General features: G+C 37.8%; 46 protein-coding genes and 1 CRISPR repeat array (1 of these 47 running past the window's edge). Of the genes, 39 read left to right on the top strand and 7 right to left on the bottom strand.

Annotated elements, in window-relative coordinates:
* Both L3V46_RS15695 and L3V46_RS15690 read left to right on the top strand, forming a co-directional pair.
* Positions 1 to 246, top strand: partial view of a cyclopropane-fatty-acyl-phospholipid synthase family protein gene (locus tag L3V46_RS15695; protein WP_004819750.1) — the final stretch only. The gene continues 804 nt to the left of window position 1, outside the view; the window shows 246 of its 1,050 coding nt (coding positions 805-1,050); its start codon lies beyond the left edge, outside the window; its stop codon occupies positions 244 to 246.
* 46 nt (positions 247 to 292) lie between these two features.
* On the top strand, positions 293 to 1,615 hold the full coding sequence (locus L3V46_RS15690) for a HAMP domain-containing sensor histidine kinase (RefSeq protein WP_004819752.1): 1,323 nt from the start codon (positions 293 to 295) through the stop codon (positions 1,613 to 1,615).
* Here the strand turns inward: L3V46_RS15690 and L3V46_RS15685 are convergent.
* The 5 genes from L3V46_RS15685 to L3V46_RS15665 form a co-directional block, all read right to left on the bottom strand.
* Positions 1,608 to 2,306 carry a response regulator transcription factor gene (locus L3V46_RS15685; RefSeq protein WP_239046214.1) on the bottom strand — a complete coding sequence of 233 codons (699 nt, stop codon included), beginning with the start codon at positions 2,304 to 2,306 and terminating at the stop codon, positions 1,608 to 1,610. The genes L3V46_RS15690 and L3V46_RS15685 overlap by 8 nt on opposite strands.
* 18 nt (positions 2,307 to 2,324) lie before the next feature.
* Positions 2,325 to 2,828 carry a chalcone isomerase family protein gene (locus tag L3V46_RS15680; RefSeq protein WP_004819755.1) on the bottom strand — a complete coding sequence of 168 codons (504 nt, stop codon included), beginning with the start codon at positions 2,826 to 2,828 and terminating at the stop codon, positions 2,325 to 2,327.
* Entirely contained in the window at positions 2,798 to 3,370 is a 573-nt protein-coding gene (locus L3V46_RS15675; RefSeq protein WP_004819758.1) for a hypothetical protein, read from the bottom strand. Before L3V46_RS15675 ends, L3V46_RS15680 begins: the two co-directional genes overlap by 31 nt.
* Before the next feature lie 323 nt (positions 3,371 to 3,693).
* Positions 3,694 to 5,844 carry a TonB-dependent receptor gene (locus L3V46_RS15670; RefSeq protein ID WP_239046213.1) on the bottom strand — a complete coding sequence of 717 codons (2,151 nt, stop codon included), beginning with the start codon at positions 5,842 to 5,844 and terminating at the stop codon, positions 3,694 to 3,696.
* An 86-nt stretch (positions 5,845 to 5,930) separates the two neighbouring features.
* Positions 5,931 to 8,147 carry an Ig-like domain-containing protein gene (locus tag L3V46_RS15665; protein ID WP_239046212.1) on the bottom strand — a complete coding sequence of 739 codons (2,217 nt, stop codon included), beginning with the start codon at positions 8,145 to 8,147 and terminating at the stop codon, positions 5,931 to 5,933.
* A 579-nt stretch (positions 8,148 to 8,726) separates the two neighbouring features.
* Between L3V46_RS15665 and L3V46_RS15660 the strand changes: the two genes are divergently transcribed.
* The 3 genes from L3V46_RS15660 to L3V46_RS15650 all read left to right on the top strand — a co-directional run bounded on the left by L3V46_RS15660 (position 8,727) and on the right by L3V46_RS15650 (position 12,854).
* A complete protein-coding gene (locus tag L3V46_RS15660) occupies positions 8,727 to 9,233 on the top strand; it encodes a sigma-70 family RNA polymerase sigma factor (RefSeq protein WP_239046211.1) in 507 nt (168 codons plus the stop codon).
* A 4-nt stretch (positions 9,234 to 9,237) separates the two neighbouring features.
* Positions 9,238 to 10,233, top strand: a complete 996-nt coding sequence (locus tag L3V46_RS15655) for a FecR domain-containing protein (protein WP_239046210.1) — start codon at positions 9,238 to 9,240, stop codon at positions 10,231 to 10,233.
* Positions 10,234 to 10,382: 149 nt separating this feature from the next.
* Positions 10,383 to 12,854, top strand: a complete 2,472-nt coding sequence (locus L3V46_RS15650; RefSeq protein ID WP_239046209.1) for a TonB-dependent receptor — start codon at positions 10,383 to 10,385, stop codon at positions 12,852 to 12,854.
* A gap of 197 nt (positions 12,855 to 13,051) precedes the next feature.
* On the opposite strand, the gene proP is transcribed toward L3V46_RS15650, so the two are convergent.
* A complete protein-coding gene (proP, locus tag L3V46_RS15645) occupies positions 13,052 to 14,533 on the bottom strand; it encodes a glycine betaine/L-proline transporter ProP (RefSeq protein ID WP_056516445.1) in 1,482 nt (493 codons plus the stop codon).
* Between the two features lie 462 nt (positions 14,534 to 14,995).
* Positions 14,996 to 15,430: a hypothetical protein gene (locus L3V46_RS15640; RefSeq protein ID WP_239046208.1), complete on the bottom strand. Its 435-nt coding sequence runs from the start codon at positions 15,428 to 15,430 to the stop codon at positions 14,996 to 14,998.
* 205 nt (positions 15,431 to 15,635) lie between these two features.
* Between L3V46_RS15640 and L3V46_RS15635 the strand changes: the two genes are divergently transcribed.
* The 34 genes from L3V46_RS15635 to L3V46_RS15470 all read left to right on the top strand — a co-directional run bounded on the left by L3V46_RS15635 (position 15,636) and on the right by L3V46_RS15470 (position 57,326).
* Complete coding sequence (locus L3V46_RS15635; RefSeq protein WP_034615920.1) at positions 15,636 to 16,250, top strand: MarC family protein; 615 nt, start codon at positions 15,636 to 15,638, stop codon at positions 16,248 to 16,250.
* Positions 16,251 to 16,536: 286 nt separating this feature from the next.
* A complete protein-coding gene (locus L3V46_RS15630; RefSeq protein WP_239046207.1) occupies positions 16,537 to 18,741 on the top strand; it encodes a TonB-dependent siderophore receptor in 2,205 nt (734 codons plus the stop codon).
* A gap of 294 nt (positions 18,742 to 19,035) precedes the next feature.
* Positions 19,036 to 19,737, top strand: coding sequence for a TetR/AcrR family transcriptional regulator (locus L3V46_RS15625; protein WP_004819783.1), 702 nt, complete (start codon positions 19,036 to 19,038; stop codon positions 19,735 to 19,737).
* A gap of 621 nt (positions 19,738 to 20,358) precedes the next feature.
* A complete protein-coding gene (locus L3V46_RS15620) occupies positions 20,359 to 21,624 on the top strand; it encodes an alpha/beta hydrolase (RefSeq protein WP_239046206.1) in 1,266 nt (421 codons plus the stop codon).
* Between the two features lie 31 nt (positions 21,625 to 21,655).
* Positions 21,656 to 22,543 (top strand): VOC family protein, encoded by an 888-nt coding sequence (locus L3V46_RS15615; RefSeq protein WP_239046205.1) that lies wholly within the window; start codon positions 21,656 to 21,658, stop codon positions 22,541 to 22,543.
* A gap of 50 nt (positions 22,544 to 22,593) precedes the next feature.
* Positions 22,594 to 24,285 (top strand): AMP-binding protein, encoded by a 1,692-nt coding sequence (locus tag L3V46_RS15610; protein WP_239046204.1) that lies wholly within the window; start codon positions 22,594 to 22,596, stop codon positions 24,283 to 24,285.
* Positions 24,275 to 24,739: an acyl-CoA thioesterase gene (locus L3V46_RS15605; RefSeq protein WP_034615936.1), complete on the top strand. Its 465-nt coding sequence runs from the start codon at positions 24,275 to 24,277 to the stop codon at positions 24,737 to 24,739. The genes L3V46_RS15610 and L3V46_RS15605 overlap by 11 nt, the downstream gene beginning before the upstream one ends.
* Before the next feature lie 11 nt (positions 24,740 to 24,750).
* Positions 24,751 to 25,896, top strand: a complete 1,146-nt coding sequence (locus L3V46_RS15600; RefSeq protein WP_004819791.1) for an FAD-dependent monooxygenase — start codon at positions 24,751 to 24,753, stop codon at positions 25,894 to 25,896.
* A gap of 15 nt (positions 25,897 to 25,911) precedes the next feature.
* Entirely contained in the window at positions 25,912 to 26,667 is a 756-nt protein-coding gene (locus L3V46_RS15595; RefSeq protein WP_034615942.1) for an Asp/Glu racemase, read from the top strand.
* Positions 26,668 to 26,746: 79 nt separating this feature from the next.
* A complete protein-coding gene (locus L3V46_RS15590) occupies positions 26,747 to 27,466 on the top strand; it encodes an alpha/beta hydrolase (RefSeq protein ID WP_239046203.1) in 720 nt (239 codons plus the stop codon).
* A 194-nt stretch (positions 27,467 to 27,660) separates the two neighbouring features.
* A complete protein-coding gene (locus tag L3V46_RS15585; RefSeq protein WP_239046202.1) occupies positions 27,661 to 29,013 on the top strand; it encodes an MFS transporter in 1,353 nt (450 codons plus the stop codon).
* Between the two features lie 74 nt (positions 29,014 to 29,087).
* Complete coding sequence (locus L3V46_RS15580) at positions 29,088 to 30,320, top strand: DcaP family trimeric outer membrane transporter (protein ID WP_034615951.1); 1,233 nt, start codon at positions 29,088 to 29,090, stop codon at positions 30,318 to 30,320.
* 519 nt (positions 30,321 to 30,839) lie between these two features.
* Positions 30,840 to 31,601 (top strand): hypothetical protein, encoded by a 762-nt coding sequence (locus L3V46_RS15575; protein WP_239046201.1) that lies wholly within the window; start codon positions 30,840 to 30,842, stop codon positions 31,599 to 31,601.
* 335 nt (positions 31,602 to 31,936) lie between these two features.
* The gene (locus tag L3V46_RS15570; protein ID WP_239046200.1) at positions 31,937 to 32,539 is read left to right on the top strand and encodes a TetR/AcrR family transcriptional regulator; all 603 of its coding nucleotides are present in this window, start codon (positions 31,937 to 31,939) and stop codon (positions 32,537 to 32,539) included.
* 9 nt (positions 32,540 to 32,548) lie between these two features.
* Positions 32,549 to 33,526, top strand: a complete 978-nt coding sequence (locus L3V46_RS15565; protein WP_239046199.1) for a zinc-binding dehydrogenase — start codon at positions 32,549 to 32,551, stop codon at positions 33,524 to 33,526.
* A 67-nt stretch (positions 33,527 to 33,593) separates the two neighbouring features.
* The gene (locus L3V46_RS15560; protein ID WP_034615958.1) at positions 33,594 to 33,950 is read left to right on the top strand and encodes a DUF1304 domain-containing protein; all 357 of its coding nucleotides are present in this window, start codon (positions 33,594 to 33,596) and stop codon (positions 33,948 to 33,950) included.
* Positions 33,951 to 35,577: 1,627 nt separating this feature from the next.
* Positions 35,578 to 35,916 carry a hypothetical protein gene (locus tag L3V46_RS15555; RefSeq protein WP_081407401.1) on the top strand — a complete coding sequence of 113 codons (339 nt, stop codon included), beginning with the start codon at positions 35,578 to 35,580 and terminating at the stop codon, positions 35,914 to 35,916.
* 413 nt (positions 35,917 to 36,329) lie between these two features.
* Complete coding sequence (locus L3V46_RS15550; protein ID WP_239046198.1) at positions 36,330 to 36,866, top strand: spore coat protein U domain-containing protein; 537 nt, start codon at positions 36,330 to 36,332, stop codon at positions 36,864 to 36,866.
* 60 nt (positions 36,867 to 36,926) lie between these two features.
* Positions 36,927 to 37,481 carry a spore coat protein U domain-containing protein gene (locus L3V46_RS15545; protein WP_239046197.1) on the top strand — a complete coding sequence of 185 codons (555 nt, stop codon included), beginning with the start codon at positions 36,927 to 36,929 and terminating at the stop codon, positions 37,479 to 37,481.
* A gap of 11 nt (positions 37,482 to 37,492) precedes the next feature.
* The gene (locus L3V46_RS15540) at positions 37,493 to 37,999 is read left to right on the top strand and encodes a spore coat U domain-containing protein (RefSeq protein ID WP_239046196.1); all 507 of its coding nucleotides are present in this window, start codon (positions 37,493 to 37,495) and stop codon (positions 37,997 to 37,999) included.
* A 19-nt stretch (positions 38,000 to 38,018) separates the two neighbouring features.
* The gene (locus L3V46_RS15535; protein ID WP_275424564.1) at positions 38,019 to 38,822 is read left to right on the top strand and encodes a fimbria/pilus periplasmic chaperone; all 804 of its coding nucleotides are present in this window, start codon (positions 38,019 to 38,021) and stop codon (positions 38,820 to 38,822) included.
* The gene (locus L3V46_RS15530; protein WP_239046194.1) at positions 38,823 to 41,321 is read left to right on the top strand and encodes a fimbria/pilus outer membrane usher protein; all 2,499 of its coding nucleotides are present in this window, start codon (positions 38,823 to 38,825) and stop codon (positions 41,319 to 41,321) included.
* Entirely contained in the window at positions 41,318 to 42,337 is a 1,020-nt protein-coding gene (locus L3V46_RS15525; RefSeq protein ID WP_239046193.1) for a spore coat U domain-containing protein, read from the top strand. The genes L3V46_RS15530 and L3V46_RS15525 overlap by 4 nt, the downstream gene beginning before the upstream one ends.
* A gap of 473 nt (positions 42,338 to 42,810) precedes the next feature.
* Positions 42,811 to 43,395, top strand: a complete 585-nt coding sequence (locus L3V46_RS15520; RefSeq protein ID WP_239046192.1) for a recombinase family protein — start codon at positions 42,811 to 42,813, stop codon at positions 43,393 to 43,395.
* Entirely contained in the window at positions 43,396 to 43,662 is a 267-nt protein-coding gene (locus tag L3V46_RS15515) for a hypothetical protein (protein ID WP_004819816.1), read from the top strand. It begins immediately after the preceding gene.
* A gap of 632 nt (positions 43,663 to 44,294) precedes the next feature.
* Positions 44,295 to 45,260, top strand: coding sequence for a type I-F CRISPR-associated endonuclease Cas1f (gene cas1f / locus L3V46_RS15510; protein WP_239046785.1), 966 nt, complete (start codon positions 44,295 to 44,297; stop codon positions 45,258 to 45,260).
* On the top strand, positions 45,257 to 48,646 hold the full coding sequence (gene cas3f, locus L3V46_RS15505; RefSeq protein ID WP_239046191.1) for a type I-F CRISPR-associated helicase Cas3f: 3,390 nt from the start codon (positions 45,257 to 45,259) through the stop codon (positions 48,644 to 48,646). The genes cas1f and cas3f overlap by 4 nt, the downstream gene beginning before the upstream one ends.
* 14 nt (positions 48,647 to 48,660) lie before the next feature.
* Positions 48,661 to 49,911, top strand: coding sequence for a type I-F CRISPR-associated protein Csy1 (gene csy1 / locus L3V46_RS15500; protein WP_239046190.1), 1,251 nt, complete (start codon positions 48,661 to 48,663; stop codon positions 49,909 to 49,911).
* Positions 49,911 to 50,795, top strand: a complete 885-nt coding sequence (csy2, locus tag L3V46_RS15495) for a type I-F CRISPR-associated protein Csy2 (protein ID WP_239046189.1) — start codon at positions 49,911 to 49,913, stop codon at positions 50,793 to 50,795. Before csy1 ends, csy2 begins: the two co-directional genes overlap by 1 nt.
* A gap of 26 nt (positions 50,796 to 50,821) precedes the next feature.
* Positions 50,822 to 51,835, top strand: a complete 1,014-nt coding sequence (gene csy3 / locus L3V46_RS15490) for a type I-F CRISPR-associated protein Csy3 (protein WP_239046188.1) — start codon at positions 50,822 to 50,824, stop codon at positions 51,833 to 51,835.
* Positions 51,836 to 51,837: 2 nt separating this feature from the next.
* Positions 51,838 to 52,449, top strand: a complete 612-nt coding sequence (gene cas6f / locus L3V46_RS15485) for a type I-F CRISPR-associated endoribonuclease Cas6/Csy4 (RefSeq protein WP_239046187.1) — start codon at positions 51,838 to 51,840, stop codon at positions 52,447 to 52,449.
* 131 nt (positions 52,450 to 52,580) lie between these two features.
* A CRISPR array of direct repeats spans positions 52,581 to 56,093; the repeat unit is 28 nt; unit sequence GTTCACTGCCGAGTAGGCAGCTTAGAAA.
* Positions 56,094 to 56,223: 130 nt separating this feature from the next.
* Positions 56,224 to 56,451: a DUF2188 domain-containing protein gene (locus L3V46_RS15480; protein WP_239046186.1), complete on the top strand. Its 228-nt coding sequence runs from the start codon at positions 56,224 to 56,226 to the stop codon at positions 56,449 to 56,451.
* Positions 56,452 to 56,691: 240 nt separating this feature from the next.
* On the top strand, positions 56,692 to 56,874 hold the full coding sequence (locus L3V46_RS15475; RefSeq protein ID WP_034614022.1) for a type II toxin-antitoxin system HicA family toxin: 183 nt from the start codon (positions 56,692 to 56,694) through the stop codon (positions 56,872 to 56,874).
* 41 nt (positions 56,875 to 56,915) lie between these two features.
* Entirely contained in the window at positions 56,916 to 57,326 is a 411-nt protein-coding gene (locus tag L3V46_RS15470) for a type II toxin-antitoxin system HicB family antitoxin (RefSeq protein WP_239046185.1), read from the top strand.
* Positions 57,327 to 57,671 lie beyond the last annotated feature (345 nt).

The following is a 57,671-nucleotide window of genomic DNA, read 5'->3' as shown; positions in this document are numbered from 1 at the left end:
CAATTAGAACAGCATTGGCAGTGGTCAGGTATGCAGTATGAAAGAACGGCCAATGCCTGGCTTGAAAATATGGATCGGAACCAACAACGTTTAAAACCATTATTTGAAAAGACCTATGGCAAAGATGCAGCAGCTTGGTGGCAACGTTGGCGAATCTTCTTTATGGCTTGTGCTGAACTGTTTGGTTTTGAACAAGGCCAAGAATGGGTCATTGGTCACTTTTTGTTTCATAAGAAAGCCGTATAATCTAAATTGAATCTGTTGTTCAGTGGGTCATACAAGGGATATATTTATGCTGAGGCTTTTTAAGAGCAACCGTGCTCATCCCTTGGGTGAAGTCTTTAATCGTTATTACTGGTTGCAAATTGGATTGATCGCTTTGTCGATTGTGATTGGTATTGCATGTAGTGCATGGGTGATTAAAGGAACATTATTGAAAACTGCGCTTGAACAGGAAATGGAGCATTATTGGATGCGTATAGAGCATAATCCAAATGCAGATTTGCCTGACACCAAAAATTTATATGGATATCGCTGGAATAATGTGACCCCCACTAGCTTTCAAAACATACATTTAAAACCAGGAGTTGGCCGTCATTTTGTGGATGGTAAAGAACGTATGACCGTCTATGGAGAGCGTAATGGACAGCATGTTCTTTTGGTTTTTGGTGAAAGTAATGTCAATAAACTGATATGGTTGTTTGGTTTAGCACCGTTAATGCTGAGTTTGTTTGTACTTTATAGTGTGTTGTGGTGGTGGAATCGGCGTGCGCGCCGTTATTTTTCTCCGATCACTCGACTTGCCAATGCTTTAGAAAACATCGATTGGGAACATCAGAACAAAGAAGCATCACCTTTTAAGGACATCAGTACTGATGCAAATATGGAAGCAGAATATTTAAAACAAGCATTAGAGAAATATCATCAGGTTTTGAATGAATTTATTAATCGTGAACGTGAGTTTAGCAGTGATGTCAGTCATGAACTACGGACACCTTTAACAGTTCTAAAAGGTAATGTTCAAATTTGCCAAGCCCGTTATGGTGATAACAAAGCCTTTATTCGTCTGGGTAATACCATTGAAGACATGCAGTTACTGGTTGATACCTTATTGGCAATTGCGCGTAATACCACCAATACGCTCACTCCAGAATATAGATCAATCTTCAATATATTACATGAATTACAAGTTGATTTAGAAAGTGTGGGTCAGGTCAAAGGAATACAGATTAATCTTCAACAAGATCCGAATGAACAGACACGGCTACTGTATCCATCTATGACAAAAATGGTTTTTGGTAATATTTTACGTAATGCCTTAAATTATTCTCAAGGTTCAGAAATTGATATTATTGTGCAAAAAAATAAGGTCCTGATTGCCGATAATGGTATAGGCATCAATTTACCCAATAACGTTAAAGTACGCGAGTTATCTTGCCCTCAATTAAAGTTACAAACCAAAGGGCATGGTATTGGACTACAATTAGTACAGAAATTGTCTAAGCAATTGGGTTGGCGTGTGGAGTTGTTTGATCGTCAATATTATTTAACTATTCACAATGATATTACTTTAATGCCTTCCACGGGATTAGTCGTGGTGGTTTATCTTAACTAAGTGAGTCTAGTTCAAGCGAAATTTTTAAGCCAACACCTGACACTGTATGAATCAATTTCTGATTAAAAGGCTTATCAACCATTTTACGTAAATTATAAATATGGCTGCGCAGTGCATCACTTTCAGGCTCTGTATCACCCCATAATTCTATTACAATTTCTTGTTTAGTAATGACTTTAGGTGAGTTTCTCATCAATAACTTCAAGAGCTTAAATTGAATTGGTGGAAGTTCAATATTTTGACCAGCACGGCTAATAGTTAGTCGTGCACTATCTAAAATTAGGTCGTGAATTTGTAATTGGCTATTAGAAACTTCACCCATTGATCTTTTAATCAAAGCCCGAACTCGCATAACCAATTCGTTAAAGTCGAATGGTTTGACCAAATAATCATCGGTACCTGAAGTAAAACCTTTCATTTTGTCATCTAAGGTATCACGTGCTGTGAGCATTAGTACAGGGATGTCTAAGCCTTGTTCTTTCCTTAACCAATGACAGAGATCGTAACCTGAGCCATCAGGTAAATTAATATCCAATAACAGAATGTGATAAGGATTGTGTTTTAATAAATTTCGAGCTGTGTCTAAATTACGGGCATGATCTATTACAAAACCATGTGTCTCTAAAAACTCACAGAGGGTAGATGCTAATTCGTAATGGTCTTCGACCATAAGGATAAAATGCTTTGTCATTACAATAACTTTATGTCGTTAATTTAAGAGCTGTTGTTTCAATTTAGCATTAAAAGGCTGTGAACCTAACCAAATTTTAAAATATTGATTGGCATGATCATTTTGGATATGACCTAATGTTTTCTGATTCAGTAAAAGTGTCAATGTGTGGGACGAATGGACGTAGCTTAAAGTGTATAAATCGCCATTTTTAACTGGTTTATAAAGCTGTGTAATTTGGTTCAGGGGAGATGTCTCTTTAAAATCAGGAATATTTTTCTTTAAAAAATGTGTGGCTGCACGTTTAAATGCCCATTCTGGGATATCTTGAGTATAAGAAAAATTCATTTGAATACTTTGCATATCCCAGGCTTTTTTACAAGACTCTGCAAAGTAGCTTACTTGACCGACTTGTTTTTTCCCGATTAAAAGGGCAGCTGTTGCACATTGTTGTACAGATGCAGCATGAATTGTTGACGTGCTGACGGATAAACCAGTCATACACGCAACACTTAAGATGATTTTTTGAATGCTAATAACCATGAATAAGCACCTCCTACATAAGGCAATTGACGATATAGGCCATTTGCAGGATCCCAAAAGTCTTGTTGAAAAATAATTTGATTATCTTTATTTACTTTAATTTCACTAATACCATATGACGCCATTTTTCTTTGCACACCAAAAATTTTGAACTCATAAGCCATATACCAATGTATATATGCAGAGTCTTGCTGATGGGTAGTATTTAATAATTTTACTTTGACATTGCTAACACGCTTATTCATACCTTTGAAATGTTCTAGTAAATTTTGTCGTGATGAGAACTGGGAAAGTGTGTCATTGATAAAAAGGTGCTCTGCATATAGAGAACTGGCTTTATTTATGAATTCTGGTGTACCTAAAGTATTGAAGGTAGATATGAAATGAGTGCCAATCTCTAATGCTTGGGTTTCTGTCAATGTCATACCCGTAATATTATTTCTGGCGGAACTATAATCTGAGGAATAACTTGGAATGCTTTTACATCCTGATAAACACATCAGTGCCAACATAGAGGCAAAGATTTTTTTTGGGTTTTTCATGATCATTATCCATTTTGAATTTTATTTAATACTGTAGATAAATCAGTGTGAACGAGATGTGAAGTTGGATAAAAAATTATCATTTTTGCCACATTAAAGTAGTCAGAGACATGTCTGAAAGCATTCCAGCACCACGAATATTTGTTATAGAACACCGCTTCCGCAAAATATTTAAAAGACCCTTAAATTGTTAAGGGTCTTTTTTTTGCTTTGATTTTATTTCACGTCTCCTATATAAACTTTGGATTGAAATAGAACAGATTAGATGATCATCATGTTGAATCTCTTTTCACAGGCGAGGGCAACAACCCAAAAATTTACATTCATTTATAATTATTCCATTTAAATTCAGCATTGATAAAATAAGTACGTTCCAGACCATTTAAACCACTATACGCAGCTCTATAGGTAGTATTGCCGAGGTTACGGATCCCTGCACTTAAATTGACATATTTATGATTAAAACCCGCATACAAGCTACCAATGGTATAAGAATCAAAGCCGCCTTTTTGTATGACTTGAGGTTCATTAAATACGGTCTGAATTTTGCCTTTCACCCATGGCTGTAACGGCAATTGGCTAAAGGTATATTTATAATGGCTGTTAATATCAATTGGATGTGCCGCAGCTTGCACAAAAACATCTTCAGAATCAATTTTATTAAAACTACCTGAAATACCAAAATCATGCACTTCATCCATATAATTGGCACTGAATTCCATACCCCAATTATTGACTTGGTCGGCATTATAATATCGGGTGGTGTCTTGGAAAAAGTCAGATTCACGATCATTAAAATCGCCTGTCGCTATATTGCATTTCCCGATACGAATACAACTTTCCAAACCAGCCCGATCAATAACTCTACGATTGGTTTTCGTCCAAATATATTGGTCAAAGTCGCTATAAAACACACTGGTATTTAACGCCCAATGATCATTGATGTATTTCCAAGCCACTTCGGCATGGTAGCCTTCTTCAGGTTGTAAAGCTAAACCTCCACCCAAAAAGCCACCAAACGTATAGCGTTCATACAAATCAGGTGCGCGGAAAGTACGGCTGATGTTGGCAGAAATATTTTGAGTATCGGTGAGGTGATATTGTGCTCCAAGCGCCCATGTTGGCTCGAATATGGTTTTTTCAGGGGTAATTCCCGAAATACCGATGAGTTGCGAGGCAAGTTCAGCATTTGCGCCTGGCAGTAATTTTTGTCGGGTTGCCCAATAATTGGCGCGTACTCCTGCAAAACCTGTCCATGTGCCGAAGTCATATTCTAAATTGGTAAAACCTGCATAATAATCTTGTTCAGAATACACCGCAGTGACGGCTTTATCTAAAACAGCTTCCAGACCAAAACTGGCTTGTAATTGATGCCAGTTTAAAAATAGATTGGCGTTAAAATTATTACTGTCTAAGGTTTCGGTATAACCGCCTTCTTGTTGGCGTTCTAATAAGGACTGTTTGTTATATTTAAAGGAGAAGTTATTAAAAATACCCAGATTGTCTTTACGATAAGTGATGGATTTTGATTCACGCTCTTTGCGTGCCAACAGCATCACCATTGCATCTTGCATGGTATTCCCATGTGCTGATGCAATATCTTTGCCGATCCATTGGTCATAATCGAGATCAATTTGGCTATCTGTAGCAAATTTGCCTGATAATTTGGCACTCAGTGATTCGGCGTCATAACCCAAATCTTTGACGGTGACTGTGCTATTCACTGCATTTAATGCATTGGTTTTACTAATCGCATATTTTTTATCAGCATCACCACGGACCCGATAGTCATTGGACGATTCTTTGGTATAAGTGACCTTTGCACCAAAATTATCCATGCCTGCGTTTAGACTGGTGGTGGAACTGGTTTTGTCATAACCCTCATCATAAGCGAATTTTTGACTGACCCCGATGCCTTGACTCATTTGTACAGGTTTGGTCTTGACGATAATGACGCCACCTGATGCACCCGGGTCGTAAATCACCGCAGGACTACCTTTTACCACTTCAATCATTTCAACGTTGTTAATATCCACCTGATTGATTTCACCAGAACCTGAATGGTCTAAACCTTGATTGGCGATTTTGATGCCATCAACAACACTGACCACGCGTTGCCCAGTCAGACCACGAATTTTTACATTTTTACCGAAAGCCCCAGTTTCGGTAATGGAAACACCAGGAATATCCCGAATCGCTTCTTTGACATCGGCTAAGCCTTCCTGCTGAATTTTTTCCTGACTGATGATCTGTTTGGAATAGGGTTTGTTAAACATTTCTTGTTGATTTTGTCGCTCTGCCTTGAGGACTTTTTCTGCTGTGACTTCAATGACAGGCAGTTTAGTGGGGTGTTCATCATTTATGTCGGTATCTTTCTTATTTTCTGCTGCATAGAGGTGATAGAAAGGAGAGTATCCACCAGCAATACACATGGCCAATAATAGATATCGTGGGAGAAAGGGAGGTGTGTTCATGACAGAAATCCAGTCAAAATAAACGCAGGGTTGCTGGCCCATCTTAAGAATGGAAACAGCAACCCGATTGAATGAGTATGTATGGCTTAGTCAGTGATCCAAGAACCATTAATTTCATTGACTTTTTTCAATGATTTTTCTTTTTCTGAGAAGCCACTGGTCAGTAAAGGAACACCAGCATGACTACCTGTCATATGCAAGCCAAATAGACCACCAATCCCAGCCAAAGTGACATTACCTGAAGCGTCAGCAGTGACATTGGTAATTCCACCCTCTAGATCCTTGATGTTACCCATGAGTTTGCCCGTGGTGGTATTGACAATACTACCGACTGTGTCAGTTGGATCTGTTGCTTGATTGGCACGTTTGTTCCATAACAATACATTACCTTCATAAATACCATTGGCACGGAATGCAGTGCGTTCAAAGTACATACGGCCAAACGTTGGGGTGACGCTGGTTTTGCTGGCTGTTGGCGCATTGAGTGGTAATTTATAAACGTTATAAACACGGGTTGCTGCTGCAGTTGGATTGGTCTCATTGACATAGACATAATCACCGACTGCCACCGCAGGTACTCGCATTGAAGTAAAGTACGGAATATCCTGATCAATGACGGCATTATCCAACGCTGTTTTTGTGGTTGTGGTTGCTGTATTTAACCAGCCTTGTTGATAGTTAAGGTTCATCTTGTCTTTAGATAACTTGGCCGCTTCGACAAATAAATAACCATTTTTGACCGCAGTAAGGTTCAGGTTATATGACAAAGCCACATTGCTTGAATTATTGGCTAAATCCGTACCAGTGCCATTATCATAAATTTTGCTTGCGCTGGTGCCTGTCAATTTCAGAATTTCGGCATTTTTAAAGACATAGGCGTTGCCAAATATGGTATGGGTGATCGCTGCATTTTGTGTATCAAGGTTATAATTAATCAATAAATAACCAGTATTACCTTCTGCCAAATTATCGACTACATTTGGCATGTTAAAGAAATTACTAAAGATACCCGCACCACCATGTCCACCACCAAATTTAAGTTGATGATGTTCAGGATTATAATTTGCAGGGTATTCTGCACCTGTTACATTCGCTAAGGTTTTTGCAGTTTTATCATAAGCATAAAGTGTTTTTACCCCTTCTTTTGCCAGATAAATATGGCTATCATTTTGTGCTAAGAAGTAGTATTGACCTGTTCCTCCACCAATATCAGTACAGGTGACCAAATCAACGGTACAGCTTTGTAAACGTGCAGCTTCATTACTTGCGGTTGGGTAGCTTCCTTTGACATAGGCAGCACTGTAGTTGACCAATACTGAATCAGTTTTACCTGTCGTGTTATTAACAACCGGCTTAATGGTCCGACCTTGTGTCACTTTGCCATCTGATAAACGTACAGTGATATAGGCATTTTTAATATTGTCAGACAGTTCGCCTCTAAAAATATCGGGTAGTTTGGCAAAAGTACGCAATTGCACATAAGAATTATCAATATCTGTTTCATTGAGATACATGGTTTGTGTATCGCCAATCACTTTCATTTCTGCGGTTTTTAATGCTGCTGGTAATGCTGCACTACTAAAAATGGTGGCTTGACTGTTTGGATTACTTGCATCAAATCGTTTTAGAATATTGTCGGTATAGAATGTATATTCAGTTGCTGTTGTTGCACCAGCTGGTGTGTAATTACGCGTTTCTTTAGATGCATTTGGGTCAAGGAAAATCGCATATTCTCGTTTTTTATAAACCGTCTTATCGCCATCTTTTGCAGCACTCATTACAAAGACACGATTGCCTAAAATCACGTTGCTGATACTGCTGTAATAGTCCTGTTTTTCGTTGTTAGGGTCATAACGGACAATTTGAGAGTTACCTGTTTCTGGGTTGGTGACTTTGTAGAATTGATAATCAAACACCGACTCAACTTGGGTATTAATCGTAATGCTCAGATCTGTGCTCAGTGAACCATCACTGACACTCACCACAAGTGTATCTGCGCCAACCACATTGCCTGCAATATAAGTAATCACACCTGTTTTACTGTCAATGCTGGCAGTGCCTAATTTTGGCGCAGTTTTGATGCTATAGGTGAGCGCGTTGTTCTCAGCATCTTTCGCCGTTACGCTAATTTTTTTACTGTCTAGGGTTTGTATGGTCAATGGGCTGATTGCATCAATTGTGGGCGCAGTATTGCTTGGTTTGTTGTCTCCACCACCACTACCACCGCCACCACAACCAGCAAGAATGGTACAGATTGAACTCGCAATCAGCGTTTTATGACCTATTTTCATTTTAGATAACATTGCTTTATCCTTTGCTTGATAAAAAAACTGGACAATCATCGTGGCTAGAAAGGGCAAGGCTTTGTTGGCTATATGATAATGATAATTATTTACATTAAAAATACTAATCTAATACAAAAACAGAGTCAATATAATATTTCTGTTTAGCATGTTGATATTTATTGTGAATTGATGAAATATCTCTTAATTAGATTCGGGTGGTGCCCATTTTTTAAGCGTGGAAAATTTTTATTGCTGTCACACAAGTCCTTTAAGATGAAGCGATATTTTGCAAGCCTTCACTCACAAAATATGTCCAATCTAGCTAATTTAAATTATTGTATAGTCACCAATTTTTTGACTACTTCTTCGCCTACTTCACGCGGTGATTGAGGATTTTGCCGTCAGCAAATAATAGTGTATGCATATATTGACATTCAGGGCTGTCCAATTTAAACCGCAAAGCTAAATAAGCTGCTACAGATTGGTTTGTGCAATAAAAGCGAGTTGGACAAGGGCGTGGTTAAGATGAAAATAATGATTGAATTTAGCCATTAAATTACTGATAATAATTATCATTCGCTTAAATAAACTTTTTCCATGTCTGCGTCGCTTTCCAATCATGATATTGCTCAGCTTTATCAAGAACATCATTCTTGGGTATATGCATGGCTATATAAAAAGTTAGGCAATAGTTCTGATGCAGCTGATTTGGCACAAGATACTTTCTTAAGAGTGATGGCACGACGACAGCAAATTGAATTATTGCAACCACGTGCTTATTTGACCACTGTAGCCAAAGGCTTGATGATCAATTGGATTCAACGTAAGCATATTGAGCGGGCATATTTAGACGTGTTGGCGCTACAACCTGAACTCGAAGAAATCTCTCCAGAACAGCACTGTTTGATTATTGAAAGTTTGCTTGAAGTGACACAATTGCTAGAGCAACTGCCTGTAGTGGTACGCGATACTTTTCTCTATGCGCAGCTTGAAGGGCTGAAATACGATGAGATTGCAGTCAAATTGGATATTTCGCTAAGTTCAGTCAAACGCTATATGAAAAAAGCGTATGTACATTGTCTGTCTGCGATGTTGGACGACTAAACCAATGTCAAAGCAGAATGAATCTGAACAACAACACAATCAAAAACAAGATCAACAACAGACGCAACAAATTTTAAATGAAGCGGCTGATTGGTGTATGCGTTTAAACCAAGGCGAGTTGAGTCCGCAAGAATTACAGCAATTACAGATCTGGCAGCAACAAAGTTCAGTGCATGCCAAAGTTTGGCAAAAAATGCAGCAACTGCATCATACTTTTGATCAACTCCCAACAGAAGTAGCACGGCCTATTTTAGAGCAAAGTACATCATCTTCATGGAAAAAACGCCGTCATTACATGTGGGTTTTGGCTGGTCTATCGTTACTGTATTTAGGTTATAGCTTAAATCAGCAGCAACAATGGACGGCGGACTATCGTACAAAAGTAGGTGAAATTGAAAAAATTAAACTCCCCGATGGTGGTGAACTGTATTTAGACAGCGCATCGGCAATTGATCTGGACTATAGCGCTAAGCAACGTAATGTCGTGCTAAGAAAAGGTCAGATCTGGATTAAAACTGCGAAAGATCAACAGCAACGCCCATTCTTTGTGCAAACTCAACATGGGCAAATGCAGGCTTTGGGTACTGAATTTTCAGTAGAGCTTAATCCAAAGCAGTCTTGGGTATTCGTCGAGCAAGGTGCGGTGAAATTACAACCACAACGTCATCCAACTCAGGCAGTGATTGTTGCGGCGGGTCAGCAAAGTCATTTGAATCGCGAGCAGGTCGCCGAGGTTACAAGTGCTGATCTTACACGCAACAGTTGGACGCAGGGCTGGATGATCGTGAATGATCTGCCGTTGTCTGAATTCGTACAGCGTATAGGAAAATATCAAAAGGGTTATATTGCTTTAGATGATGATATTGCTCAGATTAAAATATCAGGGACTTATCCAATCAATGATTTGCCAACGCTATATAGCATGTTGGCTGTCACCTATAAGTTAGACATCAATCGCTATGCACAGGGCTATTGGGTCAGTATTGGTGAAAAAAAATAATTTAAGGCTGACACTTTTTTAAAACTCAACTGGCAAGGCTAATAAGAGAACTCATTGGTATTCAATAGGGGGTTATGGTGTCTCTAGCATTGCAACACGCAAAAAATTTGAAAAAACCGAAACCATATAAAATAAGCCGCGAGAAAAAAATGCGTTATTCGGTCATGCATTTATTGGTACTGAGCAGCATGTTGGGTGTCAGTGCATTTAGCCATGCTGAAACAGCAGCAACTCAAAAGCATTATCAAGTGGCTTCAGGGGATTTGGGGCAAGCGCTTTCTAATTTTGCTCTACAGTCTAATATTGCATTGTCTTTTGATCCGAAACTGACGCAGGGGTATAAAACCAACGGTTTAAGCGGCAGTTTTGATATTGCTCAGGGTTTTCAACAGTTATTAAAAGACACAGATCTACAGCTTGTTCAACAAAGTCCACGGGTGTGGCGAATTGAACGACGTCAGATGTCGAAAACCACAACAGTTGCAAACACGGCAACGGATTCAGCCGTGGCAACAAATTCTCACACTGACAATCCAGCAGCGAAACTTGAGACCATTGTCGTAACTGCCAATCAGTTGGGGGAAATTACTGAAAATAGTGGTTCTTATACACCAGGTAAAATTGCCACCGCCACGCGTTTAGTGCTTACACCGAAAGAAACACCACAAACCATTAGTGTGATTACGCGACAGTTGATGGATGATTTTCAGTTAAATAATATTGATCAAGTCATGTCGCATACCCCCGGGATTACCGTATCTGCTTACGACAGTGAACGGACCAGTTATTACTCACGCGGTTTTGCCATTAATAATTTCCAATATGATGGCATTCCTTCTACGACTCGAAATGTCGGTTATGCTGCGGGTAATACGCTCAGTGACTCTGCTATTTATGACCGTGTCGAAGTACTCAAAGGGGCAACGGGCTTACTTACAGGGGTGGGATCTTTAGGGGCAACCATCAACTTAGTACGTAAAAAACCAACCGCAGAGACTCAAGCATCGCTGAGTTTAAGCGCAGGTTCTTGGAATAATTACCGTGCTATGGCAGATGTCAGTGGTTCACTGAATGATGAGCAAACTATTCGTGGACGTTTTGTGGCTGCGGGTCAAGACAAAGAATCTTTTATGGATCGTTATGAACGTAAAAGTGCTGTATTTTATAGCATTGTCGAAGCAGATTTAGGCGATAAAACTTTAGTTACACTGGGTGCTGATTACCAGAACAATGACCCTAAAGCATCGACATGGTCAGGCTCTTTTCCTTTATTTAATGGTGAAGGGGAACGTAATCCTGATCCCGATCGTTCCTTTAATAATGGTGCCAATTGGAGTGAATGGAAACAATATACCCGCACCATTTTTGCCAATGTACATCATAAATTTAATGACGATTGGGCACTGACTCTGCAATATGACCATAAAATTAATGGCTATGATGCAACACTAGGCACCATCCAAGGCTATTATCCTAAATTAGATGGTTCTGCTAATCTTTGGCCTTCTCAATATATCGGTCGTACTGTCAGTGATTCATTGGAGTTGTATAGCACAGGTAAGTTTGAGCTGCTTGGTCGGCAACATGATTTGGTCTTAGGCGCAAGTGGGGCTTATTCACGTTGGAAGGGGAAAGATTGGTATGGTGGCATGCAGGGTTATGATTCACATATTCCCGATTTTAGCCAATGGGATGGCAATATTGCACAGCCAAATTGGGGTGAGCCAAATGCCTATACCCATGACCGTACTTCACAATATGGTGCCTACGCCAGTACACGTTTAAATCTGTCAGATGATTTAAAGGTGCTCTTAGGCACCCGTATGATCAACTATAAAATGAAAGGCTTACAAGGTGTGGTTGAGGAAAAGAATCGCTTCATTCCCTATGTTGGGGTCGTCTATGACATTACTGATCGAGTCAGTGCTTATGCCAGTCTCAGCGATATCTTTATGCCTTATGATATCTGGTATAAGTCGTCAGCCAATAAAATCCTAGATCCAGACGAAGGTAAAAACTACGAAGGCGGCTTTAAGTTTCAATCCGATGATGCCAAGTTAAATGCCAGTATCGCTTATTTTGAAATCCATGAATCCAATCGTGCCATTGAGGACATTGTTTATAATGGCGCGCCAAGTAATCCCGCTGTTGATTTTGCATGGATTGGTGCGAAAGCCAAAACTAAGGGGGTAGAGATTGAAGCTTCTGGTGAGGTTTTCCCCAATGTCCAAGTGCAAAGTGGTTATACCTATAAGCAAATCAAGGACCATGATGGTGAAAAAATTTCAACATGGGAACCAGAACATCAATTTAATATCTCTACCCAGTATAAATTTGATCAGCAACTCGAAGGTTTGAGCGTGGGCGGGAATGTTCGTTGGCAGAACCACGGATGGCAAACGGTGTATAACAATGTCAAAAAACGTAGTGAAGTGATTGATCAGAAAGCCTTTGTATTGGTCGATCTAATGGCCAACTACCAGTTTAATGAACATTTAAGCACTGCGATTAATTTAAATAATATTTTTGATCAACACTACTTTACCAACATCGGCTTCTATAACTCTGGGGTCTATGGTGAGCCACGTAATTTTATGCTCAGCGTGAAATATAAGTATTAAGTCGTAAGTGAAGGTGGGGAGGAAACTGCTTATCTAAAACCAATACTCAACTAGGCAACTCAACCTCCTTTTTTGAAAAGGGGGGATGAGTATAATGTTGCTTAGTTTAAATAAAAAGTTTGTGAGATGGGTTATTGCGATGTTGTATTGAATGGCTTATCCAACACAATCATGCTGAATAAGCCCATTTAAAATCATTAATCAATATCAGGATGCTGCTTGGCGAGATGATCACGCTTTTCTTGCAACTCTTCGATTTTTTGATCAATTTTTTCGATTTTTTGCTCAATATTTCCATGATATTGTTCGAGAAGTTCTTCAGCTTCTTCAGTATCAACAGCCATTGGTTTTGCACCTTTAAGCGGTAAGTTGGCTGTTTCTTTAAGATAAATCGCAGTAATCACCCCAAAGCAACCACAAATCACCAAATAATAGGCAGGCACCATAATATTTTGAGTGGTTTCAACCAATGTCGCTGTGATGGTCGGGGTTAAACCTGCAATCACCACAGAAATATTAAACGCGATTGCAAGTGCACTATAACGAATTTCAGTTGGAAACAATGCAGGGAGGGTTGAAGCCATTATTCCAATCAACATATTCAGTGAAAGTGCCAACATCAACAGACCCAAGAAAATTAAATAAACATTATTGGTGGCAAGCAATATAAAGGCAGGGTATGACAAGACAATCAGCGCAATGCTGCCTGCAAAGACAAATGGGCGACGGCCAATTTTGTCACTGAGCATGCCTACAAACGGCTGTACAAAGAGCATTCCAACCATTACGGCAATAATAATCAGAACGCCGTGATTTTCTGAATAGCCTAAGTTATGTGAGAAATAACTTGGTAAATAGGTGAGTAGCATGTAGTAGGTAACATTGGTACATAGTACGAGTCCGACACAGACCAGTAGGCTGCGTTTATGTTCACGAAAAATTTGTTTAAAACCGACTTTTTGCGGTTTTTTCGATTGTGACTGTTCTTCGGCATGTGCCTGAAAGGTTGGTGTCTCATCTAAAGAGTGACGTAAATATAAGCCAATCAGTCCCAGCGGTAGCGCTAAATAAAAAGGAATACGCCAGCCCCAATCAACAAAGGCAGCTTCGCCCATGGAAAAGCTGATCATTGAAACGACACCCGCTCCAACAACAAAACCTAAAATAGAACCAAAATCCAGCCAGCTTCCCATGAAACCGCGCTTTCGATCAGGAGAATATTCCGCTACAAATATTGCTGCTCCAGCATATTCACCTCCGACCGAAAAGCCTTGTGCAATTTTTACAATGAGCAGCAAAATAGGGGCCCAAATCCCTATACTTTCATAAGATGGAATCAAACCAATACCAAAGGTACTGACCGACATGATAATAATGGTGATTGCCAGAATTTTTTGACGACCGTATTTATCGCCTAAATGCCCGAAAAATAATCCACCTAAAGGTCGAAATATAAAGGGTATAGAAAAGGTGGCAAGGGCCGCAATCATTTGTATACTGGGTGATGAATTGGGGAAAAAGACTTTACCCAATACATAAGCGACATAGCCATACACACCAAAATCAAACCATTCGATGGCATTCCCTAAAGCTGCGGCTTTAATGGCTTTTTTAGTCTTATCATAATCAATAATTTCGACATCATCGATTTCAAGTGGTTTGATTTTTCTTTTATACATAAATGGCTTAATCCTAATGAATGACAGTGTTAAAAAACCTCTTTAAAACACAATCAAAAAAAATTCATCATGAGCAGAAATGATTAAAAAATATAACGCTAGGTTACATTTAAGATTTCAATGTCATAGAATTTTAATAAATATCAATTGATTATAATTTTAGTTTTTTTGTGAATTTTATGTGTTGGGTAATCATGAACAAAATGTATGAGATCTGATGCAATTATGTAATAAGTTTAACGTATATAAATCAATCAAAAGGCTTGAGAATAGCAGTTGTGTTTCCTTTAGCTAACTTTGTTTTAACAAGGCTTAAAACTAAATTGAATCATAAAAAAATACTGAGATTAGAAAGAAGGTATTAGGATGGTGACTAAAGCAATGAATAGGCATTGATCCTCACAATTCAGCAAAACACATCAAAAAATTATTTCATATAAAACTTCTGCTTATATAGTCGAATTATAAAAAATCCGGATTTTTGACAACCTGCAACAGCTGAGGATTATCGATTGGAATTGAGAATATCACTCCATTGGTACTTTGAACAAAAGCAATATGATCTTTAATAATCGCCTTACAAAAAGGGTTACTGTTCTCCAAAAACAAAAACCACTGTAACTCATTTTTTAAAAACAGACCGACCACACCATCCCCACCAAAACTACCCTCACCATATCTTATCTGATAGTCTGCATAACTAATCTGCCCCATATAATCAAAATCAATAAGATCCGCTTTCTTTACTTCATCATCAAAGAAATTTAATTTCCTTACGATATCCACAGTTGCGTTATCTTTGTTTCTATAATCGAGAACAAATATTTCTCCATTGTGCAGAAAAATTCCATTTATAAATGGACATTGAAAATTATTGAATATCTCTGTTCGTTTCATATATGCAAGTCCTTGACTCGTTGCGGAACCTCGTTTGTGTAAGTCCTGATTATATTTTTTGTAAAAATAAGTGACTGAATCTTAATAAAATTTACAATTTTAATGATTAGTTAGACAAAGTATCCCCTTGTTGAGAAGTACAATTTTAGCAAAGTAAACTCTTTTTTTGATTTTGTTTCCTGATTTTGTTTTATGGAAAGCCATTATGTTTTCAAATTATATCCATCCATTTGTTTTGTTTTTCTCATTACTCAATCCGTTTTTAATGAGTATCTATATGATCGGGATGATTCGCCATACTGAAACCCATGTATTCAATAAAGGTTTGGCTCAAGGTGCCTTGATTGCTTATGTGGTTTTTATGCTTTTTGCATGGGGTGGTGAAGCAATTTTCAGCACTTACTTAAATGTTCGTTTTGAATCATTTCAGATTTTTGGTGGACTAATTTTCTTAGTGATTGGTTATCGCTTTGTATTTCAAGGCGCGGATACTATCGGAGAAATGAGAGGAACGCCTGCGCATTTGGCCAGTACCATGGCGATGCCATTTATGATTGGTCCTGGCACAATCAGTGCGGCTGTCGTAACAGGAGCGAGTATGTCTTTACTCGAATCCGCTGTGTTGATTGCTTTTACCTTATTTATTAGCTGTGGCATTTTAATGATCATGAAGTATGGGCATGACCATTTACGTTATAGCCATGCGAAATATATTGATCGCTATTTTGATATTGTTGGACGCTTATCTGCCTTGTTAATCGGCACAATTGCGATTGATATGATTGCAACTGGGGTTATTGGTTTGCTTGAAAAGTATTAATAATAATTTGTTTATATTCATGTTTTTTAGGTTAATTATCAAATAAATGCGATGACATGATTTACGCTGAGGTGAGGGATCTACATCAGGCCATGTCAAAGTTTATTCAGTAATATCATCGAGAAACCATCTTTTTAGCCTCTCAGATTGAGAGGCTGTTCCTTTTATAGCTTTGTCTAACAAAACGAATTTGAAGTAGAAAATAATGGAGGAATGTAGAGATATATGTTGTTTTTATGTGAAATATAACGATAATGATTTTTATTTAGATTAAGAGTTTTATTTCGTGAATAAATGGATTTCTCAAAATCGAATCTTTGCTAAAAGTGCAATTTATCTTGCACTTTATAGTTGTTGGATTGGGACAGCTTATGCTGCTACAGAAGCAACAACGGAACAAACACATGCTTTACCCATGATCGTTGTCACAGCAGAAAACAATACAGAAAATAACTACACTAAAAAGAATGCCAGTACATCGACTAAACTCGATTTGAGTATAAAAGAAACCCCACAATCGGTTTCAGTGATTACCCGCAAACAAATTGAAGATATGGGTGCGACAAATTTGGGTGATGCACTTTTAAATACAACAGGGATTTTGCTTACAGGGGATAATACGGAGAGGACCAACTTTTCTATCCGAGGCTTTAATGTTGGAGATGGTTGGAATTCAAATATATTGCAATATGATGGTGTTGCTGTAAATGCAAGTAATGTCACCTCCTCTAAACCAGATATGGCAACCATTGAAAGTATTGAAGTATTACGAGGGGCAGCAGGGTTAATGCAAGGTTCAGGAGACCCGTCTGGTGCAATTAATCTTATTCGTAAAAAACCAACAGAAGTTTTTCAGGCGAGTGGTGCTGTCAGTTATGGTTCATGGAACACTGTACGCGGAGAAATGGATGTCTCTGGTCCATTGAATCAATCTGGAAGCGTGCGTGGTCGTTTAGTGGTGGCAGGTCAAGATGGTGATTCATTTATGAAGTCTGTTACTCGTGATTCTAATGTTTTGTATGGAATCGTGAGCAGTGATTTAACTGAAAATACGCTATTGAATATTGGATATTCACGTCAAGGTGAACATGCAGTTCCCGTCAATACAATACCTAACTATTTCAATGGTCAAAAAATAGGTATCGATAATTCCAACTGTGGTTGTGATTACAGAGATTTTTGGGATAAAACCAATAGACAAGCTTTCTTAGATATAAGCCATAAATTTAATAATGGATGGGAAGTAAAAGCCAGCTATATGAAGGCAAACTATGCTATGGATATGGCATTTACTTCATTGAGCGTGGCTCCAAAAACCACAAGTGCTGATGATGCTTTAGCAACTGTTTATAAGTACGGATATAACTATGAGCAAAAATTAGATATTTATGATTTTTTTGCAAAAGGGACATATCAATTATTCGGCCGTGAGCATGACTTGGTATTTGGTGCAAATCACAGTAAAAGTAATATTACAGGGGCTTGGACAAGTTGGGACCAAGTGCTTGAAGATTATAGTTTAGTTGGCGGAGGGGAAACACCGACACGTGACTATTTATACGTCAATATTAAAAATTACAGTCCTTATCAGCTACCTTATATCGCACCACGTTATCAAAATACCAGCGCTGATCAAGTACGCCAGACAGGATACTACCTCACCACTCGTTTAAATATTATTGATCCGCTCAAAGTTATTGCAGGTGTGCGCCAAAGCAATTATGAAAGTGTCAATGAATATAAGAAATCAAATATTTTAACACCATACTTTGGGCTTACTTATGCGATCAATGATGCATTGACTGCATATGCGAGTTATACCGATACTTTTGTTGTGCAAAATGTCAAAGATCGTAATGAGACATTACTTGATCCAGTGCAGGGGAATGTTTATGAAATTGGATTAAAAGCAGGGCTTTGGGATGATCGTTTAATTGCATCAGTTGCTGGGTTTAAAACCAATCAAATTAATCGCTCAATACGAGATGAAAGCACCAAAGGCCAATGCCCATTTAACGGTGGCGAGGCTTATTGTAATGTTGCATCGGGTGAGGTGATCAGTAAAGGGATTGAAACTGAGATTCGTGGTGAAATTATACCCAATCTTAATTTGAGTTTTGGCTACACATACAATACTACGGAATATGCGAACGATCCTACAAATCAAGGTTTGGTTTTTAATGAGGATACACCTGAACATATTGCACGTTTATTTGCGACCTATAAGTTTGCAAATAATTTAATCCTAGGCGGCAGTGCAAATTATCAAAGTACTTGGAAAGTGGGGCGTTATAGCGAATATCCTTATCGTCAGCCTGGATATACGATTGCTAACTTGGTGGCGAGTTATCCACTAAGTGATAAAGTGAATATTGCATTGAATATCAATAATATTTTTGACAAAGAATATTATTCACAAATTTATAGCGATGGAACTATTCGTTTTGGTAATCCGCGAAATGCAACGCTCACCTTACGTGCAAAGTTTTAAATCAATCGAAAGATGGCTGATATTTTCAGCCATTTTCAGGTCGAAACACAATTATTAAAACTTATTTTAATGTTCGTTTAGCGTTATTTTAGATTTTTGCTGGATGAATTTTCTTGGTTGTTGGCTATCGTTTTATACTTTAAAGAGCGAATACAATTGAAGAGATAAGCGCAATGCCCACACCTTTGGCGAGTGCTAGGGTTAGGCCTTTTATACTTAAAGTAAAAATTAACACAAATAACGAAATATAAGTAAACTACAATTCTAATAATTGATCAGGTTTCATGTAGTTTTATGTTCGATAAGCCAAAACCGATGAAGAGCCGTCATAATGGGCGTAATGAAATGCAAAGAGAATCTATTTTAAAAGCAGCATCTAAGTTGTTTATCGAAAAAGGATTCGGTGGTACCAGTATGCATGATATTGCTGAATTATTAGCTGTTACACGTCCTGCAATTTATTACTATTTTCCAAATAAAGAATCAATTCTAGAAGCACTGACGGATGAAATTACGCGTGAAGCAAGTAATCTAACCAAGAATATCTTAGATCGGAATGATCTCGCACCAGAAGAATTACTTCGAGAGCTTATTATCAAACATGCGATGTTAATACTCACCCATCCTATACAGTTTAGAGTGGTAGAACGTAGTGAGAGTAGTTTATCTGAAAAGGGTAGAGCGACTGCTGAAATTTCAAGAAAATCAGTGCTATCAAATTTTGTACATGTGATTAAAATGGGGGTAAATGCGGGTGTTTTCCAAGTAGCAAATGCTCATATGGCTGCTTTTTCAATGATTGGCATGTGTAATTGGACGGCATGGTGGTTTGAAGGCGATGCTCAAGAAGCCAGTCAAATTGCACAGCAAATTGCAGAATTGGCACTTCGTTCAGTGTTAAAACAACAACAATCAGAATTTCGTTCGACTTCTCCACGAGAGAGTTTGCAAATTCTTAGAGATCAATTAGATATTTTAGAGAGCCAATTGCCATAAATATAGAACGTTAATTTTGATGAAAATTTAGTGAGATATTGATTTCACTATATAATTTTTACTTTATAGAATAAAAAGATACGGTTCATATTCAAAACAGCAGAAGTCGGTGATTTGTCGGTTTTTCTAGGTTGTATAGAGCTTAGATAGCGCTCATTTTATCTATAATTCTGTGTGTTTTATCGAGCCCATATAATTGAGCGTCACAAAACAAATTTAAAAAAATTCAAAAAAAACAAAACTCACTTTTATGAGAGAAAGCAATTCAGGCTTAGATGAGTTTTGCAATAAATACTGATAGAACTAAGAAAATATTGCCTCAATAAGATCTATCTCTCTTAGATATAAAAACTTAAGAATTTTTTAAATTTAACCATTTTATATTTTTATTTTTTATAAATTTACAGATATGTAAAAAATTTTACAGTAATAAAATAGGCGTCTAATAATTTTATAAAAATTATAATCTATTGTTTTTACTATTTTATTTTTCTAATTTCTTTATCAATTTAATGCTCATTTTTGTGATGTTTTTACTTATTTTACTATTATGTAAAATATTTGACATGTATGTCAGTTTGTTCTAGATTAAATCAATACAGGAATGTAGGTAAGCGATTCATGATGAATTCAACAAAAAGTACCGTACAAGCGATTGCTGGATTTTTAAATACGGATTGGAATCCAAGAGATATCCCTACGGATACAGTGACGCGTAATGTGGTATTGCGCACAGCAGACCAAGCCGCTACAGGTGGTTCGTTATATATGCCAGCACAAGGAACTGATACGGTTGTTTGTATTATGCATCCACGTGAATTTATGGCGTGTCACTATTTAATCCCAGATGTTGTTGCGGCGGGTTATGCTGCATGGTCGCAGTTTCCACGCTCTGTCGGCAATGATTTACGTCTTGAACATGAATTGGCATTACACGATGTCGCTGCTGGATTGCATTTTTTAAAGGAACAAGGGTTTAAGCAAATTATCTTGTTAGGAAACTCTGGAGGTGTGGGGCTATTTTCTTTTTATGTTCAACAGTCTAGTTTGCCCCCAGAACAAAGAATTAAACATACGCCGGGAGGGAGACCTACAAAATTAGAGCAACTCGATATGCCGAAAGTAGATGGTTTAATTTTTGTCGGCCCTCATCCAGGTCAAGGCGCATTACTTTTAAATTGTATTGATCCATCGGTTATTGATGAAAACAATGCTTTGCTTGTCGATCCATCTTTGGACCCGCTCAATCCAGAGAATGGTTATAAAGGAAAACAAAATACCCATTATCGTGCTGAATTTATTGCGCGCTATCGTGCTGCACAAAAAGCACGGGTCGCCCGTTTAGATGCGTATGCTCATGAATTAATTAGCCGCCGACTTGAAGCCCGTAAGCGAGTCAAAATAGCAGGAACATCAGCAACCATAGAAGATCGGCGTTTGGCGGCACATACTCCGATTTTTAATGTGTGGCGTACAGATGCCGATTTACGTTGTTTTGATCTGTCACTTGATCCATCTTTGCGTAAATTTGGGTCTTTGTGGGGAAGTGATCCATTTACCTCAAATTATGGTGCTGTGGGTTTTGCTCGGCAATGTACCCCTGAAAGCTGGCTGTCTACATGGTCAGGTTTATCTTCCAATGCAACCTTAGAAAAAACCATTTCATCCCTGCATCAACCGATTTTGGTGATTGAATATACAGGTGATCAAGCTTGCTTTCCCGAAGAAGTTCAGCACGTCTTTCACGCCCTACCGACACAAGATAAACAACATTTATGTATTGCAGGAGATCATCACGGTCGTGCCTTAAATCCCGAAGATGAACCTGGGCGTTTGGAAGCAGGACGGCAGATTGCTGTTTGGCTTAAGCGTACTTTTCCAAATTGATATTCAACGAGACACGTTGAGGAGTTTTATGATGAAAACCGCTTCTTCATCAAAATTGGTGCTTTGTGGTGTAGACCATACTGCTAGACCGACATGGAAGTTAAAAGAAACGGTCGAGTTTTATCGAGATATTTTAGGCTTGCCCCTCATTCATGTGATTTCAGCCCGAGGCTGGGGGCCTGCTACACATCCAGATTTTTTACACTTTTTCTTTGATAGTGGTCATGGCAGCACGATTGCATTTTTCTACTATCTCGGTAGTGATGTACCAGAACAAATGCAGGGCAGAGACAATGCTGCACCATTACCCGAAGATCATGTGTTTGATGCAACGCATACGGCTTGGTTAGTAGAAAACCCAGACGAATTAAAAGCATGGAAACAGCATCTGGAATCTAAAGGTTTAACGGTTTCTGCTGAAACCACGCATGAAGTGATTGAATCAATTTATGTGCGTGATCCAAATGGTTACTTCATTGAGTTTACGCGTAAATTAAGACCACTGGTTCAAGTCGATGCTGATGATGCTGCACTGACTTTAGCAGCCGCAATTGCTGCGGAAGAAGAAGCTAGGTTGCGTGGACAACGTATCACTGAGATTGATCAGATATGGCATAAAAAGGCCATGTTTATTGAACAGGTACCTCAAGCAAAGCTTGAGATTTATGTACCAAAAGTTGAGGAGTTTTCTGCCTTGGTACGCAGTGCTGAAACGCAAGCAGGTTGTACCGTCAGCTCAGATCATCCTGTCTATCACATTATTCGATCCAATGCGCCTATTGAGTTTCGCCGTAAAGCGTTGGGATTAAAACCCGCTGTTTGGTGGGGGCTATTTACAGGTGGTATCCATGGTCGTATCGAAAGTTATGATCGAGATCAAGTCCGTTTAGTGCCAGCCATGGAGTCAATCAAATTGTGAGTTAACCGTTTAGATCAGGAAAAGATCGCATAAAAAATAGGGAGAACAAGATGAGTAGGATACTCAACCCAATACAAGGTGTTATTTATCATCCAGCTGAAAATGCTAAAAAATGGATTGAAAGTGGTGCGTGGATTAATGACACGCTTGGAAATTCACTAAGGAAAATTGCACAACGTTATCCAGATAAATTGGCCTTTATCAGTGATGAGCGCAATTTAACTTTTCAGGAACTGGATCATCTGACAGAAAGATTGGGCGCAGCATTACTCAATCATGGCTTGGAAACAGGTGATCGAGCAATTTTTCAGCTGGGGACGAATATTGAGACCATTCTGGTTTTAGTCGCCTGTTTTAAAACAGGCATTATCCCCGTGTGCTCTTTACCTCAGCATCGTGAAGTTGAAATTCGACAATTGGTAGAGAAAAGTGCGGCAAAGGCTTACTTCGTACAAGCTGACTTTAGTCCTAATTTTGATTTGGTGGCATTTGCCCAATCGATGCTGGAGCAATCGGAAAGTCTTGAAAAGTTGATTGTGATTCGTGGACAAGACGAGGGTTTGACTCATCTCAATGATCTGATTGCCACGATTGATTTAGAAACAGCAAAACTAAAGATGCAAGATGTGCAGCTAGGTGCAGAAGATGTACTCAGTTTTCAGTTATCAGGCGGTACAACAGGCATTCCAAAAATTATTCCACGTTTTCATGCTGAATATCAGGGCCATAGTCTAGGTTGGATGCGAACCTATGGCATTGATACAGACAGTAGGGTGATTTGGTCTTTACCGATTGTACATAATGCTGGAACAATTTATGCCTTGGTGTCGGTGATTAGCTTTGGTATTTCCGCAGTCATTATGCCAAAGGTCGATATTAAACGTATGTTGCAACTGATTGAAATACATAAAGTCACCCATGCACTGTCGATTGGTCCAATTGCACCGCAGCTGATGGCATATCAAGCCATTCAACAACATGATTTATCTTCTTTAAAGCTGTTTTGTACTATGTGCCGTGCCGATATGTTAGAGCAGCATTTAGGGGTGCCATGTTCCAATTTATATGGCATTACTGAAGGATTGTTATTGGGCTCGGGTGCTGAGGCGCCTATATTTCAAAGACATCATTCCCATGGTGTTTCGGGTTGCCCTGAAGATGAATTTTGTCTGCTCGATCCTGAATCAGAGCAACAAGTCAAATTGGGTGAAATGGGCGAATTATGTTTTAAAGGACCTGCCACATTACCTGGTTTTTACAATGCAGCTGATATTAATGCCAGTGCTTTTACCCAAGCGGGTTTTTATCGTACCGGTGACATGATGACTGCGCATCAAATAGAGGGTGGTGTCATTTGTTATACCTTTGAAGGTCGGTTACGTGACAACGTCAATCGAGGTGGTGAAAAGATTGGCTGTGAAGAGGTAGAGGCATTCATCTGTAAACACCCATCAGTTGCCGACGCTAAATTAGTGGCAATGCCTGATCCAATATATGGTGAAAAGGGTTGCATTTTTATTATTGCGAATCTCAATTGTACTGTGCCAAACGTCGCAGCGTTGGCAGCATTTCTGATTGATCAGGGGCTTGCCAAATATAAGTGCCCTGAGCGTATTGAAATCATAGCTGAATTTCCTCTGACCAATGTCGGTAAGCTGAATAAGCCTGAACTAAAACGGATCATCACCGAAAAATTACATGAAGAGCAGGCCAGAGCGAGAGGTGCCTATGATGCAATGTAATGAACAGGTGATCAGCACGCTGCCAGTGGTAATTCGCCGCCGTGTACGGTGGTTGGAATGTGATCCAGCAGGTGTGGTCTTTACAGGTGTGTTTTCAGACTATGTGGTTTCGGCTGCGGAATGGTTTTATGAAATTTTACTGGGTGAATACTCACAAAAGGCAAAGTCAGCACATGGTTTTGGAACCCCGACTCGAGGATTGAGCTTTGATTTTAAGCGTTCATTAAAACCAGATGAAATCTTTGATCTGACCGTTATGGTGGAAGAGATTCATAGCCGTACTTATGTTTTGAATATTACAGGGCGGACTTTAGATCAAAATATAATTTTTATTTCAAAACTGACACCTGTCTGTATTGCTGTTGATGAGCGGCGTTCGATTGATATCCCATCTACATTTCGTTTGGCTTTAGAACATTATCAAAGTCAGTGTTTATTACAAAATTTGGCGTAGGAAATCCAGTTATGAAAATTGCAGTGATCGGAGCTGGCCCAGCGGGATTATATTTCTCATTATTGGCTAAAAAGAATAATCCTCAGCATGAAATTACCGTCTATGAGCAAAACCGCCGTGGTGCAACTTATGGTTGGGGCGTGGTGTTTTCTGATATTGGCTTGGCCTTTTTAGAAGATGCTGATCCGGAATTTTTTAAAGAATTCACAGATCATCATGAATGCTGTGACTATATGGAAATCGTACATCGAGACAGTCGAGTACAAGTACATGGCAATCATTTTTCCCGTACTTCAAGAATTGATATGTTAAATACATTGAATACTGCATGTGAAGCTATTGGTATTGAGATTCAGTATGAACATCAAATGCTAGATATCGAAACTTTATCTCAACAGGTTGATCTCGTGGTTGCAGCTGATGGTGGCAATAGTGCGATTCGTAAACAATATCAAGCCCACTTTCAGCCACAATTTGAACAACGTCGTAATAAATTTGTCTGGTATGGCACACGGCAACGTTTCCATCCCGTATCGCTGATTTTCCGTCCATATCATGATGCTGGTGTCTTTATTGCGCATGCTTATCAATATAGTTCAGAACTGAGTACGTTCTTGGTTGAAGTTGACCCAGAAACATGGAAAGCCTGCGGTTTGGACCAAATGAATGAAGATGAAAGTCGAGATTTCTGTGCCAAAGTTTTTGCGCGTGATTTAGGTGGTAATGAATTACTCACAAACCGTTCCTTATGGTTTGAAGCCAATATTGTTAAGAATCAGTGTTGGACATATAAAAATATTGTATTGCTTGGCGATGCGTTAAGAACTGTTCATTTTTCTTTGGGATCTGGCACACGTATGGCGATGCAAGATGCAATTGCATTACATGAAGCGATCGTCAAGGCTCCAGATGATCTTGCCTTAGCTTTTCAACTGTTTGAACAGCAACGTCGTCATGCCTCTTCCTCATTTCAGACAGCCGCAGCTAAAAGTCTTGACTGGTATGAAAATGTTGCGACTCGGTTAGATTTAGATCCAATCAGTTTTACCTATGACTATATGCGCCGTACAGGCAAAGTCAGTCATCAGGATTTAAAACAACGCGATCCACAGTTTATTGCAGCATACGAGCGTCTGCATCCAGATTTTAATGATTGATAAAAGGATTTAGAAATGAGCAAGACAAATTATCGGATAGGGCAAATCGTCCCTAGTTCGAATACCACGATGGAAACTGAAATTCCAGCGATGTTTCGTATGAGAGAAGAACTCTATCCAGATGAACAATTTACTTTTCACTCCAGCCGTATGCGGATGCACCGAGTGACCAAAGAAGAACTGCTTGTAATGAATGCAGAAAGTTTACGTTGTGCTGCAGAGCTTGCAGATGCGCGTGTGGATGTGATGAGTACAGCATGTTTGGTGGCCATTATGGCAATGGGTGCAGGCTATCATCGGGAAACTGAAAAAGCCTTAACAGAAGTTGTTCGGGCAAACCATTGTTTAGCCCCAGTAATGACTTCGGCTGGAGCATTGGTCGATGGTTTAAAAAAATTGGGCGCAAAGAAAGTGTCATTAATGGCGCCCTATATGCGACCTTTAACTGATCTGGTGGTGCAATATATCGAGCATGAAGGAATTGAAGTGATTGATTCTATTTGCTTTGAGATCCCAGATAACTTGGAGGTGGGGCGACGTGATCCGATGTTGTTATTAGAAGATGTTAAGCATTTAAATACACAAGGTGCAGATGTGGTGATCGCTTCGGCATGTGTACAAATGCCATCCTTAGCTGTGATTCAGAAAATTGAAGACATGCTAGGGATACCAACCCTATCAACTGCTGTATGTACAGTACGAAAAATGATGGATGAATTAGGCATTGTGCCTGTTGTTCCACATGCAGGTGCTTTATTGGCGGGTCATTGAATATAAGCCAATACTGAAAAAAGCGTTGTGTGAGAGTTTTAATATGGATATTTAATTTTAAAATATGAGGAATACAAAAATGTATACATTTGTATTGATACATGGAGGTTGGCATGATGGTGATTCATGGCAAGAGGTTGCAAAGGAATTAAGAGAGAAAGGTCATACTGTTCATACACCGACAACAGCAGGTCATGGTCCAAACGTAGATCGTAATGTGAATCATGCTCAAAGTACGCAATCAATTGTGGATTATATTATCGAGCATAATTTAAATAATATTATTTTACTTGGGCATAGTTATGCTGGATCGATTATTTCTAAAGTGGCTGAAGCTATTTCGGATCGAATCCAGCGTTTAATTTACTGGAATGCCTTTGTACTGAACGATGGTGAAAGTATGGTCGAGTATTTACCAAATGATTATGGGAAGATGTTTAGTGTGTTAGCACAAGTATCTAATCATCAAAGTATTATGTTGCCTTTAGATGTGTGGAAAGCAACTTTTATCAATGATGCAGATGAGGAAATGGCAGAAAGAACCTATAAGAAATTGAATCCTGAACCCTATCAACCTTTTTTAGACCAATTAGATTTAAAAAAATTCTATACATTAGATATTCCAAAGAGTTTTTTAAATTGTCTTGATGATTTAACGATGCCAACAGGTTTTTGGCATCCACAAACATCAAGCCGCCTAGGTATATTTAAATTGGTTGAAATGTCTGGTAGTCACGAAGTCATTTTTACCAATCCAGTGTTATTGGCAGAAAAAATTATTGAAGCTTCAGAGGAATAGTTTGTAGAACAATACTAAAAGTATACGATTTTAATAATATTTAATGTCGTATTTAAAGCAAGAACAAGCACAAATTTTGCAACCACAATGAACTTTATTTTTTATAAAGTTTTGAGAGAGTTTTTGCTCTGATTTTAGATAGCACGTCTGGGAAGGTGGCATGCAATAACGATAAAAAATACAAGGAGAGATAGATGAATATCATCAATATAACGGACTTAATAGACCAAAGTAAGCTGACCAAGCATCAGATATGGGTGTTGCTGTTATGCGCTTTATGTATGGTTGTTGATGGCTTTGATGTACAAGCAATGGGCTATGTTGCCCCTGCAATTATCCAAGATTGGGGAATTGCAAAAGCAGATTTAGGTTCAGTTTTTGGTGCTGGGCTGATTGGGATGGCATTTGGTGCATTATTTCTTGCCCCTTTTGCCGATAAGTTCGGGCGTCGACCTGTATTAATTGGCGCTATGTTTGCCTTATCCGTATGTATGGCAGTCATCATGATGGCTGAGTCCGTTCAAGCATTGGTGAGTTACCGCTTTATAACGGGGATTTGTATGGGGGCGATCATTCCGAATTGTGTCACTTTAGCAGGAGAATATAGCCCAACTCGTTTCCGCGTCACCCTGATGATGATTATTTCTTCAGGTTTTATTCTTGGCGGTGTTTTGGGTGGCGTACTTGCTGCTGCCATTATTCCAATTTGGGGATGGCATTCGATCTTTTTAACAGGCGCAATTGCTCCATTGATCCTCGCCGTGGTTATGTTGTTTAAGTTGCCAGAATCATTGCCTTTTTTAACCCTGAAAAATCGTAAACCTGATGTGTTAAAAACTTGGGCGACTCGTTTGGGCTATGTTGAACCCGCTGGTACTGAGAGCAAATTTGTTGTGAGGGAATCGGCGAAAGAGGGTGCACCTATTGCCCAACTATTTAAGGACAATTTAGCACTTGGGACACTCATGCTATGGGTGGTCAATTTTATGAATTTATTAGCTGCTTACTTCTTGGCAAATTGGCTCCCTGTGTTGATGACTGAAGCGGGTCATGCGGGTTCAAAAGCAGTGTTGGCAGGGGCTGTATTTTGGATAGGAGGTCTACTGGGCAATTTGATTTTAGGTTGGTTTGTTGATCGTCGTGGTTTTGGTTGGACATTGAGTTTGACCTTTATCGGTGCTGCGATAGCCATTGCCATGATTGGGCAATCAGCGACAACACTGTCTATGGCATTTTTAGTGATAGGAGCAGCAGGTTTCTGTGTACTCGGAGCACAAACTGCATTGAATGCATTAGGTGCAGTGTTTTACCCAACTTCAGTCCGTTCAACAGGAATTGGTTGGGCATTGGGTGTTGGACGGCTAGGGTCAATTTTAGGTCCTGTATTGGGTGCCGAATTGATTCGTCTCAATTGGTCAACGCCAAATCTGTTTTTAACAGTGACCATACCTGTAATTTTGGCATTAATTGCAATCCTCGTTTTTTGGAAGTTTGGTAATTTACCCACCGCTGCCAGCCAAAGTGCAGCTACGCATAAAAAAATATAAATTTGAAATAATTTCAATGTCTTAAAGATGTTTAAGTTGAACAAATTTATGAATAAATCAAGAAGGGAATTCTTATGAAAACAATATATTTCTTCATTAAAAATCTGCTATGGGCAAGTAGCGCAATATTAATGTTATCGCCAGCGTATGCGACAACCAGTAATAGCAAGGAGGGACAAAATAGTGAAAAAAATCCTGCCAATATTGAGCCACAAGCGAATATTGATAAAGCAATATTACCAAGCAAAATCAATCTTTTAAAATCAGGAACTGAACTCAATTTATATGGTTTGATTCGTTTGGATGCAACCTATCAATCGGCTGGTTCAGATACAATGTTTAATAATATCAATGTTGTACCAATTGAAAATACACCACAAGCTCGTCAACAAGAAAATCGCTTTAAATCAACACCGAGTGTAACTCGGATTGGTTTAGATTTTAAAACACCAACCGAGATAGGCGCGGTGGGCGGTAAAATTGAAATGGATTTTGTCGGTGGTGCGAATCGGGATCAGTTTCGTATTCGCCATGCTTATTTAACTTTTGACAAATGGTTAATTGGGCAAGCATGGTCAACCTTTGTTTCTCCCATAGAATTTATGCCTGAAACAGTGGATGCACTGGGTTATGTGGGTGGAGCGTTATTACGAACACCATTGCTTCGTTATAGTGATCGTTTAGGTACTGAGACGACATATGCCGTCAGTATCGAGGATCAAAAATATATGGGACATACCGAGCCAGATGCTAAAATTCGTTTACCTGCGCTGGCTGCTCGTATAAACCATCAGTTTGCAGATAAAGCAGGGTTAATTTCAGCGAGAACTTTTGTTGCAGAGAAGAAAACCAATGCCGATGACAATATGGCTTGGGGGCTTGGCTTAGGTGTTCAATATCAGTTTACTGAGAAAAATATGTTGAAGGGTGACTATTACCATGTAAAAGGTGATGGACGTTATGTACTTTGGTCAAATAATGGTTATGCCATCGATGGCAATCAAAAAATGCATAGTAATGAATTTGATAGCATTACCTTTGGTCTAACGCATACCTTTACCCCACGACTGCGTTCTACGATTGGTTATGGTTATATGCTTGCAAAAGATAATAATGAGTTTGCACGTTTAAACTACGAAAATTCAACTCAGAATAAATCTTTATGGCAAGGATGGATAAACACAATGTACAAGCCCTATACACCCGTTACTTTAGGAGTTGAATATGTATATGGTGAACGCGAAACCTTTAATGGCAAAAAGGGTGAAGATAACCGTTTAAACATCATGGCAAGTTATAATTTTTAATCTAAATGTATGATTAGAATTAAATAGGTCATCTGCTCAGGAGCGCCTATTTAATTCATTTGGAGACTGATTGGCTCAAAACGTTCAATAGAAGCTGTTATCAAATGATCAGAAAATATAAAAATATTAGCTTTTTCTTAGACCAATTGCAGAGCAGTATTATTATTCTGGAATATTAAATAGTTGCTAGTATGGGGGTAACATAGGTAAAACTATGTTCACGGTCATATTTCAATAAGTATTTATTCTATATACAGTATTGGTGTCAGGAATTTTTAAATCAGTTGTGACACAAGATGAAGTACTCCATCCATGCATGATACGATTGGTTTTATTTTCTCTATTTCACCTAGTGCAAAAACTTTTCATTTTCTGCTAGCCTCTTGTTACTTTGTACAAGGTAACAAGGCTTTGCCTACACTAGCCAATTTACGAAGAGATGAATCTTGTTCTAACAAGGTCCATCATCTCATTTTGTTATTTATTTTTATAACTTTCTAATAAGACGGAAATGATTTCATGTTGCAATGGTTAAAAGAACACTTAAGTGCAATTTTTCTCTGTATTTTCACAATTATTTATATTGGAATAATTTTAGATTTTATGGATTTTCAAATTTTTAAAGAATTGCATCTAAATGAAAAAGGAGATTTTCTAGCAGGTGTGTTTTCTCCATTGGCATTTTTATGGTTAGTTTTTGGATATCTACAACAAGGACAAGAGTTGAAACAAAATACTCTAGCGCTTAATCATCAATATCAGGAGTTAGCTAATAATGTTGAACAGCAAAGGTTATTAGTGAGAGCTACTCAAGCAGAACTTGAATTGTCTAAAAACAAAGATACTCGCCAACAGAATTTAGAAACTATTAATGCACAACCTTTTTTCCATTTTGTTGATATGAAAATTACCCCTATACCAGTAAATCCAGATGGAACAAGTATGGGGATACTTGAATTCACTTGTTTTCTAAAAAATAGTCGTAGTACTTGTAGAGAGATTAGTATTATTAATGCAAATCAGAATAGAAGTGTAGTAATGTCAACACACTTTGATTTACTCTCAAATGCATTAAATTCAGAACAACACTTAAAGTTATATCTTCCGTTTGGATATGAATATGAGAATGATGATTCTTTTACAGTTGATTTTGAAATTCAATATCTTGATGCTTACGACATTAAGCAATTTCAGATTATTGAACTTTCATTAGACAGAGATTACACAACTGAGGAATTAATATTTAGATTAAGTACTAAACGAAAAAACCGATCTTTCTAATTCTAAAAATATCTCACATCACTAAACCATTCAAAATCATTTAATTCATTTTCATCTCAGCATGAGATGGAAATGACGTAAACTACAATATGTAGGCTCAATGATTGCTCCAGCTAAAATCTACCATTATTGCCAGTATCATGTGTACCTTTGCTAAGTTGGGTAACATAGCCACAATCCAAGTTTCTCCCACAATTATCTCAATACATTCTATTTTCTAGCTAATTATCCATCATTAAGTGATAAAAATTACTAAAAAGCCTAAACTAATTTTCTGAATTAAATTTTTTATAAATTTATAGACGACTGGTCTATTATTGATTTATAGTGTGTACATGAAACGATCAGATAAAAGTGAAGCGACTCGCCAACATATCTTAAATACCAGTTTTAAGCTGGTATTACATAAAGGTTTTGTTGGAGTCGGCTTACAGGAAATTTTAACGACTTGTGGTGTACCCAAAGGTTCGTTCTATTATTACTTTGCTTCCAAAGAAGCATTTGGTTGTGCACTCTTACAGCAATATCTTGCTGATTATAAAGTGAAAATAGATCAATTGATTCTGCAAGAAGAGCGGAGTGCTTATGCGCGCTTAGTTGCGCTTTGGCAAGCATGGATTGATGATCCATGTCATAACGATCGTGGCTGGGCTGAGAATTGTCTGATTGTAAAACTTGCCGCAGAGGTCTCTGACTTATCGGAAGATATGCGTCAGATTTTAAATTTTGGTGTAAGCAAGCTGACAGAACGCATTGCAAATTTACTCAGTGACGGGCAACAGGATGGCTCAATTCCACAACATATTGAGTCTGAGAAAATGGCACAAACCATGTATCAACTCTGGCTAGGCGCAGCTTTATTGGCGAAACTAGCACAGAACAAACAGCCACTTTATCTGGCTTTAGAAACCACACAGCAATTACTAAAACCTATATAGGAACAACAAATGAAAAGTATTATTCATCAAGTTTTTGGCGAACCTGTCGACGTATTAGCAGCAGCAGAAATGCCAAAGCCTGAACCTAAAGCAGGCGAAGTTCGTATTAAAATGATTTTATCTCCGATGCATAACCATGACATTTGGACGGTGAGAGGCAATTATGGTTACAAACCGTCACTTCCTGCGATTGGGGGGAGTGAAGGCGTTGGTGTGATTGATGCTGTTGGTGAAGGTGTCGATGCGGTATCTGTCGGGCAACGTGTTGCAGTTGCAGCAGTTCACGGCAGTTGGGCTGAATACTTTATTGCACCTGCGCATGGTGTTGTGCCTTTAATTGATGCAATAGATGATGAAACTGCTGCACAATTGATTGGTATGCCGATTAGTGCCCTGATGCTGTTAGATTTTATTGATTTAAAACAAGATCAGTGGCTTATCCAAAACACAGCCAATGGCGCTGTGGGTAAAACTGTTGCGATGATTGCAAACGCCCGTGGTCAAAAAGTCATTCATTTGGTTCGCCGTAGTGATGCGATTGCAGAAATGAATGGTTTAGGTATTCAAAATGTAGTGGCGACTGATCAAGCGGATTGGAAAGATCAAGTAAAAGCGATACATGCAGATCAACCTTTAATCGCTGGGGTAGATTCGATTGGCGGTAAAGCCAGTGGTGAAATGTTAGCTTTACTCAGTGAAAATAGTGTATTGGTTTCATTTGGTAGTATGACGGGTGAACTGATGCAAATTTCATCAGGTGATCTTATTTTTAAACAAGCGACAGTCAAAGGCTTCTGGGCAAGTGTGGTCAATAAACAATTGTCTGCGGAACGCAAAAAAGAGTTAATTGTAGAATTGGTGACTTTAGCTGCTCAGAAAAAATTAATATTGCCTGTTGAAGGGGTATTTAGTTTTGATCAAATTCAACAAGCCGCTACCAAAGCAACCCAAGGTGCACGCCAAGGCAAAGTGTTATTAAAACCATAAGTGTATTTGACATAGATCAGTTGTAAGACTGATCTATCAGTGTTTTTAAAAAATAAGGAAAAATACGATGATTGGACAAATTTTAATTGCCTTAATTGCACTGCTACATGTGTATATTTTAGTTTTAGAGATGTTCTTATGGGACAAACCATACGGTTTAAAAGCATTTGGTAATACGCCTGAAAAAGCACAGCTCACTAAAGTCATGGCACAAAATCAAGGCTTATATAATGGCTTTTTAGCCGCGGGCTTATTTTGGGCTTTATGTGCACCTGCAATCTATGCCTTACCACTAGCGAATTTCTTTCTGGGCTGTGTATTGGTTGCTGGGATTTATGGTGGCCTAACTGCAAGTAAGAAAATTATTTATATACAAGCGATTCCAGCAGCGTTGGCGTTACTTGTCGTAAATTTGAATTACTAAAGTAAGGGGCGAATCTCGCCCATTCTTTAAATTTGTTCAAAAATCAATTTCATAAGATTATCAGAGAGATCAATAAGCTCTCGCGCTTCATCTGAATCGTTCAGAAGATGATCTTGATTGATATCCCTGATGTTGATGAATTTCAATTGATGGTAATCAATATACTATCGTCAAGCTGTTAAAAAACTCAGACACACCAATATCATTTTGCTTAATTAATATTTTTAATCAAATCAATTATATAGAAAAATAAATTGTTTGATGATAAAAATGCTTGCAATACCATACCTTACATTCAAAGTTTTAAGTACCCTTGCGTAGACGATGCCAAACCTTGTGCTACTAAATCTGTAGCGGTGCCTCTCTTTGTACTATTACATCCTTGCGCTGCAAACAAAGCCGTGCTTTATTCTTGCTCATGTTGGGCGGAGGGTGCGTCCTAATGAGAACGTTTGGAAATCAAATTGATGGATAATTTACACTCAGCTTACAAATGACGGATTAACAATCTTCGTAAAATGATTTGATCTTTTATATCTCTGAGATTTCGTTTAAAAATATTCCAGACTCATCATTGGGTTTAAAAAGAATATGCGCTTAACTGATCCATTAAGTTTTTTAATTTCTTTAAATCAGATTTATTTTGCTTCTCAAATGGATATAATTCAAATGAAAATCAAGAATCATCAGTATAAAAATTTTGAAAATAAATTTAGATTTCATCTTTTTTAAAATAAAAACTTCTGTCCAACTTGTTATCTTAACTTCATATTTATGATCTGGTTATATTAATTTATCAATAATTTTAGTGAATTATTAAAATATTTTTATGTGATTTTTAAATGTAAAAAAAGTACGATTGTTCCATTCTTTAATCTTATATTTCATCGTTAAATGTTTAAGAGGGTGGTTTAAAACCTAATTTTATCAAATTTTTTATTAAAATAAAACTCTAGTTGATATTGATATTTAATCTTTAAAGATAAAATTAAGGCTTGCTTTGTGTTTTTTATTTATTCTATGTTGGTATTTGGTGTTTTAAATAATAGGATTAATCTGGTGAATATTTGTTTGATTTTTTTTATGATGTTTTTTGAAGAATTTTGTCTTGATTTTTTTGTTGTTAAATATGTTTGAAAATAATCATCACATAATAGTTATTATATTTTTTTATTATTAATATTAAATTTTTTCTTTTATATAGTGATTTATTTTTTTGGATATTGGTGTTTTGTTTTATATGATTAGGTTCTCAAAAAATATAAATTTAATCTATTGCTTTGTATTTTTATTTTGGTTTATCTGGAATATAGATAAATAAAGGTTTATTTTATTTAATTTACAATTGGTCTTATTTTTTTTCATAGAATAATATATTTTTATTTTGATGAAATAGGATAAATATTGACTCAAAATACCGACGATCAATAGATTGTTGGCAGTAAATAATTTCATAATAATTATACACTTGCTCTATGTTTGTTGTGTATTTAATTCAGTGAAATTAAATACTTAACTTTGAAATATTATAAGTTTGGTGATAAATAATACCCACGAATTTGAAATGGAAAATTTTTCATCAACCTATTGAGCGATAAACAACGCTACTCATAAATAGTGGGTGTGTATGATAAAGATCTATGAAATGATTTTTCATAAAGGAATGGGTGAAAACTCTCATTTTTTTTATGCAGTAAATAATCAGGCATCTCGTCAGCATTTTATTCGAATGCTGAGAAAAGAGATTGATTGTGAGCTGGGTGATTTTAAACAGAGTTGTATGAAAGATAATCGACATGACCTCACATGGCTTTATGAGGAAGTGAGCAGGGAAAGTCATTTTTACTTAGATATTATGGAAAATGATTTTATTTATAATGCTGTTGCTGCATTAGGTTTGCATATTTCGCTGAGAGTGGAAGAACAAAATGTATTGGAAGCACAAGAAGGAGATGATTTTTTATAGAATTATTTTTAAGTTGAATTATTGAAATTTAAATTGACGATTTTTATCTTTTTGTCAATTAAAAGTTTTCGATCAGCATTTTATAATGCCATATCGTCGCCCATTCTCCCCCTAAAAATTGAATGGGTTTTTTTTGCTCAGTATGTTTATAAATCTTGGTTTTGCAGCTAATTAGATATAAGCGTATATCTATAATAATCTTAATTATTTTAGTGTTTTTTATATGTTTAAATCTTTGGTGTAATTTAATTCATATTGATTTGAGAATTTATTTTAAAATATAAAAACTTATATTTAATCGATGGTGTTTTTTAGTGTATTTATTGAACGCATATTTATCACATGTAATTATGTAGATGCTTTCACACTTCTTGTGTAAAAGTTAATAAATAATACATATCATGGGATTTAATATGAATATTTTTACAAAACTAACCCTTACTATTTTACTGGGTACAGGGTATATCGCGACTACACAAGCAGCAGTGACGGGTCAGGTTGATGTAAAACTGAATGTTTCAACAGGGTGTACTGTTGAAGGTTCTACAGTGAATGGCAATATCAACAAATTTGGTGAATTGAATTTTGGTAAAACTTCTGGCACTTGGACCAATACCCTTACTGCACAAGTTGCTTCATCTGGTACGGGCAGCCATCTCAATGTGAAATGTGATGGTACAACAGATGTTAACTTTACTGTTGCCATTGATGGTGGTCAACGCGCTGATCGTAGTCTTAAACATACAACTGCTGCAGATGTAGTCAGCTATAACGTTTATCGTGATGCTGCTCGTACCAATCTTTATGCAATCAATACGCCTCAGACTTTCACTGCAGCGTCAGGTGTATCTCAAGAAGTTCCAATCTTCGGTGCTGTTGCTGCAAATAGCGGTACTGCAAAAGCACAGGGTGATTATACAGACACTTTATTGGTGACTGTTAATTTCTAATTGGTATACGTAACAGTGAACAGGTTTGTTGTTGAACAAACCTGTTTTAAGGAGGAACGTATGCATCTGTTGCTTAAACAATGCGTGGGATTGTTGGTTTGTGGTCTTATTTCGTCATTTACCAGTGCTGCACAGTTAGCAGCCAAATTAAATGTGCAGATTGAATTAGAACCCTCATGTGAAATTAATAATCAGTCTGTCAGTAATGGAACAAATGGTCTGAATTTTGGTCAGCTGGATTTTGGAGAAACCACAGCTGCATTTAATCAGGTGATAGAGACCAGTTTAAGTCAGGGTTCTACATCAGGTTTGACCATTCAATGTCCTGGCAATGCCCCAATAAAAGTTACTTTTGGTGCGGGGCAAAATGACAGCAAGGTTCCAGCACCTTTTGGTGCAAATTATTTTCGTGCAATCAGCAATGGCACAGATTTCCTTGCCTACAACATCTTATATGGAACTGCTCGCGAAGCACTCAAACCCAATCAATCGATCACCTTGACCAATAATGGTCAGCCGCAAACGCTTAATCTCATGGGGCAAACTGTTAATAATGGTCGGTCAGTCTCGCTTGGACAATATACCGACACTATTCCAATTACCATCGAATTTTAAAGAACGAAATCATGAAAAAAATAGGTTTAAGTGTTCTGCTGATGTTGGCTGTGCAGTGGGTATATGCTGAAACAGAGGCAACTTTTACAGTCCAAGCAACCATTGCCAATGGATGTGGGTTAAGCAGTGTTGAACAACAACTTGATTTTGGTCGTCATCCTGTTGTGGCGCAGGGAAAGTTGAGTGGATCAGTGATCAATACGACACAAAGTTGGAATATCCAATGTACTGCACGGCTACCAGTAAAGGTAATGTTGAATGGTGGTGATCACTTTTCAAATAACTTTCGACGGATGAAACATGCCCAGCAGAATGAGTTTGTGTCTTATCAGCTTTATCAAGACAGTAATTCTCAGCGTGAATATACCAGTGGAGACACTTATCCACTCACGGCAACAACTGCTTTGGACACCGTACTGGGTTTTGCAGTTTATGCTGTTGCAGACTTGAATAATAACAATCAACCACGATCAGCAGGCCTTTATAAAGATACGGTCGCAATAACGATTACATGGTGATTCTATGAGCTTAAATAAAATGAAAATATGGTCGGGCAGAACTTTCTCTGCGGCCGCGATATTGATGGTCACTTCACCGGTATTCGCACAGGCCACTTTTTTAATCTGGCCAATCTATCCCAAAATTGAAGAAAACGAAAAAGCCACTGCGGTATGGCTACAAAATACTGGTAACTCTGATGCCATGGTACAGATTCGGGTATTTAAATGGGATCAGAATAATCAGCAAGATGCTTATGCGGAACAAACCGAGGTTATTCCGAGTCCACCCGTGGCGAAGATCAAGGCAGGTGAAAAGCATATGTTGCGTTTAACTCGCTCGGCTGCTGTACTTGATGCCAAAGAACTTGCCTATCGAATTATTGTCGATGAATTACCGATTAAGCTCAATCCAGAAACGGATAAAGAAACATCGACGGTCAGCTTTCAGATGCGTTATTCCATTCCCTTGTTTAGCTATGGTAAAGGACTTGGCAGTGGTTTAACTGAAGTTTCACAAAAAACCAATGCTAAAAACCCTTTGGCTAAACCGATATTAAGCTGGTGGGTCAAGAAGAATGAACAGGGCAAACCTGAACTTTATATTAAAAATACCGGTTCAAAATTTTCACGGCTTGCTGGGATTAAATTAACCCCGACTTCAGAGCAAATGGCTTTTGGCAAAACTGCCTTTGGTTATGTGTTGGCAAACAGCACCATGAAGTTTGATCTGGACAACAAGCTACTCAACAGCCTAAGTGGTCAAAGCAGTTTGTATGGGGTTGACAGTTCAGGGGTGAAACAGGAGTTGCTTGAGATTAAGAAAGAAGGAGGGGGAGGATAAATGCGTTATCTATCAGGGTTAAATCCCCCTTCTTTTTTATGCAAAAGCCTGACATTGATATTGGTCGCAAATATCCCATTGCTAAGCTGCAATGTCTATGCAAATGGTTTGCCCCCGCCACCGCGAGATGTTTCAGAAGTAAATAGCTTATTTAAGCTTTATCTGGACTTGGTGATCAATCAATATTCGACACGACAGGTGATACCGGTCATTGCCAAAGGGGATCATTATTTTATCCAGCAATCAAAACTGGATGAGTTACAGATTAAGCTGCCTGCGGATGCACTTCAGCAACAGTCAGAAAAAAACCTGACTGATCTGGATGTATTTACTTTAGGCTTTTCGGGCAAGGCTTTGGATTGGGTCAGCCTCAATCAGATCCCCGAATTGAAGTATGAGTACAATTCAGCGCAACAGTATTTTAGTCTAGATCTTCCTGCGAGCTGGATGCCGGTGCAGATACGCGGCTTGGATTCTTGGTATCAACCTGAAACAGCGCAGTCGGGTATTGGTTTATTAAATAACTATGACTTTTATACCTACCGCCCAGAGAATGGTGGCTATAGCAGTACACTCTTTACAGAACAACGCTTTTTCTCCCCTTATGGCGTACTGAGAAACTCAGGAATTTATAGCAAAACTGATTTTGAGTCATCCAATCAGAACAGTGATGGTTATCGTCGCTATGATACCACTTGGCAATATGATGATCCGGTCAGTGTGATTTCATTTTTAGCAGGCGATGTGATTACAGGAAGTAAAAACGCTTGGGGAAGTTCAGTGCGTTTAGGTGGATTACAGTTACAACGTAATTTTGGTACCCGTCCAGATTTGATTACCTATCCTTTACCCCAGTTTAAAGGACAAGCGGCCTTACCGAGTACTGTAGATTTGTTGATTAATGGGCAGAAGGCCAATTCAACAGATGTGCAATCTGGTCCTTTTATTCTAAATAATGTTCCGTTTGTCAATGGTAAAGGCGAGGCGATGATTGTCACCACAGATAGTGTTGGCCGTCAGGTGGCAACCTCAGTGCCGTTTTATATTTCGAATACTTTGCTTAAACCGGGGTTATTGGATTATTCGGTGTCTATGGGACAGATCCGAGAAGACTATGGGATTAAGAACTTTGCATATGGTAAGTTTGCCAGTTCAGCAGATGCACGTTATGGGATTAATGATTGGCTCACGGCTGAAGGACGGGTTGAACTCTCCGATTCAATTCAGTTGGCTGGATTGGGTTCAGTGCTTAAGCTGAATCGGTTTGGGGTATTAAGTGGTTCGGTAACTCAAAGTCGGGCAGATCGTGAGTTTAACCGGATCAATAGTCAAAACCTTAAGGGAAATCAATATACTTTAGGCTATAGCTATAACCAGCAGCGTTTTGGATTTAGTCTCAATCATACTCAGCGCGATCAGGATTATTATGACCTTTCGCGCTTGAAATATAGCAATTTGATCTCAGCCAACAGTCATAAGAGTTTGGTTGCCAATACTTATTTTGCCACAGATAAGTCGGGTACTTTTGGGGTGGCATATATCCAGACCAAGAACCGCGACATTAAAAATAAACTAATGAACCTGTCGTGGGCACCGATACTCCCGTCTTATATGCGTGGTGCGACAGTGTCGTTAAGTGCCAATCGGGATTTTGTGGAAAAAGATTGGAGTGCAGCATTTCAGTTATCGGTTCCATTTTCCAAGAGCAGATCCACTGCCAGTCTAGGTTATAGCCAACAATCCAGTGGTGATTATGGTTATGTCAACTTTAACCTTAGCACACCGTTGGCAGGTGGTGTTGGTGTTGATTTAAGTCGACGTTTTAATGAAAACAGCGATGACTACAATCAAGCACGCGTGAGCTACCGTAACCAATATTTTAATACCGATGTCGGTATGTCGGGTAGCAATGACTACAACTATTGGTTTGGACTTTCCGGTTCGGTGGTGTTGATGTCAGGCAATGTTTTCGTTGCCAATCGTTTGGGCGAGTCGTTTGCTTTGATTGATACCAACAAAGTTGCAGATGTACCCGTACATTATGAAAACAGTTTGGTGGGGCGGAGTAACGCCAAGGGCTATGTTTTTGTACCATCGGTGACCCCATATTACGCGGCTAAATACAGTATTAACCCGATCGATTTACCTTCCAACTTTAATGCAACCCAAGTTGAAAATCGGATTGCGGCAAAACGTGGTTCAGGTGTGGTGATTGGCTTCCCAATCAAACAGTCTTATGCGGCAAATGTGTATTTGGTGCAAAGCAATGGGCAAGCGATTCCAGTGGGTGCGGTGGTACATCGTGCCGATCAAGAATCGAGTTATGTGGGGATGGATGGTATTGCTTATCTTGAAGATCTGAGTGCAGAAAATAGCATTCGGGTGCAACTATCAGATCAGCGCATATGTGAAGCAAACTTTTCGTTGAATTTAAAACAAGCGCAACAACAGATTGCTGTGATTAAGTCAGTTGTTTGTCGTGAGGTGACTCAACCATGATTACTTTAAAAAATTTAATACCGGCAGGTCTATTATTTTCTGGGTTGATATTGCTTACTGCTCAGAGTCAAGCGGTTTGTGTTATCACCTCAAGTGGTAATGTGACGATGGGTACGATTTCGTCTATGACATTGGCGGAGAATGGTACGCAATCTAATCAGTTTAGTGCGGGTTTAAGATGTGAAGGGTTTAGTTTGGCTGCTTTAAATAATACTTATCTGAAGTATCGGGTCGATCAAATGCCGGTAAGCTATAAAAATGCTGGGACTGGTGAAGTTCTTACAGTGGATTATCTGGATACCAATAATAAAGCAATAAGTCTTGGTAAAGAAATTGATATGAGTAGTTTTTCACTTCTTAATTTCTTTACAGGACCTAATGGTGCATTACCATTTTATGCCAAAATTAATGCAGGACAAAATGTCTCTCCTGGGAGATACACAGCGGACCAATCCTTTAAAGTCAAATGGTATTATTCTGTACCTGCATTTGCAATTGTAGGGCTGGGCACCTTTTTTGAAAGTCCGGGTTTTAACCGTGGTGGTCTAATTACTGCTTTCAATTGGGGCACTGGGAGTGATGCAACATTAAACTTATATATTGACGTTTCAGCAGATTGTCGTATTTCTACCAATGCTGTTAATTTTGGAACATCGCCTTTTGCAGATGTTTTTACACCAGTTCAAACTTCTCTAGGCGTACGTTGCTCAGTATATACACCTTATCATGTCGGTTTAAATAATGGTCTCTATCCACAAAATGGAAATCAACGTGCAATGAAGGCGAGCAATAGCAATAATTTTCTACGCTATGAGATTTATAAAAATGCAACGACGGAACGTTGGGGCAGTAGTGTCAATGAGCGCTGGTCAAGTCTCGAGGCGACAACGAACCCGGGTCAACATAATACCAACCAGCAGGGTTTTTCCTTTACTGCAAAAGTTTTGGACGCGAATTCACCAAGTCTGCCGGCTGGTAATTATTCAGACACAATAACGGTAAATGTTGAGTTTTAACGATATAAAGCCATGATAATCATTTTTATCATGGCTTTATTAAATGGTAATTTTACTGTTTATTTTTTATTGATATTAAATAAAAACTCTCTTTAATTATGTTTTTTTATAAAAATATGCGAACCGTTTGCTTCATTTAAACCATTTATTAAAATTCATTATTATACATATACAAGTGTATTTTATTTTTTATTATGCATTTTTTATGTGAAATATCTCAAGATTAAAATAATTTAGAGGTGCTATTTAAAACACAGCTATTGGCATAATATTTGTTTTTTTTTGTGTTTTGATCATTCTTTTATTGTCTTAATTTGTGTTTTAATTTTTAATTAAAATGTGGATTTTAATAATTATTTATTATAAGGGTGGATGATTATTTCTCTATGTTTTAAATCATTTATATGTTTTATACATATTTGTTTTTCTAAAAAATACTGAATATAACTGTTATTATTTGAAGAGGGCTTATTGTGCGGACTTATGCATACTTCAGAATTGATGAATTCTCAATGGATGAATTTAATTATGCTGACTATATTCTTGGATATGGTTATGAAATACCGAAAAATAGGCTTGTATTTGAACAGGTGAAAATAGGCATACCCCTAGATTTTAGGCATAAACTTATAAATTTGATTAACTATACACTGGAAAGCGGAGATCTTTTATTAATAGATGGAATAGATTCTTTGGGAAGTGATTTTAAAGAGATATATTCGAGTGTCAATTTTATTTTTAAAAAAGGAATACGTTTAGTTTGTTTGGAATTTTCAAAGAAGGAGATTAAAGGAGATATAAAAAAGATTTTTTTTCATTTTCTAAAAATCTGTTCTGATTTCGATGGGAAGCTTCAATCGAACAGAAAGATTGGTAATAAAAATATAAACAAAGTAGGTCGGCCAGAAATTTTGAATAAAACCCAGAAAGATGAGGTTTTAGAAAAATTTAAAAATGGACAAAGTGTCTATTCTTTAGCTAAGCAGTATTCGGTTACAAGTACAGTCATTCAAAGACTACTTTCAAAATCATCAGACAATGTTATTCGTGAGGATTAAATGAATATGAACGTTAAAATGAATAACAAGGCTAAAACAAGTAGATTGGTTGTGGCAAAACAAATGAGCAATCTGGATAAAATATTCGTTGTTCAACTCAAATATTATCTCAATAATAAGTCGAGAGTTATTGATGACGCCAATGAAATTGAAATTAGCTCTGTAAACGGATTGATTGATTATGAAATTCACAAAATCGAGCATGAGGAAAAGAAAATCATTTTTCTATATGGTTCTAGTCCATATGTTATAGATTTAAAAAATTAATTTTTTAATTAATCTTTTGTATGTGAAGAGTTAAGCACTTTTAAGTTTGATGTTATGGTTACTCTTTTTAAATTTATTCTGATTTTTTATAAAAGTAAAATAATAAAATTTAAAATACTTGCTAATAAATATTTTGGGTTTTTAAGTTTTAATTTGGAGTGATTTTATTTTAGATAAAGCCTTTTTTAGTTTAAAATATAGTATTATTTAAGGTGGTAATCTATTGCTTTTATAAAAGGGTTGTTTGGTTTTTATTTTAAATTGGTTTAATTTAATTCAGGTGGTTCTGGTTGGAGTTTATCTTTAAAAGAGATGGGGTTTATGCCTGAATGGTATTTCAAAAATCAAAATATTAAAAGTGCTTAAATTTAAATTATGATGAATTTTTTTTGTTTATGCTGTGTTTTGTTGAAAAGGGATAAAAATCATTTTAAAAATATTGGTATTAAGCCATTTAGGTAGTATTAAAGTGATGCTTAATTTGTTTAAAATGGTTGGAATAGAAGTGTGAGTAAATAGAATGGTGCTTATTAAAAAACGACACAAAATGTCGTTTAAAATAAAAAATAGGTTGGAAATATCGAGACTTTCAATTAAATTGTTTTTATAAAAACTTTATGACCACTAATAATATGGAACAACTTAACCCATCAGACTTAAAAGCTATTCTTCATTCAAAAAGAGCCAATCTCTATTATTTAGAACATGCACGAGTGATGCAAAAAGATGGCCGTGTTTTATATCTAACCGAAGCAAAAAGTGAAAATCAGTATTGGAATATTCCCATTGCCAATACGACAGTGATTTTGTTGGGAACTGGAACGTCGATCACTCAGGCTGCAATGCGGATGCTCTGTAGTGCAGGTGTTTTGGTCGGTTTTTGTGGCGGTGGGGGTACACCTTTATTTTCAGGCAGCGAAGTGGAGTGGTTAACGCCACAAAGTGAATATCGTCCAACTGAGTATATGCAAGGCTGGATGAGCTTTTGGTTTGATGAAAAAAAGCGTTTAGATGTGGCCAAACAGTTTCAGCTTGCGCGGGTTGAATATATGCGTAAAGTTTGGGCAAAAGATCGGGACTTACAAGCAGAAGGATTTTATTTAGATGATCAGGATATTCAGCAGGCTTTAAGTGGTTTTGAAAAGAAGATTCCCAATATGACCAAAGTTGGCGATTTACTTCTTGCAGAAGCGCAGACCACCAAGCAGCTTTATAAAATCGCTGCAACACGTTGTAAACTCAAATTTGAACGAAATGCTGAATATGGTGATTTAGCCAATGACTTCCTCAATCATGGTAATTATTTGGCCTATGGTTTAGCTGCAACTACACTTTGGGTCTTAGGCATTAGTCATTCATTTGCAGTCATGCATGGTAAAACTCGGCGAGGTGCTTTGGTTTTTGATATAGCTGATTTAATTAAAGATGCTGTGGTATTGCCATGGGCATTTATTTGTGCCAAAGAAGGTTTTAAGGAACAAGACTTTAGAGCCTTATTATTACAGAAATTTACCGAGCATAAATGTCTTGATTGGATGTTTGATCAGGTGAAATTACAAGCTTGCAGAAATCATGATGAAAAGGATCAAGCATTATGATCGTAACCTTCATTTCCCAATGCGAAAAGAAAGCACTGTCTCGAACGCGTCGTGTATTGGATGCATTTGCCGACCGAATTGGTGATAACACTTGGCAAACAGTGATTACTGAAGATGGTTTAATTGCAGTAAAAAAACTGCTTAGAAAAACAGTCACAAAAAATACAGCGGTGTCTTGCCATTGGATTCGAGGGAGACGCCGAAGTGAGTTACTGTGGATTGTTGGGAATAGAAATAAGTTTAATGGACAAGGTATTGTTCCTGTAAACACGACCAAGAAAAGCCTTGCTCAAAATAAATGGGAAAATGACTGGCATTATTTGCCTTTAATTAAAGCACTAGTGGCTGTGTCTGCCTTATTACATGATTGGGGCAAGGCAACGGTTTTATTTCAAAAAAAATTATTGGAAAAAAATAATCAGTTTAAAGGTGATCCTTTACGGCATGAGTGGATTTCATGTTTATTGCTAAATGCTTTAGTGCATTCCTCGGGCAATGTTGAGTCAGATGAAGCATGGCTAAAATTATTGATACAACAAAGTTGGGATGAAGAACTTCTCAAGCAAACAATTAGCAAAAACTCAGATCAATCTAAAGTTTTGGACCAACTTCCGCCTTTAGCACAATTGGTTGCATGGTTGATTGTATCGCATCACCGTTTACCTGCGTTAAAAGAAGAACAACGACGCAAAGAGTATGCTGAAGTTAATAAAGAAACGGTTACAAGTTTATTTAAAAGCATTAAAGCAGATTGGGGTTATCAAAATAAATTTGATGAAGATGACTATAAACAGCGATTAAAATTTTGTTTTGAGTTTGATCAAGGGTTATTAAGTCAGTCTACTGAATGGACAAAGCAAATCAAAAAATGGTCAGCACGTTTATTACAAGCATCTGATGCAACAGAACAAATTTTTGCAGATGGAAGCTGGCGGGTCATTTTACATCATGCCCGATTGTGTCTCATGTTAGGCGATCACTATTATTCATCTTGTAATGCTGATAAAAATTGGAAAACCAATTTATCATTAATTGCCAATACTGATCCAAAAACCAAACAAGCCAAACAATTTTTAGATGAGCATCTAGTTCGGGTCAGTGACAATGCTATGCGAGTTGCACAATCATTAAGTCGTTTGGCAGATGAGATGGAACCAGCTTATGATATTCAAAAATTAAAAAGGAAGAGTCCTCAAGGTTTTGAATGGCAAGACCAAGCAGTAAAGGGTATTCAGCAATTTATTCAAAAAAATGAAAGTGCTGTAAATCAAGGCTGGTTTATTGTCAACATGGCGAGTACTGGTAAAGGTAAAACTATTGCCAACGCCAAAATTATGCAAGCCTTATCTAAAGATGCTCAATCATTACGTTATATTCTGGCTTTAGGACTACGGACATTAACTTTACAAACAGGTGATTCTTACCGCCAAGATATTGGTTTAAGTCATGATGAGCTTGCGGTTTTAATTGGCTCAAAAGCCGTTCAGGAATTGCATCATCAAAATACAAAAGAACATCATCAAGATGAATTTCATACTGTAGAAGAAATAGGTTCAGAATCATTAGAAGCGTTATTAGACAATGAACTAGATGATGAGTCTATGCCGCAAGCTGATTTTATGAGTACTCTCTTCCCACAACATCAAGCAGAACGGAATAAAGCTTTTTTATATAAACCAGTTTTAGCCTGTACGATTGACCATATTATGGCTGCTACCGAAACCAAACGTGGCGGAAAATATATTTTACCAAGTTTAAGGCTTTCATCTTCCGATCTAGTGATTGATGAAGTTGATGATTTTAATGGTCAAGACTTAATTGCAATAGCTCGGCTTATACATTTAGCTGGGATGTTAGGTCGAAAAGTAATGATTTCTTCAGCAACGATTCCTCCTGCTTTGGCTGAAGGTTTTTTTAATGCATATCAACAAGGTTGGGCCTTATATTGTGCATTTAAGAAATTAAAGAATGTAGATACTGTTACGATGTGGGTCGATGAGTTTAAAACACAAATTCAAACAATTAATTTGGCTCAGCAAAAAGAGGCAATACAACAATATAAAAATGCACATGATCGCTTTGTAGAAATTCGTGCAGCTGCTTTAAGTAAACAAATAATTAAGCATAAAGCTTATCTTATTGATTGCTCAGATCTTGTTGCAGAAAAAGAAATCCAGCGTTTAGATCAAAGTTTACAAGCTGAATATTTTAAACGGATTCAACAAAATGTTGAACATTTACACCATGACCATCACAGTATAGATGTTAAAACTGGAAAAAAAGTTTCTTTTGGTGTCATACGGGTTGCCAATATTTCCCCATGTGTTGCTTTAACTCGATCTTTGCTTAAGACCGAATGGTCACAAGGTATTACGCCTCGTGTGATGGCATACCATAGCCGTCAAGTTTTATTGTTACGCAGTAAACAAGAACAACATTTAGATCATATTTTAAAACGTAAAGAAAAAGCAGGAGAACAAGCAGCTGCATTTTCAGATGAAGTGATTCGTCGCCATTTAGATTCGACGACTGATGAAAATGTCATTTTTATCTTGGTTGCCACACCTGTGGAAGAGGTGGGCCGAGATCATGATTTTGATTGGGCAATTGTCGAACCCTCTTCTTATCGCTCGATTATCCAATTGTCTGGACGAGTTTTACGACATCGCAAACGAGATGTAGACATTCAAAAACCAAACATTGCCTTATTGCAATATAACTTAAAAGGCTTGCACCGAGCTAAAGTTGCCTTTGAGAAACCTGGCTTTGAAGTTAATTCTGCTAAAGGAAACTTTATATTAGAAACAAAAAATTTATCAGAATTGATTGATCCTGAACATTTACAGCAAATTAATGCCATTCCAAGAATCAAAGCAAATCAGCCACTTCAATCCATAAAAAAATTGGCAGATTTAGAGCATGCTGTAATGACAGATGCCTTAACTTCATATAACAAAGTCGGCTCAAAACCACTCAATGCTTGGTTAACACAAAAATGGTTTTTAACAGCGTTGCCTCAGCAATTTAATCCGTTTAGGCAAAGTTCAGCCAATATTCAGCTTTTCGCAATCTGGAAAAATCACAGACTTATATTTTGTGAAAAAGATGATTTTGGGAGGTATATTGATCGAAGTGGTTTATACAAGATTCGCGAGATTGACTATTCTAAATTGAGTGAATTAGAACAACAACGATTATGGTTGAATCGAGATTATCACGACATCTTACGTCGTTTAGCACTTGATAAATTTCCTGAAAATGAAGATATTGAGGAAAAGATAGAAAGATTATCAGAGCGTTATGGGGAGATTATGCTGCCCGAATATGACGAAGATAAGCAACTTATATATTCAGAACAGTTTGGACTTGTTGTTTTAGATCAATAATTAAAGAGGGAAGCATGACACAATATATTCATCATTTTTTAAATGAACGAAAAGATCTTTGGTTGAAAGACCGTTTAAAAAAAGCAGAAAGTGAAACTGTAATTGCAGAATTACAACGTCAAGCAGATGATAAATTTAGTTTGAAAGTGTGGTTACCTGACGCAGCAAAACGTGTTGCGCAGCTTTTTATGGTCAGTCATCCAAGTAAATTTAGTCATCCAAGCGCAAAAACGTCAAGTGTTATTGCTCTAGCGAAACAGCAGAATGATGGTTATTTACGCAGCGGAAATGTGAACTATTCATTCGATGTATTTGGCAATGCGGCTGCAATGGACGTATTTAAATTTTTATCTTTACCGCTGACAGAAAAACTTACGGTATTAGAAGGTTTTGAACAACAAGATGAAGATTTAAAAAAGCTGCTTATGGATGATAATTTAGATTTTGAGTCATTCAGCGCAGCATTTTTAAAAATAAAGGCAACAGATACATCAGTAAAAACTGATCACTTAGTGAAGCAGGTTTATTTTCCCATTGATCAGGATGAATACCATTTATTGTCGATCTTAACACCATCAGGATTGGTGACTAGATTAAAGCAAACAATAGATGAAATACGTTTTTCAGAGGCAACTAAACAAGCCAAAGAATTTCGTAAGAAAAAAGAGCATCATACAGAGGGATACGCCGATATTTATGAGCTTACAGTAACTGCGTATGGCGGTACACAACCTCAAAATGTCAGTGTTTTAAATAGTCAAAATGCAGGGCGAGCTTATTTATTATCTAGTTGCCCACCAGTGCTTGAAAAAAGAGCAATTCGACTACCGAAAACAGATTTTTTTGCACAATGTTTATATCGAAAGAACTATCAGGAAAGTTTTGTTCAATTGCATAAATTTATGCAGTTGGATCTAAATAATATTGATATTCGCACTGCTATACGAAATATTATTCAGTTTGTTGTTGATCAAATATTAGTACAAGCACATAGAACTAGAGAATATTCAGTTGAAGGCTGGTCAAATCAGACTTATTACTTAAACCTACCTAAACTTCAGCGTATGTGGTTGGATAGCATTTATAGCGCAGAGAGGGAAGATGATACTGATTGGCGTGATGAGTTAAGCCGAGAAATTGCACGCTGGATAGTACGAAGCTATGAAAAACTAATTAGTGATGCCTATACCTTGGGGACTGCTGAGTTGCTTGATGTAAAACTACGGGTTGAAAAGTCGTTGCAACAAGCAAAGGAGTATTTTTAATGCGTCATTTTTTATTGATTCCTCATTTAAAGCTTCACAATGCCAATGCAATGAGTAGTCCTTATACCATTGGATTTCCAGCGATGACGGCTTGGCTGGGCGCAGTCCATGCCTTGCAGCGTAAGTTAAAAAGTAAAAACTATGACATTTCTTTAAACAAAGTGGCGGTGAGTTGTCATGACTTTAATTTGCAAACCTATAAAGGGCGAGGAGATTTTGTTCATTCGATCGTAGCTACAGCGAATCCTTTAGATAAAGATGGTAGTAGACCAGCTTTTATTGAAGAAGCACGTTGTCATTTGGAGGTGTCTCTTTTAATTGAATGTCAAAGTATAGATCCAGATGAAAAAGAACAATTTTTAGAGGATGTTTATAAGCTTATTTGTAGTATGAAGTTTGCCAGTGGAGATGTTTTAGATGTTAAAAACTGCCAAATACTGCAATTTGATGAAGATGAACATCAGGATCGGGAATTAAAGCCAATTTTAAATAAATTGATGCTTGGACATGTGTTGATTGAACGTCGAGATTTAATGATCGAAAGTATGAATGAAGGTAAAAATGCTTTGGATGCTATTTTAGATTATTTAAAAGTCACACACAGTTCTGAGATTGATGATGACGATAAAGTGATATGGGCATCAAAACGAAAAGTACAGGGGTGGTTAGTTCCAATTGCCGTAGGCTTTCAGGGGATTTCTGATTTGGGGCAGGCGAAAAATCAACGTGATGCCAGTACACCGCATCGTTTTGCTGAAAGTGTTCTTACATTAGGCGAATTTGTAATGCCTTATCGTATAGAACATATTGATCAATTGTTATGGCAATATCATGTTGACTTAGAAAACAATTTATATCTTTGCCAAAACATCACAACAAACTAATTTGATATCAAAAAGAGGAAAAACTCATGGCTAAAAATGAAAAAGCGGTTGCAAGTGTGCTCGCATTTGAAAAGAAACTTGTCCCATCTGATGGTTATCTCTATGGTACGAGTTGGGAGAAACGCACTGAACAAACAGCATTAAAACTAATCGAAAAATCAGTGCGAGGGACAATTTCAAATCGCTTAAAACCCGCTGTAGCAAGTGATCCATTAAAATTAAATGCAGAAGTTGAAAAGGCAAATTTACAAAAAGTAGATGCATGTGCTTTAGGTGAAAATCAAGATACTCTAAAAGTTTCATTCACTCTTAAAGTTTTAGGTGGTGTTGAAAATCCATCTGCTTGTAATAACGAAAGTTTTTTAAATTCATATCAAGCTGCTGCTAAAAATTATATTGAGCAATATGGCTTTAATGAGCTCGCTAAACGTTATGCATTAAATATAGCAAATGCGCGTTTTTTATGGCGTAACCGTGTAGGCGCTGAAAAAGTTGAAGTTGTTGTAACGATTAATGATCAACCTGCGATTACATTTAATGCATTAGCATATCCATTAAATAATTTTGATCAAGCGGATGAAAAAGTACAAGTTTTAGCAGATCAGATTGCAAAGGCATTAAAAGGTGAAACAGCTTATTTATTGATTAAAGTTGATGCTTATGCACTGGTGGGTAAAGCTCAGGAAGTTTATCCAAGTGAAGAGTTAGTACTAGATAAAGGTAAGGGAGACAAAAGTAAAATTCTTTATCAGGTTAATGATGTTGCAGCAATGCATTCTCAAAAAATAGGGAATGCATTACGTACTATTGATACGTGGTACCCTGAATTTGATGAGAAAAAAACGGCAATTGCAATTGAACCATATGGAGCCGTAACCAATCTTGGAAAAGCCTACCGTACACCAAAAGACAAAAAAGACTTTTTTACCTTATTCGATAAATATGCTTTAGGTGAATCTTTAGAGAATACAGAGCAAGAACATTATGTTATGGCTGTTTTAGTTCGTGGTGGTGTATTTGGTCAAAGTGCTAAGGACTAATAATGAAATGTTATCAAGAAATCACACTGATTGATCAGGCTGAGATTTCGCCATATTTTCTTTGGTCAAAAATCTATACCCAGCTGCATATCGCTTTTGCTGAACAGACGGATGAGCAGCAAAAGATCCGTTTTGGTGTATCTTTTCCTCAATATGTTTACGAGAAGATAGAAGGCAAGAAATCTCGTATTGGTATTGGTAAAAAAATACGCATATTTGCCCAATCAGAAGCAGCACTGGAAACGTTGAATATAAGAAAATGGTTAGATCGGTTTCCTGATTATGTGCATATCACAGGTGTGCGGCCCGTTCCTGAAAAAGTAACGGGTTACGCAGTTTATAAACGTAAACAAGTTAAAACCAACGCTGAGCGTTTGGCTCGCCATCGAGTGAAAAAAGGAGATATTGGCTTTGAAGAAGCATTGAGCCGTTATCTTCAAGTAGTGACAACAACTGATTTACCTTATGTACAGATGCTAAGTTTAAGCACATCGGATGAACAAGATAAAAAGCGTTTTAAGCTATTTATAGAAAAGCAAATCACTGAAAAATCTGAAACTCAGGTTTTTAGTACATATGGGTTAAGTTCTGTGTCTACAGTACCTGAGTTTTAACCTAATATTTTTTCACTCTTTAACAGTTTAATAAAATCAATAAGTTATGATTGTGGGTTAAAACTTTGGTCTTTTATAGGTTTTTAGTCTTAACTCACTGTTATAACTTTATTTTTTGCTTTAAAATTATTGTTCACTGCCGAGTAGGCAGCTTAGAAAGAGATTCAAGCAATGGAAATTCAGATGCTAGAGTTCACTGCCGAGTAGGCAGCTTAGAAATTGGGTTGGAACCATGGTGAGAATGAAAAGTGGTTCACTGCCGAGTAGGCAGCTTAGAAACAGTTGTGGGCGCATGGTGGCGAGAAAGGTTATGTTCACTGCCGAGTAGGCAGCTTAGAAAAAATGAGGCGCCACTTTGACCAAGTGCAACAGGTTCACTGCCGAGTAGGCAGCTTAGAAAGTCCAATTCACCAATGTTCCACTTGTTTGAGAGTTCACTGCCGAGTAGGCAGCTTAGAAAATACTGTTGCAAGCATATAGGCAGCTTGTGGAGTTCACTGCCGAGTAGGCAGCTTAGAAAAGTAAATACAAATCCGTTTCTGCCTACAGCACGTTCACTGCCGAGTAGGCAGCTTAGAAATGTATTGGTTCGTACACGTTTAACAGATACCAGTTCACTGCCGAGTAGGCAGCTTAGAAATTTTAGACCATGCACACAAGCATAATGAATGTGTTCACTGCCGAGTAGGCAGCTTAGAAATATCATGGTCTTTACCCTCTTTATTACCAACAGTTCACTGCCGAGTAGGCAGCTTAGAAACACTAAAGCCGGGGGCGGTTGGATCTTCGGAAGTTCACTGCCGAGTAGGCAGCTTAGAAATCTAAAATCATAAAAGCATAACCATCTTTTTCGTTCACTGCCGAGTAGGCAGCTTAGAAATATAGAACTTATAATAGAACCCGAAAGGGCATGTTCACTGCCGAGTAGGCAGCTTAGAAAATATAGATCATAAAAGTTGTTTCAATGCCATCGTTCACTGCCGAGTAGGCAGCTTAGAAACAAAGCACACAGATTAATGTGGTTAAACCTAGGTTCACTGCCGAGTAGGCAGCTTAGAAATAGCGGAAGATTGCGGTGTAGACCGTAAAACAGTTCACTGCCGAGTAGGCAGCTTAGAAATAGTCAGTGAATATTGGTATAGACGATGGGTTGTTCACTGCCGAGTAGGCAGCTTAGAAATGTGCAATTGCCTTAGCATTTTCTTCTATCGTGTTCACTGCCGAGTAGGCAGCTTAGAAAATAAGGCAATTTCACAGCGATATAATTTTCACGTTCACTGCCGAGTAGGCAGCTTAGAAATGTTGACGTTGTTCTTCTGTTAGTGCATAGATGTTCACTGCCGAGTAGGCAGCTTAGAAAAATATCGAGCGTTTAGGATGGCAGTTATCACAGTTCACTGCCGAGTAGGCAGCTTAGAAAATCGTTGATGAAGCTACTCGCCCTCTTAAAATGTTCACTGCCGAGTAGGCAGCTTAGAAATTGAATGTGAATCCCTTGGGTTTTAGATCCAGGTTCACTGCCGAGTAGGCAGCTTAGAAAAAGATACCAGTCCCGTTGGATCAGTGACTATGTGTTCACTGCCGAGTAGGCAGCTTAGAAAATCTGAAAGTTTTATGTTCTTATCTTCAGATTGTTCACTGCCGAGTAGGCAGCTTAGAAAAATGTCTGATCAAATTTTTAAAATCTTGAAAGGTTCACTGCCGAGTAGGCAGCTTAGAAAAGGTTAATTCGGCTGAATATTACTGACAATCGGTTCACTGCCGAGTAGGCAGCTTAGAAAAGAATTTGAACGTGACTTATCAGCAAGTAAAAGTTCACTGCCGCATAGGCAGCTTAGAAAAGCATGAAAGCCTTTTATACCCTTTAGCAGTCGTTCACTGCCACATAGGCAGCTTAGAAAGTCTAGTACTAAAATTGGACTAATCAGTTGATGTTCACTGCTACATAGGCAGCTTAGAAAAACACCCAAAGCCACAGACTCGACACGAAAGGGTTCACTGCCACATAGGCAGCTTAGAAATTTGAAATTATTGCAAGGTCATAACGTTTATGGTTCACTGCTGAGTAGGCAGCTTAGAAAAGAATATGGAGAGTCTACGTGAATAGAACCACGTTCACTGCCGAGTAGGCAGCTTAGAAACCCCACATAACACCTCGCCAAAAACTGCAACAGTTCACTGCCGCATAGGCAGCTTAGAAAAATGTGAAAAGAAAACTAAAATATTCCCACCAGTTCACTGCCACATAGGCAGCTTAGAAAGCATCATCATAAATGGCAGCTACTGTAAAAGGGTTCACTGCCACATAGGCAGCTTAGAAAACTATAAATTAAACGTCTTTTTGAGTTCGGAAGTTCACTGCCACATAGGCAGCATAGAAATGTAGGTTTAGATTATGCATTGGTAAATGAATGTTAACTGCCGAGTAGGCAGCTTAGAAAATTAGACTTGTTAGGTTGATCAATGAATTTCTGTTCACTGCCGAGTAGGCAGCTTAGAAAAATTCAATGTGAAGTACAACACTGATAAATCTGTTCACTGCCGAGTAGGCAGCTTAGAAAACCCAGCTCATGCAGGAATGTTGGTATGGCACGTTCATTGCCGAGTAGGCAGCTTAGAAAATCCAATGCTGGCGGTTTCGGTGATATTAAATGTTCACTGCCGAGTAGGCAGCTTAGAAAAACACCAGAAGATGTTAAACAATTACGCATTGGTTCACTGCCGAGTAGGCAGCTTAGAAAGTTAACTGACATAAGAGTTGATAAATTTTTTCGTTCACTGCCGAGTAGGCAGCTTAGAAATGTTTGTATTGGTATTGGTCGAAGCAAGACAGGTTCACTGCCGAGTAGGCAGCTTAGAAATGAAACAGTATCTCGTTGGGTTTATGAGTTGAGTTTACTGCCGAGTAGGCAGCTTAGAAATTAACGGGAAGCACGACTTGTATTGGGATAAAGTTCACTGCCGAGTAGGCAGCTTAGAAAATTTTCAAACACAAAATCGTATTCAGTCCAAAAGTTCACTACCGAGTAGGCAGCTTAGAAAGGTACTTAAAAATTAAGGTGCAGTATTCGCCGATTCACTGCCGAGTAGGCAGCTTAGAAATCACATCAATTCATTGGTGTGGCAATAAGGCTGTTCACTGCCACATAGGCAGCTTAGAAATTCTGAAAGTGTGTGATTCTTTAAATCTTGGAGTTCACTGCCGCATAGGCAGCTTAGAAATTCTGGCGAAGCTGGATCAAAGCCCATAATGAGTTCACTGCCGAGTAGGCAGCTTAGAAAACAAAAAAATAAATCTTCGTTATCCCAAGCATGTTCACTGCCAAGTAGGCAGCTTAGAAATAAATTCACACCATTGAATGGTACAGCAGGGCGTTTACTGCTACATAGGCAGCTTAGAAAGAATGCACAAACGATTCTTGAAGCAATTGATGAGTTCACTGCTGAGTAAGCAGTTTAGAAAATGTGTTCAGCGGTAAAAGTGGTCTTGGTTTCTGTTAACTGCCAAGTAGGCAGCTTAGAAATATCGAGTCAATCCCGATTCAGGGTTGGAAGAGTTCACTGCCGAATAGGCAGCTTAGGAATGTGCAAGAATTCTATAAACCGAAATATATTGGTTCACTGTAGCATAGGTATGGGTAGGATGTTTGGTCAGTTGAAAAGATGATTTTGATATTAAAGAAATACATTATAGGTTGAACTTTATTTTTGCTTATTTTATATTTAGATAAATTGAACAATATTTGTTCTATTTATCTAAGGAGAGGTTAAAAAATGTCTAATAAATCGATGCATGTTGTGTCAAATCCAAAAGGTGGTTGGGATATTAAACAAAGTGGAGGAGAAAGATCATCTGGTCATTTTGATACAAAACAAGATGCGATTGATCGTGCTAGGACTATTAGTGAGAATCAACAAACTGAGTTAGTTATTCATAATAAAGATGGAAAAATTTCACAGAAGGATAGTCATGGAAAAGATCCATTTCCCCCTAAAGGATAATAGTACTTTCTACTAAATTAGTAGCTTAGAAATATAAAGTATTCCTTTATAGGTTTGTTTACTGCCATATAGGCAGCTTAGAAAATAAAGATTGGCAGCAACAAAAAATCTTGTTTAGTTGATTGTGGAAAGGTTTGGGATTGCAGGTTGGTTAGAAATATTTTTTAAAATAACTTTGGGGTTGTTGAATTAATATAACTCTGGGGTTATATTTTACTCATCAAGGCAGATGGAGTTGAAATGAAAAGTCTGGAATTGATTAAGATGATTGAAGCAGACGGTTGGTATGAGGTTAGGGTTAAAGGTAGTCACCACCATTTTAAACACCCCACCAAAGAAGGTCTGGTCACAGTACCTCACCCTAAAAAAGATTTACCAACTGGAACTGTTAAAAGCATTTTAAAGCAAGCAGGTCTTGAGTGACCCACTGCATCCAAACTTCATTTTCTCCAAAAGAGGTGAGTATGTTATATCCAATTGCAGTAGAAAAAGGCTCGAATGATGAAGCCTATGGCGTGATTGTTCCTGATATTCAGGGATGTTTCTCTGGGGGAGATACTTTTGAAGAAGCATTAAGCAATGCGAAAGAAGCAATTGCAGATCATTTGGAGATTCTTGCAGAAGATGGCAAAAATATTCCTTTGGCATCAGAAGTGAGTAAATTTCTTAACGATGAAGAGTTTAAAGGCTTTATCTGGGCAGTTGTAGATGTTGATGTGAACCGTTATTTAGGTAAGGCTGAAAAAATTAATGTCACTTTACCAAGTCGCTTAATTTATCTCATAGATGATAAAGTGGGTAAAGATAAGCAGTATAAATCCCGTTCTGCATTTTTAGCAGCTGGTGCCGAAAAAATATTGCAAGCTTCATCATAGCTAACCAAAAGACCCACTCAATTGAGTGGGTTTCTGAATATTTAAAGAAAAGAGAATGAGTATTAAAACTAATACTCAGCAAGAGGCAAAACATTTTTAGAAAGATCACTGTTCACTGCCACATAGGCAGCTTAGAAAATGAAATTGTCGTCCATACCAAGAAGCTACACGTTCACTGCCGAGTAGGCAGCTTAGAAAGAGCGAAAAGCTGGGCAGGATGTTGGAACTTCTGTTCACTGCCGAGTAGGCAGCTTAGAAATGATTCATCGTCTAATTGATCTGTAGTGTAAGGTTCACTGCCGCATAGGCAGCTTAGAAATAGACGAGATAACGGCTGGGTCATGC

Source organism: Acinetobacter sp. AG3 (genome assembly GCF_022343575.1).
Lineage (GTDB): Bacteria > Pseudomonadota > Gammaproteobacteria > Pseudomonadales > Moraxellaceae > Acinetobacter > Acinetobacter guillouiae.
This window is presented reverse-complemented; position numbering and strand designations above follow the sequence as displayed.

What these genes read in the sequence shown, in the direction of transcription:
- L3V46_RS15690 (WP_004819752.1), top strand. Translation starts at nt 293, where the DNA reads ATGCTGAGGCTTTTTAAGAGCAACCGTGCTCATCCCTTGGGTGAAGTC.
- L3V46_RS15685 (WP_239046214.1), bottom strand. Translation starts at nt 2,306, where the DNA reads ATGACAAAGCATTTTATCCTTATGGTCGAAGACCATTACGAATTAGCA.
- L3V46_RS15680 (WP_004819755.1), bottom strand. Translation starts at nt 2,828, where the DNA reads ATGGTTATTAGCATTCAAAAAATCATCTTAAGTGTTGCGTGTATGACT.
- L3V46_RS15675 (WP_004819758.1), bottom strand. Translation starts at nt 3,370, where the DNA reads ATGAAAAACCCAAAAAAAATCTTTGCCTCTATGTTGGCACTGATGTGT.
- L3V46_RS15670 (WP_239046213.1), bottom strand. Translation starts at nt 5,844, where the DNA reads ATGAACACACCTCCCTTTCTCCCACGATATCTATTATTGGCCATGTGT.
- L3V46_RS15665 (WP_239046212.1), bottom strand. Translation starts at nt 8,147, where the DNA reads ATGTTATCTAAAATGAAAATAGGTCATAAAACGCTGATTGCGAGTTCA.
- L3V46_RS15660 (WP_239046211.1), top strand. Translation starts at nt 8,727, where the DNA reads ATGTCTGCGTCGCTTTCCAATCATGATATTGCTCAGCTTTATCAAGAA.
- L3V46_RS15655 (WP_239046210.1), top strand. Translation starts at nt 9,238, where the DNA reads ATGTCAAAGCAGAATGAATCTGAACAACAACACAATCAAAAACAAGAT.
- L3V46_RS15650 (WP_239046209.1), top strand. Translation starts at nt 10,383, where the DNA reads ATGCGTTATTCGGTCATGCATTTATTGGTACTGAGCAGCATGTTGGGT.
- proP (WP_056516445.1), bottom strand. Translation starts at nt 14,533, where the DNA reads ATGTATAAAAGAAAAATCAAACCACTTGAAATCGATGATGTCGAAATT.
- L3V46_RS15640 (WP_239046208.1), bottom strand. Translation starts at nt 15,430, where the DNA reads ATGAAACGAACAGAGATATTCAATAATTTTCAATGTCCATTTATAAAT.
- L3V46_RS15635 (WP_034615920.1), top strand. Translation starts at nt 15,636, where the DNA reads ATGTTTTCAAATTATATCCATCCATTTGTTTTGTTTTTCTCATTACTC.
- L3V46_RS15625 (WP_004819783.1), top strand. Translation starts at nt 19,036, where the DNA reads ATGTTCGATAAGCCAAAACCGATGAAGAGCCGTCATAATGGGCGTAAT.
- L3V46_RS15620 (WP_239046206.1), top strand. Translation starts at nt 20,359, where the DNA reads ATGATGAATTCAACAAAAAGTACCGTACAAGCGATTGCTGGATTTTTA.
- L3V46_RS15615 (WP_239046205.1), top strand. Translation starts at nt 21,656, where the DNA reads ATGAAAACCGCTTCTTCATCAAAATTGGTGCTTTGTGGTGTAGACCAT.
- L3V46_RS15610 (WP_239046204.1), top strand. Translation starts at nt 22,594, where the DNA reads ATGAGTAGGATACTCAACCCAATACAAGGTGTTATTTATCATCCAGCT.
- L3V46_RS15605 (WP_034615936.1), top strand. Translation starts at nt 24,275, where the DNA reads ATGCAATGTAATGAACAGGTGATCAGCACGCTGCCAGTGGTAATTCGC.
- L3V46_RS15600 (WP_004819791.1), top strand. Translation starts at nt 24,751, where the DNA reads ATGAAAATTGCAGTGATCGGAGCTGGCCCAGCGGGATTATATTTCTCA.
- L3V46_RS15595 (WP_034615942.1), top strand. Translation starts at nt 25,912, where the DNA reads ATGAGCAAGACAAATTATCGGATAGGGCAAATCGTCCCTAGTTCGAAT.
- L3V46_RS15590 (WP_239046203.1), top strand. Translation starts at nt 26,747, where the DNA reads ATGTATACATTTGTATTGATACATGGAGGTTGGCATGATGGTGATTCA.
- L3V46_RS15585 (WP_239046202.1), top strand. Translation starts at nt 27,661, where the DNA reads ATGAATATCATCAATATAACGGACTTAATAGACCAAAGTAAGCTGACC.
- L3V46_RS15580 (WP_034615951.1), top strand. Translation starts at nt 29,088, where the DNA reads ATGAAAACAATATATTTCTTCATTAAAAATCTGCTATGGGCAAGTAGC.
- L3V46_RS15575 (WP_239046201.1), top strand. Translation starts at nt 30,840, where the DNA reads ATGTTGCAATGGTTAAAAGAACACTTAAGTGCAATTTTTCTCTGTATT.
- L3V46_RS15570 (WP_239046200.1), top strand. Translation starts at nt 31,937, where the DNA reads ATGAAACGATCAGATAAAAGTGAAGCGACTCGCCAACATATCTTAAAT.
- L3V46_RS15565 (WP_239046199.1), top strand. Translation starts at nt 32,549, where the DNA reads ATGAAAAGTATTATTCATCAAGTTTTTGGCGAACCTGTCGACGTATTA.
- L3V46_RS15560 (WP_034615958.1), top strand. Translation starts at nt 33,594, where the DNA reads ATGATTGGACAAATTTTAATTGCCTTAATTGCACTGCTACATGTGTAT.
- L3V46_RS15555 (WP_081407401.1), top strand. Translation starts at nt 35,578, where the DNA reads ATGATAAAGATCTATGAAATGATTTTTCATAAAGGAATGGGTGAAAAC.
- L3V46_RS15550 (WP_239046198.1), top strand. Translation starts at nt 36,330, where the DNA reads ATGAATATTTTTACAAAACTAACCCTTACTATTTTACTGGGTACAGGG.
- L3V46_RS15545 (WP_239046197.1), top strand. Translation starts at nt 36,927, where the DNA reads ATGCATCTGTTGCTTAAACAATGCGTGGGATTGTTGGTTTGTGGTCTT.
- L3V46_RS15540 (WP_239046196.1), top strand. Translation starts at nt 37,493, where the DNA reads ATGAAAAAAATAGGTTTAAGTGTTCTGCTGATGTTGGCTGTGCAGTGG.
- L3V46_RS15535 (WP_275424564.1), top strand. Translation starts at nt 38,019, where the DNA reads ATGAAAATATGGTCGGGCAGAACTTTCTCTGCGGCCGCGATATTGATG.
- L3V46_RS15530 (WP_239046194.1), top strand. Translation starts at nt 38,823, where the DNA reads ATGCGTTATCTATCAGGGTTAAATCCCCCTTCTTTTTTATGCAAAAGC.
- L3V46_RS15525 (WP_239046193.1), top strand. Translation starts at nt 41,318, where the DNA reads ATGATTACTTTAAAAAATTTAATACCGGCAGGTCTATTATTTTCTGGG.
- L3V46_RS15515 (WP_004819816.1), top strand. Translation starts at nt 43,396, where the DNA reads ATGAATATGAACGTTAAAATGAATAACAAGGCTAAAACAAGTAGATTG.
- cas1f (WP_239046785.1), top strand. Translation starts at nt 44,295, where the DNA reads ATGGAACAACTTAACCCATCAGACTTAAAAGCTATTCTTCATTCAAAA.
- cas3f (WP_239046191.1), top strand. Translation starts at nt 45,257, where the DNA reads ATGATCGTAACCTTCATTTCCCAATGCGAAAAGAAAGCACTGTCTCGA.
- csy1 (WP_239046190.1), top strand. Translation starts at nt 48,661, where the DNA reads ATGACACAATATATTCATCATTTTTTAAATGAACGAAAAGATCTTTGG.
- csy2 (WP_239046189.1), top strand. Translation starts at nt 49,911, where the DNA reads ATGCGTCATTTTTTATTGATTCCTCATTTAAAGCTTCACAATGCCAAT.
- csy3 (WP_239046188.1), top strand. Translation starts at nt 50,822, where the DNA reads ATGGCTAAAAATGAAAAAGCGGTTGCAAGTGTGCTCGCATTTGAAAAG.
- cas6f (WP_239046187.1), top strand. Translation starts at nt 51,838, where the DNA reads ATGAAATGTTATCAAGAAATCACACTGATTGATCAGGCTGAGATTTCG.
- L3V46_RS15480 (WP_239046186.1), top strand. Translation starts at nt 56,224, where the DNA reads ATGTCTAATAAATCGATGCATGTTGTGTCAAATCCAAAAGGTGGTTGG.
- L3V46_RS15475 (WP_034614022.1), top strand. Translation starts at nt 56,692, where the DNA reads ATGAAAAGTCTGGAATTGATTAAGATGATTGAAGCAGACGGTTGGTAT.
- L3V46_RS15470 (WP_239046185.1), top strand. Translation starts at nt 56,916, where the DNA reads ATGTTATATCCAATTGCAGTAGAAAAAGGCTCGAATGATGAAGCCTAT.